The sequence below is a fragment of the Bacillus sp. FSL K6-0069 genome (assembly GCF_038007785.1).
Classification (GTDB): Bacteria; Bacillota; Bacilli; order Bacillales; family Bacillaceae_G; genus Bacillus_A; species Bacillus_A mobilis.
Genome location: NZ_JBBOXN010000001.1, coordinates 5,206,545 through 5,264,215 on the forward strand (window position 1 = coordinate 5,206,545; position 57,671 = coordinate 5,264,215).

Consider the following 57,671-nt stretch of genomic DNA (forward strand, 5'->3'; position numbering starts at 1 on the left):
CAAATACAGAAGTTTTGCTAACCCTCTTCTGGAATTCTTTACTTCGTTAAATATCTATAGATTTTTAATACTTTTGTACTCCACTTACAATACATGTCATTCTGATTGAAAACAGAAAATAGGGGCTGACCATATGGAAAAGAAATTCATGCGAGAATCCAAAGCAATTAAAACAACACGTGTTTTTCCGAATGATTTAAATAATCATCAAACACTTTTCGGAGGGAAATTATTAGCAGAAATTGATAGTATCGCTTCAATTGCAGCTGCAAGACATAGCCGTAAACATTGTGTAACGGCATCTATCGATTCTGTTGATTTCTTAACTCCAATTCACCAATCAGATTCTGTTTGTTACGAAGCATTCGTATGTTATACAGGAAAATCTTCAATGGAAGTGTTCGTAAAAGTAATTGCAGAGAATTTATTAGCAGGCGAGCGTAGAATAGCTGCAACATGTTTCATCACATTCGTTGCATTAAAAGATGGAAAACCTTCATCTGTTCCACAAGTACTACCGGAAACGGAAGAAGAACATTGGCTACACACAACTGGTTCTGAGCGTGCAGAAAATAGAAAAAAAGGACGCTTAAAGAGCAAAGAAATGGCTGAAGTATTAACATTGAGTAAACCTTGGAATATGTAATAATTGATTTACCTTCCTTTTTACAAATCAAAAAGGAAGGTTTTTTTATATAAAATACATAGTGTTGATTTACAAAGTTTATATGCGGTAAACTTATACAGATGTTCTTGTAATCTTCTTCCTTGCAAAAGGCCTATATAATCTACAACCTAAAAAATTTGAGGAGATAATAATTATATGATGGAACAAACTCAACTCGTTTCCGTTATTGTCCCGCTGTATAATGCGGAAAAATACATTGAAGAGACGATGGAATCAATACTGAATCAAACATATAAAAATATTGAAATTGTAATTGTTGATGATGGAAGTAAAGATCAATCATCTTCTATCGTTAAAAATTTCAAGAAAAAATACCCTGAACAAATAAAATATATTTTACAAGAAAATCAAGGCGTTTCTGTTGCTCGTAATACAGGAATTGAAAGTGCAAATGGAGAATATATTTCTTTTCTTGATAGTGACGATTTATGGCATTCAACAAAAATTGAAAAGCAAATCGAAAGCATGCACAAAAACAATATGAACGCCTGCTATTGTGGATTTATGAACTTTTACGAAGAAACTGGGGAAAAAGTTGAAAACACGACAAACTTTGTAAAAGGGAATATGACAAAGGCTTTCTTAACACATCAAGTTTTTGCCCAAACAAGTACTTGGATTTTCAAAAAATCAATCGTGATGAATCACAATATTCGTTTTACACCAGGATGTAGTTGGGGAGAAGACTTAGAATTTCTTTTTAAATTAATGAGTGTAACAAATGTATGTTATGTGGATGAATATTTAACGTATTATCGAATCCTATCTGGAGGAAGTCTTTCTTCAAATTATAAAGATTATGAATTAAAAACAACAAAAGAATTAGAAGTATTTAATCGAATGAAAGATTGGATTCATAATAAATCAAAAGACTTAATCACAAATGATTCTACAGAATTGATTGAGATCCTTGAAACTTATTTATTCCCATATACAGTCATTAACAATGCTTGTATATATATTAAAGGACACCCTAAACTAGATAAATCCAAGGTTCAGTTAATTAAAAGCGATATAAAGAAATATTGTCGCAAAATCTATTCGAAAAATGGAAAACGAAGTAAGAAGTTATATGCTATGCTTTGGTTTGTACGCATCAAATTTTTATTTTCTTAAATAAAAGTATATGCTTTTAAACATTTTTGCCGTAAACAAATTAAATTTACAAATAGGACAAGTATGTCCTGACGAATAGAAAGGTCTTTTTCCATGAAAACAAACAAAATCCTTAAAAACGCCTCCTACCTCTTTGTAGGAAATATTACAGTTAGATTTGTACTTGCTATTGCGACAATCCTCTTTGCAAGATATGTTTCACCAGATGAGTATGGGATGTTTACAATTGCATTAGCAGTTTCCGCTGTCATTTGTTATTTTACAGATGCAGGCTTGACACATACGTTTATGCGTGAAGGAACAAGGAGCGGTGCTAACATTAGCGTATTAATAAGTAGTTATTTACGTATTCGTTTCGTATTAGCTGTCGTAATTTCTGTACTCTTCGCTATTTTTGCTCAGTTCTTCTATACGGATGCCTACTTACGTGCCATGGTATATTGGGTTGTACTACCGACGATGTTTGGAGCAACTTTACAAGGCGTTGGAATGGCTTATTTCCAAGTAACAGAACGTATGCAATTTACAGCAATTATTTCTGTACTGCAAGGCATAACAGCTGCTGCTGCGCTTCTAATAGGAATGTCATTTAAATGGTCACTTATGATGGTCGCTGCTATGTACGGGATATCCAGCCTTGTAACAGGAATTATCGCTTTCTTAATGGTACTCCGCCATACAAAAGTTCATAAAGGCTGGGACAAAGGAATTTTAGATCAACTGCTTATTTTCACAATCAATGGCATTATTATTATGCTTTTACCGCAGTTAGGTCCTATTATATTAGAAAAAGTTTCAACACATGAGCAAGTTGGATTCTTTGGGGCTGCCTATAAAATACCTGCCGTACTTTATCAAATACCTGGTGTAATTGCAGCAGCCTTTTATCCAAAATTATTTGCTTTCGGAAATGAAAAGAATATTGATGAGCACAAAAAACTATCTCAGTTCGAATTAAAACTTATGTCATTCTTAGGAATGGGAATTTCTATCCCATTTATTGCCGATCCAAGTTTTTGGATTGTAACTTTATTAGGTGAAGAATATGCACCAGCTGGTGATGCACTTGCAATTTTAGCCTTTATGGTCATTCTACAATCTATCAACTATCCACTTGCTGATAACTTAACAACAATTGGCCAACAGTGGAAGCGTGCGACAATAATGGGAATTGGATTGGCTGTTGGCATCATAAGTTACATTATCTTAGGTAGCAAATTTGGAGTGATGGGAGCTTCTATAGCAGCTATCCTTACTGAAGTTACTTTATTAATTGGATTTACTTTATTTGTCCGTAAAGGTTTCGAGCTATTATTTAAAGGAATTATATTTAATAGTCTCGCATTTATAATTAGTTACGTTCTATACCGTACAATATTAATTAGCTTACCACCACTAGTAGCTTTAACGCTTACTGGTATATTGTATGGCATTATCGGTCTTGCCATTGATCCACAAATACGCGCGTTACTTTTAGGGTTTGTAAATAAAAAGCTCGGCAAGAACATAGCATAAAGCGAAACTTTAATCAGTGGCAGTTTCACTTTCCGTTAGTGCGGGATAAAAGTCGCTTTCTTTCTCGAATTTATGAGAAAGAAAGCGACTTTTTATTTACTATTATTACTCCTATATACAATTATTTCTTTTAATCCCTCATAAATATGGAGTTTTAGACTGAATGCCTACATATACCTCCAGAATAATACAAAAAATTCATTTTCAAAAATATACATTTTTGAAATGATAGCATTATATCAAAGAATTTAGTATCATGATTCAAGACACTATTTAGAAATGAACGGAGGACATTATGAGCTTATTAACTGTTGAAAAATTAGGTCATACATTTGGTGATCGTACATTATTTAAAGATGTATCTATGCGCTTACTCGCAGGAGAACATGTTGGATTAGTTGGAGCAAACGGTGTTGGTAAATCAACATTTATGAATATAATTACTGGTCAGCTTATCCATGACGAAGGTCGTGTAGAATGGACACCTGGTACAAATTACGGTTACTTAGACCAACATACTATTTTAACACCTGGTCGCACGATCCGTGATGTATTAGCAGATGCGTTTTTACCTTTATTTGAAAAAGAAAAAGCTTTAAATGAAGTTACAGAAAAAATGGGAACTGCCACACCGGAAGAATTAGAGGAACTTCTTGAGCAAATGGCAGAAATTCAAGATGCCCTTGAAGCAGGTGGCTTCTATTTATTAGATATGAAAATTGAGGAAGCAGCACGTGGTCTTGGAATCGACGCAATTGGCCTAGATCGTGATGTTGCGGCGTTAAGTGGTGGACAACGTACAAAAGTATTACTTGCAAAGTTACTACTTGAACAACCAGAAGTATTACTATTAGATGAACCTACCAACTATTTAGACGTTGAACATATTCATTGGTTAACAAATTATTTAAAAGAATATCCACATGCATTCCTATTAATTTCCCATGATACGGAATTTATGAATAAATGTGTCGATGTTATTTTCCATCTAGAGTTTACAAAAATGACGCGTTATACAGCGACATATGAAAAATTCCTAGAACTAGCGGAAATTAATAAAAATCAGCATATTAATGCTTACGAAAAACAAAAAGAGTTTATTAAAAAACAAGAAGATTTTATTGCGAAAAATAAGGCTCGTTACTCAACGACAGGTCGTGCAAAGAGTCGTCAAAAACAACTCGATCGTATGGAACGTATCGATCGTCCTGAAACAGCAATTAAACCTGAATTCTCATTTAAAGAAAGTCGTGCAAGTAGTCGATTCGTCTTTGAAGGAGAAAATGTAGAGATTGGATATACACATCCATTATTACCGAAATTAACAATGACAATTGAACGCGGTGAAAAAATTGCAATTGTTGGATGTAATGGTGTCGGTAAGTCAACACTATTAAAAACGATTTTAGGTAAAATTAAACCATTAAGCGGAAAAACAAGTCTTGGTGACTTCTTAAACCCATCCTACTTCGAGCAAGAAGTAAAAGCTGATAATGTAACACCAATTGATGATGTTTGGAATACATTCCCTAGCTTAGACCAACATCAAGTACGTGCAATGTTAGCGAAATGCGGTTTAAAAAACGAACATATCTCTCGTCCACTGAATCAATTAAGCGGTGGCGAACAAGCAAAAGTTCGTTTATGTAAACTAATGGGCGAAGAAAGTAACTGGCTACTCTTTGATGAGCCAACAAACCACCTTGATGTTACAGCAAAAGATGAGCTGAAAAAAGCGATGAAAGCATACAAAGGAACAATTCTTCTTGTATGTCACGAACCAGACTTTTATGAAGATTGGATAACAAAAACTTGGGATGTAGAAAAATGGGCCCAAGAAAATTCTTAATCACCTGAAATCATCCTTTTACACACTTAGTGTGTAAAAGGATTTCCCCTTAAAATAGCAATAAAATTCAATAAGGAGTTTTTAATTATAATGCAAAGTCCATTTTTTCTAAAACTCAATACATTTTGTGTAAAGTCCTTGTTAGTACTATGTCTCATTATTTCTGCAGCTATTACATGGCAATCCGTATACATAGTTAGAGGACAATCCCAAACTCGTTTACTTATTATAGTCCCAGTTATTATTCTAATTGGCCTTCTATTTTTATTAATCGGCTATATTTCCAACAAATATATGTCAAAACTAATATTCACTATTTTACTTATCATTTTAGCTTTCTCTATTCGATTCATCTGGGTTCTTAATATCCAAACTCCTGTCGAATCAGATTTTGCTATGATGTACAATGGAGCCGTGCAAGCAACTAAAGGTGATTTTAGTTTTGCCCAAAGCACATATTATACTTCATGGGTTTACCAACTTGGATTTACAATGTACCAAGCCTTTATTATTAATTTATTTGGTGAAGGAACCTTCCTTCTAAAGTTCTTAAACGTATTATATTGTACAGGAACAACATTACTCGTTTACAAAATAACTTCTCACATATTTAATGAGTGGTCCGGACGTGTGGCTGGTTTACTATATGCAATATATATCCCAAGCATCGTATTAAGCTCAGTTCTAACAAATCAACATTTGGCTACATTCTTATTTTATCTTGGGTTTTATCTATTAATTACAAAAGGCTTAAGCCATAAATATATGTGGATTTTTATAGGGATTTCGCTTTCTTTAGGTGATATCATGCGCCCGCTTGGTGCTATCATCCTAATTGCAGTAACTATTTATGTCTTTTTACAAGGTATATTAGGGAAATCAAAACAAGATATTTTCACTTCCATTAAAAAACTTTGTGGAATTTTCGTCGTATTTTACCTTGTACATTACATTATAAGTTATTCATTTATATCTGCCGGAATTACACAATATCCACTATCTAACCGTGACCCTCTCTGGAAATTCACAGTAGGGTTTAACCATGAAACAAAGGGTGGCTATTCTGCAGCAGATGCAGAATATATTATGTCCCTTGAAATCGGTGAAGAACGTAAAGCTGCTGAAAAGAAGCTGATTCAAGAGCGACTGGCTGATCCACAAAAAGTTTTATCTTTATTTGGTGATAAGTTCACACTCATGTGGGCAGATTACGACTCCGCTCCATTATGGAGTTTACTGGCACTAGGGGACACAGATAATGATATGATTGCTTTGAAAGATGACCTTACGAAGTATGAAAAGTATATGTACATTACAGCTATGCTTTTTAGCACATTAGCGCTTCTTTATCTCATATTGACTAAGCAAAATAACACGCATTATACACTATTTTTATTACTGATAATTGGTTATGTCACTGTTCATTTCTTAATCGAATACCAAACAAGATACCGATACTTCATCATTCCTAGCTTTACAATTCTTCAAAGCTACGGTCTATATTTATGCTATCGATTTATATCGAACAGAAAGACCTCGAAAGTATAAATGAAAATAAAATAGAAAAAGGCATGAGCCCGGTGCAATACCGAACTCATGCCTTTTTATTTATATCTATATTTTCTTTTTTATTGTAAGCGTAATTTATACCAAAGGCAGACAAAATTATCATAGGTATTGTAGCCGAATAATGATATCGTGATGCCACTTCTACTAATAACTGTGCCATTGTTAATCCTATTGTATATAAACAAATCATAAATAAGATAGATTTAGTTTTATTTTTTATCATTATTAATACACCTAATATTGAAGTCACAATTAAGAAGTAATAAAAAATATTAGATGCCACGGTATATCTTACTACATTATCTAGTACAGGCTCGGCGTAAGAAACTGCCGCACTATCCTCACTTAAAAAGACAAAGAATTTATCCGAAAATAATTTCATAAAATCGATATTGTCGTTTAGTATTCTGTTTTTCGCCTCTTCTAGCATTTTTTGTTGAGAATCCTCAGCAGTCCACCCTGGTTTATTATTATACTCAAACAACAATTCTGCATCTGGCATATTCCATTTTCCAGATTCAGCCTGATTGAATCCTACATAAACATTATAGCCTGGTGCTGATGCTATCTCTTCACCTAAACGTAATGTTATATACTGATTGCTCGCCGTGGAAAAAATAACATACCCAATAACGATAACCCCTACATATACTACTTTATGTAATAATATTTTTTTATTTCCTATGTGCTTCGTGTTAATAATAAATAACCATATTACTAGTGCTATAATTGGAACAGCTGCAATCGGTCGTACCATATTCATTAAGGCAAATAGTGCCGCTAATAAAATCGAATACACAAGTAATTTTTTTATACTCATATTGTGAATCTTCTCATGAACACTTATCATAACTGTCCAAATTAATAATAGTATTGTACAATACAACGGCTCTGACAATGCAAACATGTTATAAATCGTTTGCGAAGGCAATACTATCCATAAAATACTAGCTGTTATTGCTGTTCTAACTCCACCAATTTTTCTAGCTATAACATATATTAATCCCATTGATATTGTAGTTAAAACAACATTTACAATAGGTGCTACCATATGACTAGCTCCAAATATCTTTAAGAAAACACTTAAAAATGAGGCGTAACCAAAAATATGCGGAAATAATGCAATATAATTGTTATCAATAACAAATTCTTTACTCAATGCTTCTGCAGTATAATAAAATGTAGCATAATCAACTAATGGCTGAATTTTGTATGTAAGAACCCACATTAATTTAACTGCTAAGCAAATAATTACTAACACAAAAAAGCATTTTTTCTCATTTAATTTTTCTAAATATAAAGAACCTTTTCTAAGTACATAAAACCCAATTGTACATAAAAATACAACCCCAGTTACTATCATTGTGTAATTATATTTTTGCGTATCCGAAAAATAATCCACAACTAATATTGAGGCAAAAAAGACATATATCATGTATACTGCACGTGTAGAAAGGGTCGATAACCCTTCTAAAAATAATTTCAATACAATCTACTCCTTTAAACATTGGTACAAAAATACCGTTATATACTGTATAAAACTGAGGAACTTTATCATCTTAATAAATGTTCAAGTATCCCCGATAATAACGTACAAACCACATTACACATCACTATACATGAATCAGGTTGATATTTCCATATTCAATCCTTTATATTTAGTCAATTGAATAAACCATTATACATACATATATATCCGATCATACGTTTAAATTACAAAAACATTAGATTTACTCAATTTCATTAACGTTTCAATATAAACTATGCTATAATTGATAGTTGTTATGTATGAATAATCTTTCTGCATTTCCTATTTTATTTATATATTTTATAAAGATGAGGATACTATTATGGAGAAACTCTTAAAGTTTGGTTTAGTAGGAATCTTTAATACGCTCATTACAATTATTAGCTTTTGGATATTATTAAAATTTGGGATGAACTACCTTATTGCGAATACCATTGCCTATTTAATTGGTGTTGCCAATAGCTACTATTGGAATAAAAACTGGGTGTTTAAACCTAATAATAAAAGCACGTCAATGTTCTTTAAATTTCTAACTGTAAATTTAATTGTATTGGCTTTTAATACATTATGTTTATTTATATTAGTAGATAAACTTACCTTAAATGCGTTAATTGCACAGATTTTCGCAATTGGTGTCGGAATGGTTATCAATTTTGTCCTTAATAAAATTTGGACATTCAACCAAACAGAGAAGGCTACTAATTAAACTTAAACAACTTATTAAAACTACGGAGGATACAACATGCAAAAATTAATTTCGGTTGTAGTTCCTATGTACTTCGAGGAAGAAGTAGCACAGGAGTGTTATAACCGTTTAAAGTCTGTTATGCTTCAAAATGATATTAATTACGAATTTGTCTTCGTAAACGATGGTAGTACAGACCGTACAATGGAAATCTTATCTGAGATTGCAGCAAATGACTACCGTACAAAAATCGTCAATTTCGCACGTAACTTTGGACATCAGGTAGCCGTTACAGCCGGTATTGCTGCTGCAAAAGGTGACGCTATTGTAATTATCGATGCAGACTTACAAGATCCACCTGAAGTTATTCCTGAACTTATTGCAAAATGGGAAGAAGGATATGAAGTTGTTTATGCGAAACGTAAACAACGTAAAGGTGAAACTTGGTTTAAACTTTTAACAGCTAAATATTTCTATAAATTCTTAAACTACATGTCTGATATCGATATCCCAAAAGATACTGGTGATTTCCGAATCATCGATCGTAAAGTAGCTGATGTTTTCAATCAAATGACTGAGCGCAATCGTTTCATTCGTGGGATGATGTCTTGGGTTGGCTTCCGCCAAACGTATGTTGAATATGAACGCGATGAGCGCTTTGCTGGTGAAACAAAATATCCATTGAAGAAAATGATTAAATTTGCATCTGATGGCATTATTGCGTTTTCAACAAAACCGTTACGTATTGTTATGACTTTAGGCTTATTATCAGTTCTTATTTCAATAATTGTCTTACTATATACAATTACTGTGAAAATTATTGGCTCTGGTACGCAAACAGGTTGGGCATCTATTATGGTTGCTATTACATTCTTTAGCGGTATTCAGTTACTTGGTCTTGGAATCGTTGGCCAATATATTGCTCGTATTTACGACGAAAGCAAAAATCGTCCGATTTATATTGTGAAAGAAACAATCAATATTGAGCAAGAAGAGACTACACAAACAAAAGAAAAAGTGAATGCATAATAAAAAAGGTAACAATGAAAACTATCATTGTTACCTTTTTATATTGTAATACCCCATAAGCCTCAAACGAAATTCTTTTAAACTTGGATATACCTCTAAATTAGATAACATCCCTTGAATGACCGGGATCCTTGGATTTTGCAATCTCATTTCTGCCTCCAAAACATCTAATGTAACAAGCAATCCCTCATCTTCTAATTGATCAGCTAATGTGCGTTTAAAAACGATAATTTCTTTTAAAAAGTGTTCCTTAACCTGCTCTTTAATAAGCTCTGATTTGCAAAGAAATTCTCCCAGCTTTTCTTCATGTAATACAGGTTCCTCCGAAGATTCTACCAATCCATCTACTAAATCATCTACTCTTTTCAAAATAAAAGCAGAAACATAAGATAAGTCAATTTCTGGTGCTTGTAAAATGATTAGTTCTAAGTATCCACGGCATATGCCTTCTACCATAATGACTAAATCTAATAAATAAGGCATAACCTTCTCACCATAAATAGAAAGTAAACTATTCCGATAAAATGCATGCGACTCTAACTTCATCCGCATCATAAACTCTTCCACTTCTTTATTAAAAGGAATAGCATTTTCCCGTGCATGCATAATAATAAATTCTTTATGCTTTTGTATATCATTGAACTGGCAATGCAATTGTTTTGCAAATTTTTCACGCGGCAATAACGATTCTTTTTCAATATCCATCATTTTATTTTGAATCTTGTCATAGTAATATCGAAGCGTTGCTAATAAAAGCTCCTCTTTCGATTTAAAATATAAATAGAAAGCTCCCTTAGATATGCCACAAGCGGTCACAATTTCCTGTACTGATGTCGCATTTACACCCTTAGTCGCAAATAACTTCATAGCCATCTCTATAATTAAACGCTCTTTTTCTTTCATATCATGTCTCTCCTACATTTAATCTCGCATCTTATTATGAATTTATTATACCATCCCTTTTCATTGACGGCTGACCAATCAGTCAGTTATATTATGTATTAGACTGACCAGTTGGTCAATACAATACAAAAGGGAGCGCAAACATGAACAAAATCATTAATTTCTCGTTAAAAAATAAGTTCGCAGTTTGGCTACTAACCATTATTGTTACCATTGCAGGTATTTATTCTGGGCTGAACATGAAGCTGGAAACAATTCCTGATATTACAACACCGATTGTAACAGTAACCACGGTTTATCCTGGTGCTACACCAGAAGAAGTAGCTGACAAAGTTTCAAAACCGATGGAAGAGCAACTGCAAAATTTAAGTGGTGTAAACGTTGTTAGTTCATCATCTTTTCAAAACGCATCTTCTATTCAGGTAGAATATGATTTTGATAAAAATATGGAAAAGGCTGAAACAGAAATTAAAGAAGCTCTCGCAAATGTGAAACTGCCAGAAGGTGTAAAAGACCCGAAAGTTTCACGTGTAAACTTTAATGCCTTTCCAGTTATTTCGTTAAGTGTAGCAAGTAAAAATGAATCTTTAGCTACCTTAACTGAAAATGTAGAAAAGAATGTTGTGCCAGGATTAAAAGGACTTGATGGTGTTGCATCTGTTCAAATTTCAGGTCAACAAGTAGATGAAGTACAACTTGTCTTCAAGAAAGATAAGATGAAAGAATTAGGTTTAAGTGAAGATACTGTAAAAAATGTAATTAAAGGATCGGACGTATCTTTGCCACTTGGGTTATATACATTTAAAGACACAGAAAAATCAGTTGTTGTAGATGGAAATATTACAACAATTAAAGCATTAAAAGAATTGAAGATCCCGGCTATACCTTCATCACCGAGCGGTCAAGGTAGTGCAAACGCTGGAGCCGGTGCACAAACGCCGCAAATGAATCCAGCCGCTATGAACGGAATTCCGACAGTTACATTAGACGAAATCGCTGATATTAAAGAAGTCGGAAAAGCAGAGTCAATTTCTCGAACAAACGGAAAAGAAGCAATAGGAATTCAAATTGTAAAAGCTGCTGACGCGAATACAGTTGATGTTGTCAATGCAGTGAAAGATAAAGTAAAAGAACTTGAAAAAAAATATAAAGACTTAGAGATTATTTCAACATTCGACCAAGGTGCACCGATTGAAAAATCAGTAGAAACAATGCTGAGCAAGGCCATTTTTGGTGCTATCTTTGCGATTGTTATTATTATGCTGTTCCTACGAAATATCCGAACAACATTAATCTCTGTCGTTTCCATACCACTTTCTTTATTAATTGCTGTATTAGTCATAAAGCAAATGGATATTACGCTTAACATTATGACACTTGGAGCAATGACAGTCGCTATTGGACGCGTTGTTGATGACTCCATTGTTGTTATTGAAAATATTTACCGACGAATGTCGTTATCAGAAGAGAAACTGCGCGGAAAAGATTTAATTCGTGAAGCTACGAAGGAAATGTTCATCCCAATTATGTCTTCTACCATTGTAACAATTGCTGTATTCTTACCGCTTGGACTAGTAAAAGGTATGATTGGTGAAATGTTCTTACCATTTGCCTTAACTATCGTCTTCGCTTTATTAGCATCGTTACTAGTAGCAGTTACGATCGTACCGATGCTAGCTCACTCTTTATTTAAGAAAGAGAGCATGAGGGAAAAAGAAGTACATCATGAAGAAAAACCAAGTAAATTAGCAAACGGGTATAAACGCATACTTGCATGGGCCTTAAATCATAAAATCATTACATCAAGTATCGCTGTCCTTCTATTAGTTGGTAGTCTTGCACTTGTTCCAGTTATCGGTGTAAGTTTCTTACCATCTGAAGAAGAAAAAATGATCATTGCAACGTACAATCCTGAACCAGGGCAAACGTTAGAAGACGTTGAAAAAATTGCAACGAAAGCTGAGAAGCACTTCCAAGATAATAAAGACGTCAAAACAATTCAATTCTCATTAGGTGGCGAAAACCCAATGAGTCCTGGTCAATCCAACCAGGCAATGTTCTTCGTGCAATATGATAACGACACGAAAAACTTTGAAAAAGAAAAAGAACAGGTCGTTAAAGATTTACAGAAGATGTCTGGAAAAGGCGAATGGAAAAACCAAGATTTCGGAGCAAGTGGCGGTAGTAATGAAATTAAACTATACGTTTACGGAGATAGCTCGGAAGACATTAAGCCTGTCGTAAAAGAAATTCAAAATATCATGAAGAAGAATAAAGACTTAAAAGATATAGACTCTAGTATTGCAAAAACGTACGCAGAGTACACTTTAGTCGCAGATCAAGAAAAACTAAGTAAAATGGGTCTAACGGCTGCACAAATTGGAATGGGACTTTCTAATCAACATGATCGCCCTGTTCTGACAACAATTAAAAAAGACGGTAAAGATGTCAATGTATATGTAGAAGCTGAAAAACAAAATTATGAAACAATCGATGACTTAACAAATCGAAAAATCACAACACCACTTGGTACTGAAGTGGCTGTGAAAGATGTTATGACTGTACAAGAAGGTGAAACTTCGAATACAGTAAAACACCGCGATGGCCGTGTTTATGCGGAAGTAAGCGCAAAACTAACATCTGATGACGTTTCAAAAGCATCTGCCGCTGTTCAAAAAGAAGTAGATAAAATGGATCTTCCTTCTGGCGTAGATGTTTCTATGGGCGGTGTTACAAAAGATATTGAAGAATCATTCAAACAACTTGGCTTAGCGATGTTAGCTGCGATTGCCATTGTATACTTCGTTCTTGTCGTTACATTTGGCGGTGCCCTTGCACCATTCGCAATTTTATTCTCGCTACCATTTACAATTATCGGAGCTCTTGTCGCCTTATTAATCTCTGGCGAGACATTAAGTGTATCTGCAATGATCGGTGCGCTTATGTTAATTGGTATCGTTGTTACAAACGCTATCGTGCTTATCGACCGCGTTATTCATAAAGAAAATGAAGGTCTATCGACACGTGAAGCTTTATTAGAAGCTGGTGCGACACGCCTTCGTCCGATTTTAATGACTGCAATTGCAACAATCGGGGCTCTTATCCCACTTGCATTAGGATTTGAAGGTAGCGGCTTAATTTCTAAAGGACTTGGTGTAACAGTAATTGGTGGATTAACAAGTTCAACGTTATTAACACTTCTTATTGTTCCAATCGTTTATGAAGCATTAAGCAAGTTCAAAAAGAAAAAAGCAAAATAACAAAAAAATAACCTCGCAAACTGCGAGGTTATTTTTTATTTCCGAATAAGATTAGGAAATCACCATATCCTTCTTTCTCTAATTCCTCTTTTGGAATAAATCGAAGGGCTGCGGAATTAATACAGTAACGAAGTCCATTCGGTCCTGGACCGTCTGGAAATACATGCCCAAGATGTGAATCTCCTTCCTTACTTCTCACTTCTGTGCGCGTCATATTATGACTCACATCCATTTTTTCTTTCACACTAGCTGACATAACTGGCTTCGTAAAACTAGGCCATCCACACCCGCTATCAAACTTATCTAAAGAAGTAAATAACGGTTCTCCTGAAACGATGTCTACATAAAGACCTTCTTCTTTATGGTTCCAATACTCATTTCGAAATGGTGGCTCAGTTCCATTTTCCTGCGTTACATAAAACTGCATCTCATTTAGTTTTTCTTTTAAATGATCATTATCTTTTGGCCAATGTTGTTTAATAAACGCATCTCGTCCTGAGCCCTTACGGTATAACTCGTAGCGGAATGTATTTTTCTTATGATATCCTTGGTGATATTCCTCAGCCGGATAAAACGTAGTAGCTGGTAATATTTTTGTCGCAATCGGCTTTGAAAAGCGTCCGCTCATTGCAAGCTCTTCTTTTGAAGCTTCTGCTTTTTTATGTTGTTCTTCATTCTGATAAAAAATCACTGTTTCGTAAGACTTTCCGCGGTCGTGGAATTGTCCACCTATATCAGTCGGATCAATTTGTCTCCAGTATATATTTAATAACTCCTCATACGGCATTTTATTTGCATCAAATGTAATTTGTACTGCCTCATAATGTCCCGTCGTCTCTGAACATACTTCTTTATACGTTGGATTCTCTTTATGACCACCCGTATAGCCAGAAACAACCTGTATAATCCCTTCCATCTCTTCAAATGGCGAAACCATACACCAGAAGCATCCTCCAGCAAATGTAGCTTGCTCTACCTTTTCATTTACAGCCATTCTTTCACCCCTATTCTATGTTCTTCTTACAGTATGGCATAAGGAACATCATGTTATAAAAGAAAAAGCACCGAACATCGATGCTTTTTCTTTACTTCACTTTATTTTGTTCCAACATCCTTCTCCATTTCATCACTTGTCACATCTAAGACATCTAATAAGAAAATGAAGATTGGAATACCGATAATTAATCCCCATACACCTAAGAAGTGTTCTGAGAAGATTAATACCATAAATGTATAGAAAATCGGTAAGTTTGTTTTTTGCGACATAAACTTCGGATTTAACACGTAACTTTCAAGCGCATGAATTACTGTTACGATAATTAAAATATAAACAACGTACATAATACCGCCGATATTGTAAGCAATCATACAAAGTGGGAATAACGAAATGATAACCCCAGCTACTGGAATTAAACCGAGTAAGAAGATCATTAACGCTAAACCTAATAACTGCGGGAATCCTAATATCCATAGTGCAATAACGGATAAAACACAGTTAACAACTGCAATTAAAAATTGTGCTTCGATTACTTTTCCGAATGAACGTGCAAATTTCTTACCGAAGTACTCAATTTCAGTATAGAAAATTGCAAGTCGGCTTTCTTTAAATTTTGCAGTAAAAGCAACGATACGAGCTTTTTCCAATAAGAAAAATAAACTTAAAATTAAAGAAAGTAACACTTGAAGGCCAAATTTACCAACATTCGTAATCGATTTGTACAAAATGTCGACGCCTTGTCCTACATATTTCGAAAGTTCCATATGATTGACAGCATTCACTGCATACTTAATTAATTCACTATCTGGTGGGTTTCTTAAAAATACGTTAAATTGATAAATCAATTGTGAAATTTGTATTGTTAATACTGGTAAATATTTAAATAGCGTAATAGCAATTCCACCAATTAACATGACATATAGAAATGCTATAATAATTTTTCGATTAATGGGCATGAAATGATCTAATTTACGAGAAATAAACTTTTGGAATCGATCCATTAAATACGTGAGAATAAACGTAATTAAAATTAAATTCAACATACTTTGCAGCCCGTATAACACGAGAGCAAGTATTACTAATACGAGTAACCTCTGAAATCCTTTGCTTTGAAACAGGTTTTTTATTTGCATAATCGACGAGTACTCTCTCCTGTCCTATAAAGTAAAACGTTAATAAGTAGATTTTTTCTCTCTTCTCTACCTTTAATTATTTATTCATATGAAGATCTTTATAAGCTTATTATATATCTCCCTTAGTAGATCCTATAGTAGCTTACTTCTTATTTTACAATACAATGACCTAATTCAAAACGTATTCTACACAGTATTAATGAAGATTTAAGGAAACTTACATTTTATTTAAATAGGTCTTACCACTACTGTAACATAAAAAGCAAGCTATCAGTAGAAATCTGTCCTACAAATAGCTTGCTTTTCTCATTTTTTAAGTAAGTTTTCCTAGCCGATGAATGGCATAAACATCGGTATGACAACTACAGTTACAACCCCAACTACTGTTACAGCAATACTTGCCATAGCTGCCTCTACTTCACCCATTTCAATTCCTACTGCCACTCCTAATGCGTGACCTGCTGTTCCAAGTGCTAAACCTTTTGCAATTGGATGTTTTACTCTAAATGTTTTTAAGAATAACGCTCCTAATGCGTATACGATAACTGCGTTAAAAATAACTGCAAACGATGTAATTGCTGGTATGCCACCAATACTTTCAGAGATTGGTAACGCAATTGCTGTTGTTGCTGCTTGTGGTAACATTGAATTCATTACCGCTGTATCTAGACCAATTGCTTTGGCGACAATGAACACGACAATTACTGAGCAAATGGATCCAACTACGATAGCCGATAAAATTTGCCACCAATATTTTTTCAACTTATCCACTTGTTTATATAATGGAATTGCAAACGCGATTGTTGCTGGTTCTAAGAAGAAGCTAATCATTTTTCCGCCAGTATTATATTCTTCAAAAGTAAAATTACCTACTTTTAGAAAGACAATCCCTAACACCATCGCTACAAATAATGGTGTGAATAAGAAGAATCCTTTTGAATGCTTAAATAATAATGTTCCGATTCCGTATGCGATTAATGAAACGACGATTCCGAAATATGGAGTCATTGTGCTTGCCATGTTCATTCCCTCCTAACAATATATACTAAATTAGTTATGCAACTTTTCCGTGCTTGCGCCCTTTATTTACTACTTTCAATTCTTTCGTATCTTCTATTTCTTTATCATCTTTTCCTAAGATAAATTGTGCAAATAATCCTGTTACAGCAAGTAAAATAATTGTTGCTACAACAATTACAGTTAAAATTTGTACAAAATATTGTCCCATTACACCAAGAGAATTAATAACTGAAATACCTGATGGGACGAAAAGGAATCCGATAATACCTGTTAAAGCTGTCCCAAGTGATTCAACTTGTTCCAATTTAATAACTTTTAAACATAATAGGCTAAATAAAATAACTAATCCGATCACCGATGAAGGCATCGGAATTGGTAAATGTGTTGCAATAATATTAGAAACTAACATAATAGCTGAAAATATGAATGCTTGTGATAAGAAACTATATACTTTTTTCGTACTCATTTTGGCCACCTCTTTCGATTTGGTACCTTAATTGTATAAGATACACGCAAAACTGTAAGCGTTTACAGAACAGAACGTCAAATATACAAAATTAATTACAGAAATAGGCAGATGAAATACAAAAAGCTACTTCTTAAATACGAAGCAGCTTTTTGAGTTCTTTTGCATATGTACGGCTAACAGGTACTTTTGATCCTTCTTTCATAATTAAATTATATGTAGAATTGAACCATGGTTGTATTTCTGTAATATGATTAATATTTGCAATAAAACTGCGATGGACACGCATGAAACTTGCCTGCGGCAACTTCTTTTCTAAAATGACAAGTGTATCATGTGTTACATATGTTTCTCTCATCGTTTTTACTGTCACTTTTCCGTCCACAAGTCCTACATATATAATATCTTCAATATTTACAAGTACAATTGATTCCTCAATTGGTAATGCTAATTTATGCATCTCAGTTGTTACGTCTACACTCTTTACTTCTTGTTTTGTTTCTAATTTTATTTGTTTTTGCTTTTTATATTTCTTTAATGTCTGTACGATACGTTCTTCATCGAACGGCTTTAAAATGTAATCTAACGCATCTACTTCAAATGCTTGCAGCGCATATTGATCATAGGCAGTAGCAAATACAATTGCAGGTGGATTTTTCATCTTCTTTAATATATTTGCGATTTCAAATCCGTTATCATCAGATAGCTGAATATCTAAGAACACAATATCTGGTTTATTTTGCATTAGCTCTTCTAATGCATCTTCTACACAATCCGCCTCACCGATTATCTCTACTTCTTTCGTTTGCTCTAATAAATATTTCAATTCATCACGCGCTAACATTTCATCATCAACTACTAATACTTTTAACACTCCGTTTTTCCTCCCCTACTTTTTTCGGAATTACAAAGAGGAACTTTGTCCCTCGCTCTAATTCACTTTCAATTTGAAGCATTGTCTCTTTCCCAAATAACCCGATAAGTCGTTCATTAATATTATATAAGGCTGTTCCAGTCCCTTTCTTTGATGGAACTACCATTTTTCCTAATTGTCCTAGACGCTCACTCTCAATTCCTTGTCCATTATCTTGGACTTCAAAATGCACCATCCCCTCTTTTTCAAACACATGTACTTCAACTTCGCACACCGGCTGCTTTTTCGGAAAAGCATGGCGCAATGCATTTTCAACTAATAGTTGCAGTACAAATGGTGGAACTAAGGTCGTCTTTAACTCTTCCTCAATGTACATCTTCACTTCATACTTATTCGGAAACCTCGCTTGTTCTAACGATAAATATGCATGTACATGATTTAACTCTTGTTCTAATGGAATAAGCAATTGGCGTGCCCCTTGCAAATTACAACGAAAATACACGCTAAGCTGCAATAATAATTTTCTCGCTTTTTCTACATCTGTTCGGCATAAAGCCGATACAGTATTAATTGCATTAAATAAAAAATGCGGATTGATTTGTGCTTGTAACGCTTTTATTTCGGCATCTTGCAATAACTTACTTTGTAACTCTGCTTCACCTAACTCAAGCTGTGTAGAGAATATTTTCGCTAGCCCTTCCGCTAGCTCTTCTTCCACACGACTTAATTGATTAGAGTTTTTAAAATAAAGCTTTAATGTTCCTATCGTATTCCCATGTGAAGTTAGTGGAATAACAACTGCCGCTTGTAATGGACACCCTTCATGTTGACAATTAATAACCTCACGCGATTTCGCTTTCATTATTTTTCCTGTGTTCAACACTTCTTTCGATAAACCCGTTATTAAACTATGTGAAGGAATATGGTGATCTGATGCTAATCCAACGTGAGCTAATATTTTCTCTGTATCTGTTAAGGATACCGCATCTGTTCCCGTAAAGCGGTGAATAATTTGTGCCACATGTTTACAAGAATCTTCTGTTAATCCTCTGCGAAAATATGGCAATGTTTTGTCAGCAATTCGTAATACTTTATGCGTTTGTAAAGCTTTCGCATTTTCTTCCTGGCGCAAAATAGCTTGTATCATAGAAAGTAAAATAAAACTTCCGAAACTATTTACAAGGATCATTGGTATCGCAATTGTTTTCACGATACTAATTCCACCCTCTACGATTAATAGGATCATAATCATTTCTAAAGAAACGATAAACACGCTTAAAACCGCCGAAAACTTAGGCGTAATTGCACGATTATATTTTTTGAAAATGTATCCAATATAACCCGTTATAACACCTGCTAAAATTGACGAGATTGCACAACTTAGTGCTGTCGTCCCACCAAGCATATAACGGTGAATACCAGCAATCGATCCTACTCCAATTCCGACGATAGGACCACCAAGCAATCCACTAATTCCAACACCCATAATACGTGTATTCGCAATTGTACTAGATGACGAAACACCTTGTAGCCAATTTTCATTCATAATTGTATTCCCTGCAATTTCAATTCCCGTGTAATTGCTGACAATTGTAAACACTGAAAAAATACAAATAAGCTTAAGCTTATCTACATACCCATCTTGTCTATGAAGAAGGCGCCTGAACGTTTTAATATGAGAGAGTAAAAATCCTAAAATAACAATAAGTCCGACACGTTCAATCATCATAAGTACTAAATTTAGCATTTGTGATTCATTCCTTTTTATATGAGTTAGTTTTATTATGGGAAAATAATGAAGTGGGCGTCAAGGAGAATGAAGTATCTTTTGAAATATTTTACACATAACAATTCACTCTTTATTTGACAATCTAATAGAAGAGTGCTAAAAATAAGGTAATATAATACAGTCCTTTAACCCAACCCCGTGAGGTTGAGAAGGAAGTCGGAATATACTATACGTATGGTCTTTTTTAGGGATACGTATGCTTTTTTGGCCTTCTCATCATATCAGGTGAGAAGGCCTTTTGTTATTCTTCCATAGCGACTGTAGAAGAAAATAAGGAGGAGTAATGATGAACGTCACTACTGATGTAAAATCAACAACAGAGGAGACGAAAGAAAAAAGATATAAAACATTGTTTGGTTCTGCGCTAGGATATGCAGCAGAAGGTTTAGATATGTTGCTCTTATCTTTCGTACTCGTCTACATTTTAAAAGAATTTCATTTAAGCCCAGTTGAAGGTGGAAACTTAACATTAGCTACCACAATAGGAATGCTAATTGGGTCTTATTTATTTGGATTTATCGCTGATTTATTTGGTCGTATCCGTACGATGGCCTTCACAATCTTACTATTCTCACTCGCAACAGCACTTATTTATTTCGCAACAGATTATTGGCAATTATTAATTCTTCGCTTTTTAGTTGGAATGGGAGTTGGTGGTGAATTCGGGATCGGGATGGCCATCGTAACTGAAACATGGTCTAAAGAAATGCGTGCTAAGGCGACATCCGTTGTTGCACTTGGATGGCAATTTGGCGTACTAGTCGCTTCACTCCTTCCAGCATTTATCGTCCCGCATTTCGGATGGAGAGCTGTTTTCTTATTTGGGCTCATTCCCGCTCTACTAGCTGTCTATGTACGCAAAAGTTTAAGTGAACCGAAAATATGGGAACAAAAACAACGATACAAAAAAGAGTTGTTAAAAAAAGAAGCTGAAGGTAATTTAACAACTGCTGAGGCAGAACAACTAAAGCAAATGAAAAAGTTCCCACTTCGAAAGTTATTTGCCAATAAAAAAGTAACGATAACAACAATCGGTCTTATTATTATGTCATTCATCCAAAACTTCGGATATTATGGAATTTTCACATGGATGCCAACTATTTTGGCAAATAAATATAACTACACGTTAGCAAAAGCGAGCGGTTGGATGTTCATCTCTACGATCGGCATGCTAATTGGAATTGCAACGTTCGGTATTCTAGCCGATAAAATTGGCCGCCGCAAAACTTTTACAATCTATTATGTCGGTGGTACTATATACTGTCTCATTTACTTCTTCTTATTCACAGACTCAACATTATTGTTATGGGGAAGTGCATTGCTTGGATTCTTTGCAAATGGCATGATGGGAGGATTCGGGGCAGTTTTAGCTGAAAACTATCCTGCTGAAGCTCGCTCGACAGCAGAGAACTTTATTTTCGGTACAGGACGTGGGTTAGCTGGATTTGGACCTGTTATTATCGGCTTACTTGCTGCAGGTGGCAATTTAATGGGAGCACTATCTCTCATCTTCATTATCTATCCAATCGGTTTAGTTACAATGCTATTATGTGTCCCAGAGACGAAAGATAAAGTATTAGAATAGATTGAAACTGTATCCTTCAAGAAAAGTAGTTGGATAAATAAGAAAGAGGAAGTATCTCAAATGAGATGCTTCCTCTTTCTATATAAATACAATTATTTATTTTGATTTACTAGCTTTTTGAAACAAGAAGGAAGTTTTCTCTTCTTCTTTTACAATACCTTGCTTTAAAGCTAATTCCCCTGCAACTTTAGGCGCTAACCATAGCATTGGGAATAACAGAATGGATACTGGGACAGCTGTTACTACGATGAATGATTGCAATGCATTAATACTTCCCTCACCCATGTATAAAAGAATCGCTGCAACTGTTCCCATAATAAGCGACCAAAACACTCGCAAACTAATTCTAGGATCTCCATCTCCAGTCACTGCCATTGAAATCGAATAAGCCATTGAATCTCCTGTTGTCACTACAAATAAGATTGTTAATAAAAGAAATGCAGGTCCAATAATATGAGAGAGTGGCAGTTGCTCTGTAATTGCAATCATAGCCGCTGGCATACCAGATTCACTTAATGCGGTCGAAATAGAACCAGGATTCATTAACTCGTAAAATACACCTGATCCTCCCAAAATCGTAAACCAAAACGTTGTAATAATAGGTGCAATAATTCCAATTGCAACGATGATTTCTCGGATTGTTCTTCCTCTTGAAATACGGCTCACTAAAATTGCCATCATCGGTCCGTATCCAATAAACCATCCCCAGAAAAAGATTGTCCATGATCCTAACCAAGTTGTATCACCACGATATGTGCTCATTGGAATAAATTCATTTATATAAAATCCAAATGAAGAAACAAATGAATCAATAATAAATCCACCTGGTCCAAACAGTAATACGAATGCCATTAATAAAACTGCTAGCCTAACATTTAAATTACTTATAATTTGGATCCCTTTATCAATTCCCGTTACCGCAGATATAGTAGAAACAGCTACTACACAAACAATAATGGCTAATTGAGTAGTAAACACATCAGGAATGTTAAACAATGCTTGTAATCCATAACTTGCTTGTAGTCCTAAAAATCCGATTGGACCAATCGTCCCTGCAGCTACCGCAATAATGGCAAATACGTCAATCATTGTTCCAAGCCAACTCTTTCGCAATTTCTCCCCAAAAATAGGATATAAAAGCGTTCGAGGTTTTAACGGCATACCTTTATGATAGTGTCCGTACATCATAACTACCGCACTAATTGTACCTAAAATCGTCCAAGCGAGGAAACCCCAGTGCATATAACTTTGTGCTAAAGCAGGCATGACTGCTTCTTGCGTTCCAGCAGTTATACCTTCATGTATTGGTGGCACCGTCATCAAGTGGTACATCGGCTCTGCGGCTGCCCAAAAAACGCCACCTCCGGCAAGTAATGTAGACATAATAATAGCGAGCCATTTTGTCGTACTAATCTCAGGTTTTTCTAGCCCCCCAAGTTTAACCCTTCCATATTTTGAAAACGCCATACACATTGCCACAATAAACGTACCAATTAATAAAACCTGCCAAAAGGCACCAAAATATTTAATCGAAGCTGCAAAACTTCTATTAATGACTCCCTCTACATAACTTTTATTTAAAATAACTGCAATTACAAATAATAAAAGTGAGCCACCACTAATAAGAAATACAGGCCAATCTGTTTTTCGACTCTTCATTCTCATTCACACTTCCTCCTTCCTCAGCAATCTAAAAAAACAACTTTATTATGTTTTACTGTTTACAACCAAAACATAACGATTATATAAGCATAATAATTCATCGATTTTCTACACACTTATGTTGTCCCTAAAAATATGCTAAATCCCTTATTTAAAAGAAAATTTCTATTCCTATTACATAAAAAAGCAAAACAAAAGACCTTATATTTCTATAAGGTCTTCGAAACAGAAATTTGATTATAACATAAGGAACTCCTTGGTTCAAAAAGCCCCTTCCAAAAATAACCGATAGTAAAGGCTTCCATTTGCTACGTAACAGTAATTAAAAAAATTTATATTTTACATAAAAAAACTATACTAAATATCATTTATGAAAGAAATTCGGCTTCAAAATTTCATTCGGATACGGTTTATGATAAATATGAGTGGTAGCTGGCGAAAGCGGTGGAATAAGCCACACCCAATTGCCAGTGACAACCCGTCCACATGCTGCTTCTTGCTTCTCAAATTGTTGAAACTGTTGTGCAGCTGTATGGTGATCCACAATACTAACTCCTTGTTTTTTGAAGGAATGTAATACAGCAATATTCAACTCAATGAGTGCCTTATCTTTCCATAACGTACCGTTTCTCGATGTATCTAACTCCATCATCTCCGCAACTGCCGGAAGTAAATTATAGCGATCATGATCCGCTAAATTACGAGCCCCAATTTCCGTACCCATATACCATCCATTGAACGGAGCGGCTGTATAGGAAATACCGCCAATTTCTAAGCGCATGTCTGAAATCATTGGAACCCCATACCATTTTGCTCCTAAAGATGAGATTGGGTACTCTGGATGTTCAATTGGTACTTCTTTCACTTCTCTTTTAGGAATTTCTTTATATACAGGTTCTTTTCCATCGACAGAAAATACAAGTGGCAATACATCGAAATTCGTACCTTCTCCCTGCCAGCCAAGTTCCTGACAAAAATCCGTAAACGCAGTGGAATGAGAGTCACCGATCACTCCCATTTCTGTTTTATATCCTGCATACCGAATCAATTGGTGATTATAAATTCGTATATTATTTCCTTCACCTTGATATTGCTTAAAAATCGTAATTGTCGGTTTCACTTTCCCATCGTTCGTTGCATATTTAATATGATGAATTAATGCATTATATACACCTTCTTCATCACTTACTTCACGTGCATCTAATATGTGCATCTTACTCCAAAATAGTCTTCCGATACATCGATTACTATTGCGCCATGCCATTCGTGATCCATGAACAAGTTCTTCAAATGTATGCTCATACGTCCCCGTCTTCTCTATCTCAACTCGAATTTCTTTCACACGTTCTTCTATGAATTGCTCTTTATTAAGCTCTTTATAGCAAATCGTAATAAACTGACTCGCTTCCTCTATTAATTGTTTCGTTTTACTCATAAACGATCTCCTTCTATTTCAACAAAACGTTCTACTTTACAGTATAAGCAAAAAGAATAAGAGTCACAAATGAAAGTGGAAGTGTTACTTTTATTGTAATATTTTTCAGAAAATTAAAGACATTACTATTGACTTACATAAAAAATAGGTGTATTTTTGACTCAGGTAAAGTTTTTTTACCTAGACCAACTTTTAAAAAGAAAGGAGGTAATGTTATGTCTTCATTTCAATTGCCAAAGCTTTCATATGACTATGATGAACTAGAGCCATATATCGATAGCAATACGCTTTCCATTCATCATGGAAAGCACCATGCGACATACGTAAACAATTTAAATGCTACTTTAGAAAACTATAAGGAATTACATAATAAGTCTTTAGAAGAGTTACTATGTAATTTAGACGTTTTACCAAATGAAATTGTTACAGCTGTAAGAAATAACGGTGGTGGTCACTATTGTCATAGCCTTTTTTGGGAAGTAATGAGCCCACGAGGTGGCGGTGAGCCTAATGGAGACGTTGCAAAAGTCATTGATTATTATTTCAATACCTTTGACAACTTAAAAGATCAACTTTCCAAAGCAGCTATTAGTCGTTTTGGAAGTGGCTATGGATGGCTTGTCCTGGATGGTGAAGAACTTTCCGTTATGAGTACACCAAATCAAGATACACCTTTGCAAGAAGGTAAAATTCCATTACTCGTCATCGATGTATGGGAACACGCCTATTATTTAAAGTATCAAAATCGGCGTCCAGAATTTGTTACCAATTGGTGGCATACAGTGAACTGGGACCGGGTAAATGAAAAGTATTTACAAGCAATTCAATCACAAAAACATTAGTCGTGCGTATAAGGTAAGTTTGGTAATGTAAAATTAGTATTGTCGAAATCCTCCAGAATCCCCCGGATTGCCACCGGGGGATTTATGATTATTTCATTGCATGTATGTAATAACGTAATACTTGTTCTATGTCTATTTTCAACTCTCGGAACGGGAATCCTAATTCACTAGCTTTTCCATTATGTAATGTACAATTAATTACTTCATTATAAGGCGCTACATTATCTCCTACTTCTTGAACGAGTGCTTTTATTCCCGTATTTTCTTCTATGAAATGAATAACTTCGCCAGTAGAAACTACCCCGTTGCTACAAGCATTAATTGGCCCTTCTATATCCTTCATCCCGCACCAAGCTAAAAATTCTCCTGCTTCTTTCTCATGTATAAATGACAACTCTCCATCTAAATGCTTCACCGCGACAGGCTCTTGCTTCACAATATGTTCAACGTAAAATTGTAACCTTTTCGTATAATCGTTTTCTCCAATAACAACTGGAAAACGTACTGCAACAACTGGGAATGTTGCTTGTTCGAATACAGCAGCTTCAGCTAATCGCTTGCCTTCACCATAATTAAAATCCTTCCTATCCCCATACGTAATGGCATACTCATACGGATTAAAGTTCTCTTCTAACAAGCCTATTGCTGGCTCGTAAACAGCCATTGAAGATGTCATAACATATTTCTTTGTTTTTCCTCGTAACACTTCACATATTACCTTCGCTGCATTCGAGCTATAGCATAAATTATCGTATACGATATCATAACTTTTATCTTCTAGACGCTCTGCTAATTGCTTTTCATCTTCTCTATCTACAATAAGTCTTTTTACTACACTTCCAAAAGGGTCTTCTGTAATCCCTCTCGTCGCAATCGTTACATCGTGTCCATCTTGCAAAAGTGCTTCTACTAAATGTTTACCAAAAAATCTTGTTCCCCCTAGCACCAATACCTTTTTCAATTTCATCATCCCCATTTTGATAAAATGTAAAATACTACCTCTCCATTATAAATGCTCATATATAAAAAGCACGGAATTCATTTAACGATTCCATGCTTTTCTACAGAAAATATATTAATGTACTCGGTATTTATAAATACAATAACAGAAGTATACAATAGAAATTACGGATACATAAACCCATAGTTCATATACGAATCCCTCTCCCCATACTCCCATAAAATAAAAGAGTGAAGGTAACGTCAATGTTACCCATGATTGTACGAAGGCAATTCTTCCAAGATATTGATTGATATTCTTTTTTTGTGTATTTAATACAAAGAATAAATACCAAAGTAATGCCCACATAAACCACGTTAATGCATTCACAACATCGTGGAATTGAACAAATGAAACAACCATATAGAATAAAGCAATAATTGCTACCCACATACAAAACCAGCCTAGACCGCTACTATCCATTCCTTTTATAAAGGTAACACCTACATATAAATAGGTTAATCCAAATAAGAAAGTAGCTGCATATGAATACACTGTCCAATTGCTTTGGTCAGAGATCATGATCAAATAGAACGGAATAATAATTTGTAGTGCACCTACAAATAAATTAAAAACACCCGCACTTTTCATCTCTGCTTTTCCTAATATAACAAGACTATTTAAAAATAAAGCTGCACCCGAAAGTAATAATCCTACATATCCCATATATATTCGTGTGAAAATCTTTCCCTTTCACACCTTTAACCCCCCCGCACTATAAAGTGATACCTATATTATTTTTCTTCCTATTTAAAACTACACACATAATTTTACATCCGAATAAGTCAGACTTCCTACCTTAAAAAACAATAAAAAAATCCCCTCAATACATACCATACAGTAATCATGTCGATCAAAATGTATCACGTTGTAAAAACGCTTTCAATAATGCGTAACTCAATTAAAAGCTAATAGGATTATTTGATTATAAACGTACTTTAACAATGATACAAGTACTAGAATACTCTTCCATATTACATTTTTTATTTCTATAAAAAATTGATAGAATGATGCATCCTCCCTATCTCATTCTATCAATGATCTGCATAGAATATTGTACAATCATATTCAATTAGAAAGGTTTGATATTTATGCCTCATCATTATCCGAATCAATCTGTTGTTCATTCAACAGGTGTATTAACAAGAAATCCTGCAACAGTTCCAGCAATAATAAACGTTGTAAATTTAGATGCATATTACGCACACTATCTAAATATAGAAGTATGGGATTGGTCTAACCATTCTAGCCCTGTAAAATTACCTGTATTCATTGGTGAAGATACAGTGGTACAATTCCCATATCTTTTACAAGGCAACAACCTAGAAGTATTTTATGCTAATTTAGATGCAGCTATTGATTTATATGAAATTCGTATTTCCTATCCTACTCATTCTAATATTATTGCAAATTGCTTTGGCCGAAGCCTTCCACCCTCTACAAGTCAAGAAAGTAATACAGTGTATCATAAACAACTTGTTCGCATTCATTAACGGTCTCTTTTCCCTATCAACAACCTATAAATATATGCAATAGAGGCGATTCCATTGCAATACTATGGTCAGTAATATTTCATTCATTTCTCTTTCCTAAAATGAGTATATTACTGACCTCAGGTAACAGCATAAAAAAACAGAATTTATTATATACATACAATAAAAATAAAGTATCCTATAAAAGAATACTTTACTAACTTGCTTAAATCATTTGATAACCATTTTTGTTATTTACCTGCCATCTCCAAGAATCTACACACATCTCTTCTAACCCATATTCCGCTTCCCATCCTAATTCTCGTTTCGCTTTAGATACATCAGCAAAACATATTGCTACATCACCAGGACGACGCCCTATTACTTTATAAGGTATTTTCTTACCTGAAACCTTCTCAAAAGCCTTTACCATCTCCAATACACTATATCCTTTACCTGTGCCAAGATTGTATGCCTCGATTCCTTTCGTCTCAAGTACTTTCTCAAGTGCCCTTACATGTCCTTTTGCAAGATCAACAACGTGAATATAATCACGGACACCTGTCCCGTCTTTCGTTGGATAATCATTTCCGAATATATTTAGCTCTTTTAACTTACCTACCGCCACCTGCGTTACATATGGCATTAAATTATTCGGAACTCCATTTGGGTCTTCTCCAATACGGCCACTTTTATGTGCTCCAAATGGATTGAAATAACGAAGTAACGCAATACTCCATTCATCATCAGCTTTTGCTACATCACGCATAATTTGCTCAATCATTAATTTTGTTTGTCCATATGGATTTGTCACACTCAGCGGAAATTCTTCTGTAATTGGTGATGTTTTTGGAATTCCATATACAGTTGCAGATGAACTAAAAATAAATTTTTTAACATTATGTTTCTGCATCACATCACATAGTATGATCGTACTTATTATATTATTATAATAATATGCAAGGGGAATTGTAGTTGATTCCCCCACTGCTTTAAATCCAGCAAAATGTATAACCGCTTCAATGTTATTTCTCAAAAAAATCTCATTCATTTTTTCACGATTTAAAACACTTTCTTTATAAAATTCGAATTGTTTTCCTGTTATCTCTTTTACTCGGTTTAAAGACTCGATTGAACTATTTGAAAGATTATCTACGACTATAATTTTATAATTACTATTTAATAATTCTATACACGTATGACTACCAATATATCCTGCTCCACCCGTTATAAGTATCGCCATATATATAGTCCCCCACTAATTATTAATTATAAAATTTTATAACCTCAATACATATCTATCCTACCACAAAAAGACTGATTATTTTAAAAATTTATTTTTAATTATTATTCATAAAAAAAGAGTGGCATAACCTTTACGTTATGCCACTCTTTAACATACATATGTGTCTATATCTTTATTTATTAATCAAGAAAAATAAAAATTACTCGGAAATTTCATCTTGTTAAATTACGTAATAATATACACTTAAAAAGTGGGCAAGGCTTCCCAATAACACGAACACGTGAAAAATTTCATGATGCCCCATATGTTTAAACTCTAACCATTTTGGCTTTGTTCCATAAATAAATCCACCAATCGTATAAAGAATGCCTCCAAGCACTAGCAGCACGATACCCCCTGCGCTTAAATTAGCAGCTAACGGTGCAAAGAACAAAACAATTAACCAGCCCATTGTAATATAAATTGTTGTTGATAACCATCTCGGGCAACTAAACCAAAACATTTTAAAAACAATACCACAAATGGCCGTTGCATACACTAAACAAAATAATAATAAACCGTTTGCGGAATGTAATGTAATTAAACAAAATGGTGCATATGTACCTGCAATCAATATAAAAATCATAGAATGATCAAGCTTCCGAAAGAAATAAATAACACGCTCACTGGCTACAACACTATGATATACAGCTGATGCTGTATACAGAACCATCATTCCGATGCCAAACAAAATAACAGCTGTAATTGCCGCAAAAGATGGCGTCTTAATAGAAACTTTTACAAGCATAGCTAATAATGCAACAAATGATAATACAGCTCCTCCCAAATGGGTAAAAGCATTAACCGGTTCTCTTATATACGCATTCATATAAACACCCCTCATATAATTACATGTAGTTTTGATAACTACATGTAATTATATACACATTAATCTTATAGGTCAACATTTACAATTCATTTGTTTCGTAATACCATATTTAAAGATAAACTAAACATTATGCTCCACTAAGTTATAAAAGCGAGGGGTTCTACGTGGAAAATATAAATAAATTACTTGAAGCATTACATTTAGAAAAAAATATTACGCTTGAGGATATTCCAAATGTCGACTTGTATGTAGACCAAGTTGTCCAACTATTTGAAAATACTTATGCGGATACAACAAGAACCGATGATGAAAAAGTATTAACAAAAACAATGATTAACAATTACGCAAAAGGTAAACTGTTTATTCCAATCAAAAATAAAAAATACTCAAAAGATCATATGATTTTAATTAGCTTAATTTATCAATTAAAAGGGGCCCTTTCCATTAATGACATAAAAAGCTCCTTAAAAAATATAAATGAATCCTTATTAAGCGAGGATTCATTCGAATTAAATACGCTATATAAAGATTACCTTTCTCTTACCGAAAACAACGTCGAAAGCTTTACACAAGACGTAAATAACCGTGTTTCAGAAGTAAGTGAAATTTCTTCTTTAGAAGATCCGAACCTAGAGAAGTTTTTATTACTAACATCATTTGTGTCGATGAGTAATATGTATAGGCGCTTAGCTGAGAAGTTGATTGATGATTTAGAAGAAGCCTAATAATTATAAAGTGAAACTTTAATCAGTGGGGGGTCTTACTGCCCATTAAAGCGGGATAAAAATGAGCTTCCACTATCCGATATGATTGTATTATTTTCTATTGAGATTGTACTCTTTCAAAAAAAAAGTACATTTTGCATACTGGCAAAATGTACTTTTTTCTAACATTATAATTTTTATTGTTTCTTTATTAGCAATTCAAAGCGATCACAATACTCTTTTACTAATAATTTACACATAGCATAAAAAATAAAAACATTAATAGTAACGATAAACATTCCCATATTCGTATTAAAGCCCGCATACAAGACCATTACTATATTTAAAAAGATTGTTAACGTTAATCCTAAAGCTATTCCTGTCCATTTCATTTCATATAGCAGTAAAAAGAGTACAAATACTAACGCTGGGAAAGCATATCTCTCATGTATTTGCGTAGGTAACATAAAGAACGCAAAACTTATAAAAGTCGCGGCTTTCAGTAGAACTGCCGTATTCATATGACGATGGAAAAAGACATATAAGCAAGTTAATGCCGCTGCAATAGACAAGAGTATTAACCCAACTGTTTTCAATGTAATATGTGGTACAACTTGAATCGTATCCACCATATTAGGATCCGTACCAATCGCATAATACCAAATATTCATAGCAAATACAGTTACCGTTGGGAAAGTACCCACCGCATTTAAATATGCTTGTGTTAACATAGTAATAAATGTTCCATGGGCTGCGAAATAAAGACCGAATAGTAATAACGGGATACAGAATCCTATTATAAATTTAATTAATTGCTTACCTTCCCTTTTTTCAAAAATGACTTTTAGGAAATACATAGCAAATACAGGCGCAATTACAATTGATTGAAATTTAGCTAGTAACGCTATAGCGTAAATAGCACCAGACCAAGTTGGCTTAGACATTAGTAATAAAATAGAACTAACCATCAATATACTATGTAGCATATCTACTTGACCCCAAATAGTCCCATCCACTATAATCGCTGGGCTAAATGCAAAAAATGTTACTAATGCTGCTCTCACAATCGAATTGTCTATCCTTTTAGAAACTATAGCAAAAATGATTATGGCTACTACTTCAAATGCAATGGATGGGACTCGAATTAAAACACCCGCGGCTTCCACATATGTATTAAAAAACGACAATATCCCTCCATAAATACCTAAAAGAGCTAAGAAAAATGGCGGATAGTTTACTAAATCTCCATGTGCATACACATCACCTAGTCCATATTTACCTACTGTATTCATCCAATCCACAAAAAATAGTTGATCTCGTTCATATCCTTCTAAATAAAATGCTAAATATAAACGGAATAACAGAGATGCAACAACTACTACAACCAAATAGAAATGAAGCCATTTTAAACTCCACCTATCTTGAGTAAAATTCATTAAACAAAACACCGTCCTTACTTTTTATAGCTTACAACAATTGAATTAAAAATCGAATTGCTTATATAAAAATATCTCCCTAAACGAATTAACAAATTTCCATTCAATGGTATAAAAAATCAAATGAATATACTAACATACAAAAAAACCATCGTCAATCACGTATTAGTTGAGGTCCATTCAAATTATCCGCTCTATAAATCAGCCTCAAAAAAATATCCACCTTTAAAGTGGATATTTTCATTTATTTAATTGCCTCATGAACTTTTAATTGTTTACCTTTTATCGTTGTATTTCTCATAACCTTTAAAACAAGTGGTCCTTTTCCGTTTAATATTTCAACATATGAAACATTATCTTGTATGGTAATAATACCTATATCATTAGCAGAAACACCTTGAATTTTAGCAATGGTCCCAACGAAATCTACGGCTCTAATTTTCTTTTTCTTTCCACCATTAAAGTACAATTTCATAATTCCTTTGTTTAAATCTGCATTTTTATCTTTCTTTATAATTGGTTTAGCATATATCTTTTCTTCAAATACTGCTTTCCCTTTCATAACTTCTTCTTTTGAAGGTCCCAGTTTCTTTGGAATTTCAAATCCGATATATTCCTCAATCTCTTCTAAAAATCTATTTTCATAAGGCGTTATAAATGTAATAGCTTTTCCACTATTACCAGCTCGTCCCGTTCTTCCCGTACGGTGTACATAGCTTTCTTTTTCTAATGGAATATCGTAATTAATAACATGTGTAATATTATCAATATCAATTCCTCTTGCAGCTACATCAGTTGCTACTAAATAACGGAACTTTCCTTTTCTAAAATCATCCATAACTTCAAAACGATCTTCCTGTACCATACCACCATGTATTTTGTCACAAGGATAATTAACTCGTTTTAGCTGTCTATATACATGGTCTACGTTTTCTTGCGTACGACAAAAAATAATGCAACTATCTGGATTTTCAATCATAGTTACATCCTTAAGAAGTGAAAGCTTCTCTTCTTCCCTTACTTCAAAAAGGGTATGTTCAATTTTATCTGTTGTAATCCCAGCTGCTTTAATTTCAATATGAGTTGGTGCATTCATATATGTACGGGATAACTTTTCAACATCTTCTGGTAGGGTTGCTGAAAATAGCATTGTCATTCTTTTTGTAGGTAATTCATCAATAATTGCCTCTACTTGATCGATAAAGCCCATATTTAGCATTTCATCTGCTTCATCAATCACTAAATATTTCAATCGCTCTAAAGAAAGGGTCCCTTTTTCAATATGATCCAACACACGTCCTGGAGTTCCCACTACAATATGCGTCTTTTGCTTTAACTCTAATTTTTGACGCGCAAATGGAGATTTACCATAAATTGCAGCAGCTTTAATTCTTTTGAATCGCCCTATATTCGTAATATCTTCTTTCACTTGAACAGCAAGTTCCCTCGTTGGTGTTAAAACTAATGCTTGTGGTTTATTCTCTTCCCACTCTACCATTTCACAAAGTGGTATCCCGAACGAAGCCGTTTTTCCACTTCCCGTTTGCGACTTTACAACAAGATCCTTCTTTTGCAATGCAACTGGAATAACTTCTCCTTGTACTTCTGTTGGATGCTCATATCCTAAACCAGTAAGTGCTTGTCTTACTTCTTTACTTAATGCATAATTGCTAAAGCTTTTTTTACTCATATATTAACCTCATTTGATTTTATATTTAACTTATTCTGTTCTTCATGCCTCACTTTAGACTATAGTAAGATACTATATTAATCCACTGTTTTTAATTCGTTTATATCTAAATTTATTTAAAGATAATTTTAAAATAGTAAAGGGCAGCCTTAATTATAAGTCTGCCCTATCTATACCATATTCATTTTTTACGGAACCAATTTTTTCACAACTGGTATTCTTTGCAATACTAACGTGATTATCAGACTAAGAACAATTGTAATCGTTACATTAATAGGTATTGCCAATATTGCATGTACACGTTCATTTACTTTAGGGAAAACCATGTACAACAAGTTATTTAATAAGAAGAAGTGAAGAATATAGATTCCAAGGCTTGCTTGATTTATAAAACGGAATAACAATGGCAATTCTCTTTCTGATTTTTGGAAAGCGTATTTGAAAAATACAAATAATCCAATCGCCATCAGCACAACGCCTGGCGCAAAATATCCGTACCAAAACTGCTCTAACTGTCCATTTGCTTTTAACGTATAGTAATAAGTAATAAAGAATGTACTAATAAATCCTACAAGTCCTCCAATGTAAGAAATACTTCTCCACTTTTTTGAAATATCAAAATTAGATAAATAGTAGCCCAGTAGGAAATACCCTACATAATTTGTAACGTAAAATAATTCAATATTAAAATTGATAGGATAATAATATTTAACTAAATTGACTATAACAGACGCATATAACCATAAAATTAAAAAGTATTCTATCTCTCTTTTTTTAGCGTTCTTCACAAAAATTTTCAGTAGAGGTGTAATTAAATATATCCCTACAATCATGTATAAGAACCATAAATGTCCCCCTATAGTATCCGTTAAAAAGTGCTTAATCCCTTGCTTTAAAGATACCGGGAAATATCCTGCATATGCTCCATATGCATAAAATATAGCACTCCAAGCTACAAAAGGTATAATCACTTTACTTGCACGCTTCTGTAAAAATTCCCCGACTGAAATATCTTTTGTCCCCTTTAACAATAAAGCTCCACTAATCATTACAAAAATCGGAACACTCGCACGTGAAATTGATTCAAATAGATTACCAGCCATCCAGCGTGAAACATTATTTGCATCTAAAACCGCAACATAACCAGCAGAAACGTGAATTGTAACAACCGCGATTGTCGCTAATACTCGCAACCAGTCCATATACATTAATCGCTTCATTAAAATCTCTCCCAAATTTGTATATTTAATTTTTTTATTTGCCACACATAATTTTATATCAGAAAATTCCATATTAAAACATTTTTCCGACAATAAAAATCTATAATTTACTTAAATAAACTTAATTTTTAAATACAAACATGAAAACCTTTGACTTATGAGTGAAAATAATGTAAATTATCCTTTGGACGAACATTTTTTAAAAAACTAAATAAAATATTCGTATTTTAGGGGTGTAAATGATGGAAAACGTATTCGACTATGAAGATATTCAATTAATTCCTGCAAAATGTATTGTGAACAGCCGCTCTGAATGTGATACAACTGTCACTTTAGGTAAACATAAATTTAAATTACCTGTCGTACCTGCAAATATGCAAACGATTATTGATGAAAGAATCGCAACTTATTTAGCTGAAAACAATTACTTCTATATCATGCATCGTTTCCAACCAGAGAAACGTATCTCATTCATTAGAGATATGCAATCACGTGGATTAATCGCTTCTATCAGCGTTGGTGTAAAAGAGGACGAGTATGAATTCGTACAACAATTAGCTGCTGAGCAACTTACACCTGAATACATTACGATTGATATCGCACACGGACATTCTAATGCTGTAATCAACATGATCCAGCATATTAAAAAGCATTTACCAGAAAGCTTCGTTATCGCTGGAAATGTTGGAACTCCAGAAGCGGTAAGAGAATTAGAAAACGCTGGTGCTGACGCAACAAAAGTCGGTATTGGACCTGGTAAAGTTTGTATTACTAAAATTAAAACAGGCTTTGGAACTGGCGGTTGGCAACTAGCTGCACTTCGCTGGTGTGCAAAAGCTGCAAGTAAGCCAATTATCGCTGACGGTGGTATTCGTACACACGGCGACGTAGCTAAATCTATTCGATTTGGGGCGACTATGGTTATGATCGGTTCTCTATTCGCTGGTCATGAAGAGTCTCCAGGGGAAACAATCGAAAAAGACGGCAAACTTTATAAAGAGTACTTCGGTTCAGCTTCTGAATTCCAAAAAGGCGAGAAGAAAAACGTTGAAGGTAAGAAAATGTTCGTTGAGCATAAAGGTTCTTTAGAAGACACTTTGATCGAAATGGAACAAGATCTTCAATCTTCTATCTCTTACGCTGGTGGAACAAAATTAGACTCAATTCGTACTGTAGATTATGTAGTAGTGAAAAACTCTATTTTCAACGGCGATAAAGTATATTAATTTTTAAATTTAACTCGAAGGACAAGCGTTTTTATGCTTGTCCTTCTTTTATATATATAGAAATGTGAAATATTTTTATTTTACTGAATTTTCTAGTATCATGTTTTTAGATACTTATAATAAGGGGGATACAATAAATGAAAAATATAATTGAGAAACGCCATATTCGCGCGGAAGTCCCTACTGAACTAACATGGGACCTCTCTGATTTATACGAATCTGATAAAGAGTGGGAAACTGCATTACGTGTATTAACAGATGATATAAAAAAACTTGATGCGTTTAAAGGACAATTACACACTAGCTCCACTACCTTATTACATGGTCTACTTTTAGAAGAAGAGCTTTTAATGAAGTTAACAAAACTATACTCCTACGCAAATTTAAAAGAATCTACTGACCGTACAAATCCAGTTGTCCAAGCGAACTCTTCCAAAATTGCTGCTTTATGGACGAAAGTACATACTGCATTATCCTTTATCCATAATGAAATCCTCTCATTCGACGAAGGCACGATTGAGAAATATTTAGCTGAAGAAACAAAACTTGAACCTTTCCGTAAATCATTACTAGACATCCTACAAAAAAGGCCGCACACGCTCTCTCCTGAAACAGAAGAAGCTCTTGCTGCACTTGGCGAAGTACATAGTTCTCCATACAAAATTTACGGTATGACTAAATTAGCCGATATGGATTTTACCTCCATACAAGACGAACAAGGAAACGAACTCCCTGTATCATTTGCATTATTTGAAAGTAAATATGAGTTTTCTCCAAGCGTAGACATACGTAGAAAAGCGTACTCATCATTTGTTTCCACCTTGAAACGATATAAAAATACAGTGGCAACAACATATGCGACTGAAGTAAAAAAACAAGTAACACTCTCTCGTTTACGCAAATTTGAATCTGTTACTCATATGCTTTTGGCACCTCAAAAAGTTCCACTTGAAATGTATGACAATCAACTTGATATTATATACAAGGAATTAGCACCTCATATGCGCCGTTTTGCAGATTTAAAAAAGAAAGTACTAGGACTCGATCAAATGCTGTTCTGCGACTTACATGCACCTTTAGATTCCGAATTTAATCCAAGCATCACATACGAAGAAGCTGGAAAACTCATTCAAGACTCTTTACAAGTATTGGGCGATGAATATGGTTCCATTATCGAAAAGGGATTTAAAGAGAGATGGGTCGATCTTGCAGATAATGTAGGGAAATCAACAGGGGCATTTTGTTCAAGTCCATATGGTTCTCATCCATACATTTTAATTACATGGCAAAATACGATGCGTGGATGCTTCACATTAGCCCATGAATTTGGGCATGCTGGTCATTTTTATTTAGCAAATAAAAACCAGCGTATTATGAATGTACGTCCATCTATGTACTTTGTCGAAGCACCATCTACGATGAACGAATTACTATTAGCCCAGCATTTATTAGCGACGACTGACGATAAGAGAATGCGCAGATGGGTGATTCTGCAACTACTCGGCACATATTATCATAACTTTGTTACTCACTTACTTGAGGGAGAATATCAAAGAAGAGTATACACGCTAGCAGAAGAAGGAGGAGCACTTACAGCTACAACCTTAACTGAAATAAAAACAAATGTACTTTCGACATTCTGGGGAAATTCTGTAGAAATTGACGAAGGCGCTGGCTTAACTTGGATGCGTCAACCTCATTATTATATGGGCTTGTATTCTTACACGTATTCCGCAGGCCTCACTGCATCTACTGCGGTGGCTCAAATGATTAAAGAGGAAGGACAACCTGCCGTTGATCGCTGGTTAGATGTACTTCGCGCTGGTGGTACGATGAAACCACTTGAATTAATGAAACATGCCGGAGTCGATATGTCAAAACCAGACGCAATCCGTAAAGCCGTTTCTTACGTCGGCTCCTTAATTGATGAATTAGAATGCTCTTATCAAGAATAAAAAATAAGCCCTCGCTTGATGAGGGCTTGTTTCATATTTATTTTCCAAATCTTTTACGGTATCCACATTTCCTGCATAGCTCTTCGACTGCAATCCTTTTCGAAAATCCATCGACAATGTTTGTTGCTCTTTCACCTTCTATAATGTTAGAAAATGAGTCATTATTAATATTCCCAAGGTTAATAATCCCCTCACCATCTAAACAACAAGGAATAACCGTTCCGTTCGCTAAAATACCAGCTTGATTTCGAAGTCCATGACAGAATCCTTTTCCGTCATCCTCTTCTTCATGTAATGCCGGCCACTGGAATTCATAGTCTTGATTAATAAAGACACGTTCCGCAATTTTTATACCTTTTCCTGGTGTAAGCTTCTCTTCGATTTGATAAGATAGGCCAAACTCATTTTCAATAATGGATAATAAATCTCTATTTTTCTGGATTTCAGCATTCGTTTTATTATCCTGAGTTAAATTCCATAATCGTAGTGAAACAATTAAATCCGATTGACTTGTCGCCTCTCTAATAAAGGAAAGTATACTTCTTACATAACCCTCTTTATCTTGCGAACCTGGATGTCCATCAAAACTGTGTAATGAAAAATTCATTTGTCTTAACGCAGGTTTATTTAACAGTCTATGCCTTCTCTTATTAATTAACGTTCCGTTCGTTGTAATATTAACTTTAAACCCTTTTTCATGGCTTAAATCTAACAATTGATCTATTTTTGGATGGAGCAATGGCTCACCCTTCACGTGCAAATAAATGTAGTCTGTGTGAGGTTTAATTTGGTCTAATCTTTTCGCAAAATCCTCCACAGAAATGAACTGCTTCTGCCTTTCCGTCGGCGGACAAAAGCTGCACGCAAGATTACATACACTCGTAATCTCCAAGTAAAACTTTTTAAACTTCTTCACCTTTAATTCCTCACTTCTATGACTACTTATACTTTTTTCCTCTTCATATTACATCACACTTTTTTAGAAATAGAAACATACTTATTTTAGGAAATATATAAAACGGCCACATCTGTAGCCGTTTGAAGGTATTATTACAACTATTTATGATACGGTTCACCACGATTAATACGAAACGCCCTATACACTTGCTCAAGCAATACTAATCGCATTAATTGGTGTGGTAATGTCATCTTTGAAAAAGAAAGAGATTCGTTTGAACGCTTCATTACTTCTGAACTTAGTCCAAGTGATCCACCAATCACGAATGCAACTTTACTCTTTCCATATGTAGCAAGACGATCTAAGCTTACTGCAAATTCTTCTGATGATTTTTGCTTTCCTTCTATCGCTAACGCAATGACGTGCGTATCGTCAGAAATTTTATCCAGTATACGTATACCTTCTTTTTCTTTTACAATTAACATTTCTGCTTCACTTAAATTTTCTGGTGCCTTTTCATCTGGCAATTCAATTACTTCTACTTTTGCGTATGCAGATAATCGTTTTAAGTATTCTGCTATACCTTGTTTTAAATATTTTTCTTTTAATTTCCCAATTGAAATAATCGAGATATTCACACGTATTCCCCACCTTACAAACATGTTATCCACATAACTTATCCACATATCCACAAATGTTACCCACATATTGTGTGAGAATCTGTGTTCGATACAACATATGTCGCCTCGTTTTGACAAAATTCACATGTTTTTTTCTCTTTTTCCGAGTTATCCACATTGTTGATAACTGGCGCAACTTCACACTCATCCACAATAATATCTAAAGCTAATTCCACATGTTCTAAACAACAAGGTAAATTCATATTCTTCACCTCACTTTTCTACAATAGAAAACAGGAGGTAGGCCCTCCTGTTTTTAATACTTTTGAACGCCTAGTTTAACCGTTGTTGTTGCTCGTTTTGTACCACGATAAAACGTAAGAGTCATTTTATCATTAATTTTTTTATCATATAAGGCCGTACGGAATCCGATAATATCGCGAACCGGTTTTCCATCTACTGCTACAATCACATCGTGTTCTCGTAAACCAGCATCTACACCTGGCGAAGGACTTTTCACATCTAAAATGCAAACTCCCTCTGTTACATTGCCCGGTAAATGCAATGTTTTTGACCAATGATAGTTTGGAATCTCATTTAACGATCTAAGTTCAATTCCAACATATGGTCTCCTTACTTTTCCGTACTTCTCTAATTCATTCATAATTGGAACAGCCCTAGTAACTGGAATAGCTAGTCCAATTCCTTCTACTTCTTTTGCTGCAATTTTCATTGAGTTAATGCCAATTAATTGACCTGCCGCATTTACAAGTGCACCACCACTATTACCTGGATTAATTGCTGCATCTGTTTGCAATACTTCTACTTGCCAATCGTAATGTCCATCTTGATCCAAGTCTACAGGAACAATACGTTCCTTAGCCGAAATAATGCCTTGTGTAACGGTTCCAGAAAATTGTAGCCCGAGTGGGTTTCCAATCGCAATGACTGGTTCCCCTCTACGAACAGTATTAGAATCGCCAATCTCAATTACTTTTTTCACATGCTTTGCATCTATTTCTAGTACAGCCAAATCTGTGACTACATCCGTTCCTAATACTTTTCCCGGAACCTTCTTACCATCACTTAAACTTACTTCAATGCGATTTGCTCCAGCAACAACATGATTATTCGTTACAATATAAGCTTGGCCATCTGCTTTTTTATAAATTACACCTGATCCTGTACCAGCTTCTGAATCTGCCTCTGAAAAATTATCTCGTTGAATATTAATAACGCCAACAACAGCTTCAGACGCACGATCAACAGCATCAACAAAACTAATCTGTTTAATTCCTTGAGCTTCGGTCATATTACTTCCACTTGCTTCAGCTTGCGGAAGCGCGCCCGCATCATTTGCAAATAAAGGAGCTCCAAATGCAAATAACGAAGCTCCTACAATTGTTCCTGCTATGCTAGAAATAACAATACCTTTATGCTTCTTTTTTCTTGCACGTTTCATACGATAATTTTCTTCATCAATAAAGGACATATTTGTTCACCTATCTTCCTGAAAACAACTATATTCACCTTTATTGTTTACTAAAATGAAGAATTATACGTATTGAATTTTTGTAGGCATTTTCGGATCTGTATCATGAATTTTGAAGGCTTCTCCCACTCCAAATCCTTTTTCCTCTAATACTTGTGATACTGACATACGTGCTAGTTCTTTCATGTTATTATCTAAACTTAAATGGGCTAAATAAATATGTTTTGTCTCATCTGTAATTACATCCGCCATCGCTAATGCAGCATCTTCATTACAAACGTGCCCCACATCACTTAAAATACGTCGCTTAATACTCCATGGATAACGTCCCATACGAAGCATTTCCACGTCATGATTACTTTCAAACACGAAAGCATTCGCACCCTTAATAACACCTTTCATACGGTCACTCACGTATCCCGTATCTGTAATAAGGGCTAACTTTCTATTATTGTTATGAAAAGCATAAAACATCGGCTCTGCCGCATCATGAGAAACCCCAAATGACTCGACCTCAATATCACCGAATGTTTTCACATCCCCAACTGAGAAAATAAACTTTTGCTCAGTTGGGATATTTCCAATTAAATGTTCCATTGCATTCCATGTTTTCTCATTTGCATAAACAGGTAAATCATATTTACGTGCCAATACACCTAGCCCTTTAATATGGTCACTATGTTCATGTGTTACAAGAATACCTGATACATCATTTATATTTAGTTCTGCCTGTTTAAATAAAGCCTCTGTTGCTTTACCACTTAAACCTGCATCGACGAGTAATTTTTTTTCATCTGTTCCTACATATAGCATATTCCCTGTACTTCCACTTGCAAGTACGCTAAAATGCAACCCCATTCTTTCTCACTCCAGTATGTTCATCAACCACTTGATTTTCCCTTTCCCCTAATTCCATAACTTGTCCTTCAATTGCATTTACAAAGAAGTCCTGCTTCTGCTCCGTTTTTAAATTCCACGTCGGAGCAAGTACTTGGTTATTAGAAGTAGATGCGGTAAGGGTGGCATAACCAATTTGTGCTTCTTTTACATGTGTATTCCCATGAACTTTATTTTTTAAATACAGATTTTCTAAAGCCGTTTGAGCAGTAATAATTTCTTGCTGTTTCGTTTTTTCACTTTCGCCCATTTCTTTTAAATCAGTTAGCATCGTCTGTGTGTACGAAACAAGTTCATTTTTTTCATTTAATTCCACAACAATCATTGCCTGATCGTTATAGAAAATAGGCTTATCTTTATACTTTTGGAAGAAGTAGATTTTAGAGTCTTTCATCGCCCCATACTCATACTTTTGTCCATCCAATACATAGTTCTTCAAAAAATCACTATACTTATCTTTGGATAATGATTTTGTATTCAAAAAGGGCTCTTTTAGCTTACTTTCTATCTTGTACATATTTTGTATATGCGCTGTTTGATTTTTTAAAGACTGTACATCTTCTTCTTTAAATGCCTTGTTTTCCGCCCTAATAAATGACTCTTTTTTCGGTTCTTTAGGGAAATTACCCATAGTAATTTTGTTTGCTTTTAATTCTTGATCTATCTTTGTTTCTGCAATAAGCTCCAATTGATTACTATCTTGCTTTTGAATGAATTGAAAAATGAGAAAGAGGTCCAAAACAAAAAAGGTCACAATAAATATGGTTTTAATCCGATCCCAATCCATTTAGTCCTCCCTCACTCCACTCATATATTTTTTGTTTGCCAGCTTCATCTTCAACAAACTTTACATACCAAATTGGCTGTAGTCGAGCTACTTGCCCATCTAGTGATAATTTGTATCCAATACCAACGTCTTTAATGAATCGTTTATCTACCGCGGCATTATTTTCTAAGGATGCCATTACAACGTGACCCGATGGAAGAGTAACCTTCTGTTCTATGCCTTTCGTATTTAAAGACAACAACGGTCTTTCATATTCCATTACTTCTTCTGATCCCCATACTTGTCTCAGTTCAGCTAATCCATCTGTATTGAATACGGAGTATCCATCTTCGTGTAAACGGAATACGGTCTGTCCTTTATTCATATAGTCCAAACGATATGAATCCAAACTCCCACTGTGACCATTTACAAAATCAAAGCTTTTTTGTAAAAGCATTAAATTATCTGTCGTTTTCTCACTTGAAACAGAAGAATTTTTATACTTTAACATATGCTGATCGTTTTCAATCTCCATGGATCTAATACCATCTGTAAATGTTTCTTTTGATTTCTCAGTAATAGGGCTTAAATAACGTGGGTCACTAAAAAGGGCATTCTTAAATGTATCCACCGCTAAATTAGATGAAATATATGTTATATTACTTAATTCTGTCGTTCCATCTGGTAAAAATAGCTTTTTCATATCATTAATTTGATAGTCAAAATAAGGTTTTGCCGATACTATAAATTGATTTTGTGCATTTACAATATCTTTTAAATACACACCACTTAATTTTGCTTCATATATTCTAGAGTTATCACCATCAGAAACAAAATTAATTTTAATTTCTTGATCTCTACTTCGAGACGGATCAAGAATAATTCGATTAAAATGTTTAGGTTTATCTATACTTTTTCCTTTCATATTAAACATAGATTTAACTGCATCAAATGGGATGTTGGTAGGAAAAATAAGTTCAATTTTCCCTTCACCATGCACATAAGAAAGGAAATCAGCTTTAGCAATCGATATCTCTTTGAAATCATATAATTCCCCTGCTTCCAAAGGTTTATAGATTGATTCTATATCTCCCTCTCTTTTGCTCCCGTAATGATTTTTATCTTTATGCACGATGATAGAAGTAGGACGGACAACATCAGCGATTTTAGTTTGAGTAGTTCCTTCATTACCCTGCACAAATTTTGCGTTTTGCATAGACGTGGAATCTGGCACATACGTCCATAAGTTAAAAGTAAGAAATAGACTAATTACAACTAAATTAATTAAAACTATCGTTTTAACATTTTCCATACTCATTCCCAATCGTCCTCTTCATCCGCTGCCATTGGCAATGTGAAGTAAATAGTTGTCCCTTTTCCTTCCTCACTCTTCGCCCAAATCGAGCCACCATGTGCCTCAATCATTTCTTTCGCAATTGCTAATCCAAGTCCTGTACCACCCATTTGTCTTGAACGTGCTTTATCTACGCGATAAAAACGTTCAAAAATTTTATCGACGTTTTCTTTTGGAATACCCATTCCTTGGTCACTTACACTAATCTCTAATAATTCCCCGCGATCACGTAAGCGATATGTTACTGTTCCACCTTCTGGTGAATACTTTAATGCATTCGAAATAATGTTATACAAAACTTGCGTAATTTTATCCGTATCCATATCAATAAATCGGGATTTCTTAGAGAAAGATCGTTTGAAACTTACGTTTTGCTCTTTAGACATTTCAAAACGATCAATAATGTTATTAAAGAAGTCAGTAAAGTCGACCCATTCTTTCATTAAACGATGCTCTGTACTATCGAGTTTAGAAAGTTGCAATAACGCATTTACAAGTCTAATCATTCTTTCTGTTTCTTCTTGTGTAACTGTTAAAAATTGCGGTGCAATATTCGGATCTTGCCACGCGCCATCCGTAAGTGCCTCTAAGTAACTGCGCATCGTTGTTAATGGCGTTCTTAACTCATGGGAAACGTTTGCTACAAACTCACGGCGTTCCCTTTCTATACGCTCCTGCTCAGTTACGTCATATAATACGGCTATTAAACCATTTGCTTTCCCTGTCTCTTTTTGAATAACAGAGAAACTAGCACGTAAAATATATGGTTCATTTCTCGTACTAAAATCTAATAACACAGAATCAGGCTCTTCGTATAAATGATCAAGCGTAAATTCTTCTTGTATCCCTAATACTTCTAAAACAGATTGATCGAGCGCCGTTTCACGCGAAACATTTAGCATCTTTTCCGCAGGATCATTTAATAAAATAATGTCCCCTTTTCGGTCAGTAGCAATTACTCCATCTGTCATATGTGATAAAACGGATGATAATTTACGTCTTTCACTTTCCGTTGAAGAACGAGCTTGTTGTAATTTTTTTGATAAATTATTGAAAGATAATGCTAATTGTCCAATTTCATCATGGCTATGCACTTTTACTTTTCTTGAATAGTTCCCTTTTGCCATTTCAATCGCTTGTCTTCGCATATCTGAGATTGGTCTCGTAATCGTTTGAGCTAACAAAATTCCAAGTACAGCTGTTACGAGTAATGCAATAACGGTTCCAGTCGCAAAAATTTGATTAATATCCTTCATCTGTTTATAAACATCTTCCATAGATGCAACAATGTAAATAACACCAAGTGCATCTTTGCCGTTATCATCTAGAATAGGAGTAATCATAACTTGTACACGATGGCCTGTACGACCATCCTTCTCAATTTTCACTTCTGGCTTTTTCTGTACCAATACCCGCTGAACAGCTATATCAGTTGATGTTCTATTTACCTTGTTTTGCTTTGACTCATCTGAAATAGCAAGTAACTTTCTATTCGAATCAAATACTCTTACTTCTTGGATATCTTTCTTTCGATCAGAGGCAAATTTTCGAATTGAAGTTTTAATCGTTTCATCTGTTGATTCTGTTTCTGCTTTTGTATGACTTTTTTTAAACTCTTGTTTCAAGTTATACGCTAATAAGTTCGTTTGCTGCGTTAAAGAATCTCTAAAGCCCTGTACAAGACTCTTTTCTAATTCCCTTACGAAATATACCCCAATAACTTGCATAGCTATTAATATTAATAGCATATATATGAGTACAAATTTTAAATGAATAGATTGAAAAAAACCGACTTTCTTCATATACTATTCCTGCTCTGGGTCACGCAAGTAATACCCTACTCCACGTCTAGTTACAATTAAAGTAGGATGACTCGGATTATCTTCAATTTTTTCACGTAAACGACGTACTGTTACATCCACTGTACGTACATCTCCAAAATAGTCATAACCCCAAACCGTTTGCAATAAATGTTCGCGAGTCATAACTTGACCTAAATGTTTTGCTAAATAATGTAGTAGCTCAAATTCACGATGCGTAAGTTCAATATTTTCCTCACGTTTCGTTACACTATACGCATTTGGATTGATAACAATTGGTCCAATAACCATTTCCGTATTTTCTTCTTTTTCTGCAGCACCACCTTGTTGATGGCGGCGTAAATTCGCCTTCACACGAGCAAGTAATTCCCTCGTACTAAATGGCTTCGTTACATAATCATCTGCACCAAGCTCAAGCCCTAATACTTTATCAATTTCAGAATCCTTTGCTGTAAGCATAATAATCGGCATTTCTGAGCTTTTACGTATTTCACGACAAACCTCTAAGCCATCCTTACCTGGTAGCATAATATCTAATAAAACCATATCTGGCTGCTCTTCATTCGCTTTTTCAATCGCTTCATCACCGTCATGCGCCATTACAATTTCAAAACCTTCTTTTTCTAGGTTGAACTTCAAAATATCCGCAATCGGCTTTTCATCATCAACTACTAAAATTTTCTTTCCCATCATCGTCTATTTCCTCCTTATAAAGTGAAACTTTAATCAGTGGGGAGTTTCATCCCCCACCGATTATTAGTTGAACCAATCGGGCACTTACGGGCAGTTGATCCCGCACCTAACTTCTTTACCATCGCTAAATTTTGAGTTAGGGTCTTACTGCCCGTTGATGCGGGGTAAAAATATGGTCAATATCCCTAAACACATTGATGTCTACATAGTATGTCCCTATATGACCGCATCTTTTGCTTAAGTACTTTCTCCTCTATTCTCACAGACTCATGTATGATCCACTTTTACACGGAATCCTATACGATCTATAGAAAAACCTCTAGCTTCAACTGCTAGAGGCTCCTCATTCTATTTTAAAATAACTACTCAATTTTGTAAAATTACACAAATAAAAAGGATATTAAGTGGGCCCACTTAATATCCTGAGAGTGGCTCGGGACGGAATCGAACCGCCGACACGAGGATTTTCAGTCCTCTGCTCTACCGACTGAGCTACCGAGCCAAAACTATATATAAAACCACTAATGGTGGTATAAACAAAAGTGGCGGTCCCGACCGGGGTCGAACCGGCGATCTCCTGCGTGACAGGCAGGCATGTTAACCACTACACCACGGGACCAAAAATGAACATAAAAAAACATGACCCGTACGGGATTCGAACCCGTGTTACCGCCGTGAAAGGGCGGTGTCTTAACCACTTGACCAACGGGCCACGAAAAATAAAATGGTGAGCCATGAAGGATTCGAACCTTCGACCCTCTGATTAAAAGTCAGATGCTCTACCAACTGAGCTAATGGCTCATACTCACCAACGTCATATTTTCGTGACGACAAGATGTATCATAACATGTTTTCTTTGTTTTTTGCAATACCTTTTTTTATTTTTTTATAAAAGATAAAAAAAACTCATGCGGACATGAGTTTTTTCTCAAAAATATCAATTAAGCTTCGTATACGTTACGAACGATATTTGTTTGGTTACGATCTGGTCCAACTGAGAACATAGATAATTGAATTCCTGTTAACTCAGAAACACGTTCTACGTATTGTCGTGCATTTTCAGGAAGTTCGTCTAATGATTTTACACCAGTAATATCTTCTGTCCAACCTGGAAGCTCTTCGTATACAGGCTCACATTTTGCTAAAATGTTTAAGTTTGCTGGAACTTCATCGATAACTTCGCCATTGTATTTGTAAGCAACACAAATTTTAAGCGTCGGAATACCTGTTAGAACGTCGATAGAATTTAATGATAGATCTGTCAAACCACTAACACGACGTGCATGTCTTACAACAACGCTATCGAACCAACCTACGCGGCGTGGACGACCAGTTGTCGTTCCATACTCACGACCAACTTCACGAATTTGATGACCGATTTCATCATTAAGCTCAGTAGGGAACGGACCATCACCTACGCGGCTTGTATATGCTTTACATACACCTACAACGCGAGTAACTTTCGCAGGACCAACTCCAGTTCCAACTGTTACACCACCAGCAATCGGGTTAGACGATGTAACGAACGGGTACGTACCGTGGTCGATATCAAGCATAACACCTTGTGCACCTTCAAATAGTACACGGTGGTTGTTATCTAGTGCATCATTTAATACAACAGACGTATCACATACATATTGTGCGATTTGTTGTCCGTACTCGAAGTACTCTTCGAAGATTTCTTCTACACTGAAACCTTCTGTATCGTACATTTTTTCAAATAAACGATTTTTTTCTACTAAATTGCGCTCAAGCTTTTCTTTAAATGCTTCACGGTCTAAAAGATCAGCCATACGAATACCAATACGAGCAGCTTTATCCATATATGCAGGACCGATACCTTTTTTCGTTGTACCGATTTTGTTATCACCTTTACTTGCTTCTTCTAACTCATCTTGTTTTAAGTGATAAGGTAAAATAACGTGCGCACGGTTACTTACACGTAAATTATCAGTACTTACACCACGATCGTGTAAGTATTTTAACTCTTCAAGTAATGCTTTCGGATCTACTACTAAGCCATTTCCGATTACACAAATTTTCTCTTTATAGAAAATACCAGATGGAATTAAGTGTAATTTATATTTAACTCCGCCGAAAACAATTGTATGTCCCGCGTTATTTCCACCTTGATATCTTGCAACTACTTCCGCATGCTCAGAAAGAAAATCAGTGATTTTACCTTTTCCTTCGTCGCCCCATTGTGTTCCTACAACTACTACTGAAGACATTATTAAAGCACCTCCGCGATTTTCAAACGATCTATTCAAACAATATAATTGTACCAAAACCGAAAAAGAAGTCAACCAAAAAGCGAACATTTTTTTATAAAAAAACATTTTCGTTCGTAAGAATTATATTTTTACATTATGAAAGCCTTATCTTTCCTATAAAAAAAAAGAAACACATCTTATTATAAGAAATGCGTTTCTTTTTTATACTCTCTTTATGCAGGCGGCGCATGTCCATCCTCGAAGCGACGTTCTAAGTTAACGAACTTATTGAACTCTTTAACGAATGCAAGCTCTACTGAGCCTACAGGACCGTTACGCTGCTTTGCAATAATAATTTCAATCGTATTTTTATTTTCCGTTTCTCGGTCATAGTAATCTTCACGATATAAGAAGGCTACAATATCAGCATCCTGCTCAATACTTCCCGATTCACGAATATCAGACATCATCGGACGTTTATCTTGACGAGATTCTACACCACGGGATAACTGTGACAAGGCAATAACAGGCACTTGCAATTCACGCGCAATCCCTTTTAATGTACGAGAGATCTCAGATACTTCCTGCTGACGGTTTTCTCCTGATTTCCCGCTTCCTTGAATAAGCTGTAAATAGTCAATCAAAACCATCCCAAGACCTTGTTCTTGTTTTAATCTACGACATTTCGCTCGAATCTCATTTACTTTAATCCCTGGTGTATCATCAATATAGATGCCAGCATTAGAAAGACTACCCATCGCCATCGTTAATTTCGCCCAATCATCAGAAGTTAATGAACCGGTACGAAGTCTTTGTGCATCAATATTTCCTTCTGCACAAAGCATACGCATAACAAGCTGATCAGAGCCCATCTCAAGACTAAAAATCGCTACATTTTCATCCGTTTTCGTCGCTACGTTTTGTGCAATATTTAATGAAAATGCGGTTTTCCCTACCGATGGACGTGCCGCTACGATAATTAAATCATTTCGCTGGAAACCTGCGGTCATCTTATCTAATTCAGTAAATCCAGTTGGTATCCCAGTAACTTCACCTTTTTGATTATGCAAAAGTTCAATTTTATCGTAAGCATCTACAAGAACATCTTTAATGTTTTGGAATGCTTTTGCATTCGTTTGGTGAGATACTTCTAATATTTTTTTCTCAGCCTCATTTAAAAGGCCATCCACATCATCTTCTCTCTCATACCCATCAGACACGATATGAGTCGCCGTTCGAATCAAACGACGCAAGAGCGCCTTTTCAGCGATGATTCGTGCATAATATTCTACGTTAGCAGCAGTTGGAACGACTTCTGCTAATTCTGCTAAGTAAGAAACCCCACCAACTTCTTCTAATAATCCTTGATCAGCCATTGCTGACGTCATTATTACTAAGTCAATCGGTTCTCCTTTATCAGATAACCCAAGCATGACTTCAAAAATCTTTTGATGTTTCGTTCGATAAAACGAGTCAGGTACCAATAATTCCGATGCTGCCGTTAATGCATCTTGATCAATTAATATGGCCCCTAAAACAGCCTGCTCAGCCTCTATATTATGCGGAGGGGTACGATCAGCCATTACATCACTCATACGCAATCCTCCTTGCTTAACTTATTTTTATTGTTCACTAACATGAACTTTTACTGTTGCTGTCACTTGCGGATGCAATTTCACAGTAACGTTTGTATAGCCTAATGCACGAATTGCATCATCCATTTCAAATTTACGCTTATCAAGTTTAATCTTGTGTGATTTTTGCATTGCATCTACGATTTGTTTACTTGTGATTGAACCAAATAGACGGCCACCTTCTCCAGATTTAGCCTTTACTTCTACAGTTAGTTTCTCTAACGTTTCTTTTAACTCTTTTGCACTTTCAAGCTCTGCCTCTGCATCTTTTTCTTCTTTGCGTTTTTGAGCTTCTAAAGTTTTCATACTGCTATTTGTCGCCTCTGCAGCTAATCCTTGTTTTAGTAAGAAGTTATTTGCATAGCCATCTGGTACGTTTTTTACTTCTCCTTTTTTCCCTTTACCTTTTACGTCTTTTAGAAAAATTACTTTCATGATTGTGTGCCTCCCTGTAAATAGTCATCAATAACAAATCGAAGCTTCTCCTCAGCTTCATCTACTGTAACATTTTTCATTTGTGTGGCTGCATTCGTTAAATGCCCACCACCACCTAAATTCTCCATAATTAGCTGCACATTCACTTCACCTAAAGACCTGCCGCTAATTCCAATGAAATTCTCGCCACGTTTTGCAATAACAAATGATGCAATAATTCCTGTCATTGTTAACAATGTGTCCGCCGATTGCGCAATAAGCACTTGATCGTAGTAATCATCACTATCCACTTTTGCAATCGCAATTCCATTTGTATAAATGTACGCATTTTTAATAGCTTTTGCAACCCGTAGGTACTGATCCATATCTTCTTTTAAAAGCTCTTGTACAAGTACAGTATCTGCACCATGTGAGCGTAAATAAGAAGCGGCATCAAACGTACGAGCACCCGTCCGGAATGTAAAGCTTTTCGTATCAACAATAATACCCGCTAACAATGCCGTCGCTTCTAACATTGTCATTTTTAAATTTTTCGGTTGGTATTCAAGTAATTCTGTAACAAGTTCTGCCGTGGAAGAAGCATATGGCTCCATGTAAACAAGCAATGGATCTTCAATAAAATCTTCTCCTCGGCGATGATGGTCAATAACAACTACATTTTCAATTTTGTGTAACAGCTTTTCTTCCATCACCATTGAAGGTTTATGCGTATCAACAACAACAAGTAACGAATCATCATTTGCAAATTCCATCGCTTGTTCTGGTGTAATAAAGTGAGACCATAACTCTTCGTTTTGTTTCACTTTATCCATTAAACGCTTAATTCCCTTATCAGAATCATTTTCATCTAGCACAATATATCCTTTGCGCTCATTTAATTGCGCTACCTTTAAAATACCAATCGCAGCACCGATTGCGTCCATATCAGGAGCCCTATGCCCCATTATAATGACATTGCTACTTTCTAATACTAAATCCTTTAATGCATGCGAAATAACTCTAGCACGTACACGAGTACGTTTTTCAACCGGATTTGTCTTACCACCATAAAACTTAACTTTACCTGTCGCTTGTTTAATTGCAACTTGATCTCCACCACGGCCAAGCGCAAGGTCTAAGCCGGACTGAGCCATTGCCCCAAGCTCTGATAAAGGTAAATCACCTGATCCAACACCTACGCTTAAGGTAAGTGGTATATTCCTTTTAGATGTTTCTTCACGCACTTGATCTAAAATGCTAAATTTCCCTTTCTCCATTTGTGCTAAAATACTTTCATTTAGTACAACGAAGAATCTTTCTGAAGATGCACGTTTTAAATATGCCCCATACTTAACGGCCCATTCATTTAGTCGTGACGTTACAAGACTTGTTATATTCGTACGTAATTGATCATCTAATCCTTGTGTAACTTCATCGTAATTATCTAAATAAATGACAGCTAAAACAGTGCGTTGATCCTCGTACATCTTTTCAATCTCAGTTTGTTCTGTTACATCAAAGAAATAGATTAACTTCTCTTCTTTCCTTACAAAAACGCGAAACTTTCGATTATTTAAAGAGACTATATCATCGGAAGTTTCTCCTTTAATAAAAAGAAGTAACGTTTCTGATACATCATAAAGGTGCCATCCAGCTAATGCATGCTGCCCTAGACATGAAGATAAATAAGGATTCGCCCAATCAATCCCATAATCCTTATTGTATAACAAAATACCAATCGGCATTTGGTTAAATGCTTCATTACTCACTTTCTTTACCCTTGTAATCATCTCTGTCGTATGTTTTTCAAAGTTCTTTTGAAAGGTAAGTTCAAATCGTACAACAACAAAAAGTACAATACAAAAGATAAAAAAGGCGGCTATCCCCATCATTAAATGAAAATAACAGAGGATTGAAATGAGAACAAACACGAAAAATGCCAATACGTAAACAGGATATAAAAACCACTGTTTCTTATAAAATTCAGGCATGTATACAACTCCTATAAAGTAAAACTAACTCACCTTCCAGTTAGTTCAACAGATTAAAATAGTATAAGGAATATTAATTTATCCTCCTATTTTAGAACGCAATGAAATCCCTAAATCAATTATACCTAAGATTGTCACAAGAGGAAACAGCATTGGAATAAACATGCAGGCAATAAAACTAATAATAGGAACCCCTTTCGTAAAACCTTTGCTATGCGCTATAAAGGCGATAAATGTCAGACCTTGCAGTACTAGTAGTAAAGCAAATATGACATATAGGTTAGAAAATACCATATGTAAATATGATGTCGGTTCTACTTTTATAAAGGTTGATAGCAGAATAAATATAACGTAATACCAAACAATACTCTTTGGTAATTGTATATCTTTAAATTTAGGCCAGGGCATAACGTCATGCTTTAGTTTTCTCAAAACACTACCCGATATCATGACTGTAATCCAAGAAAAACATACCGAGACCATTACAAGTAAACTTGGGAATAAAGTTTGTAACACATCATTAAATTGTGTAAATAACTCTTTTTGCTCTTCACTAATAGGCATACCTGCAGCATTAACTATCTTTTCACTTTGCGCCATACTTTCATTAAACATATTTTGCATTTGCTTCATTAAATCTATGTTAAAAAACTTTATACTCGCAACATAAATGAGCATAATACCAATTAAGTACGCAAGCGTCCCCGCCATCAAAATTTCTACCGGCTTTTTTCGTTTTTTATACATATATCCTAAAACGATACCTATCAATCCAAACATAGTTGTCTTTACTAGGTTCATCGGTTGACTGACAATAACAGTAATAAAAAGTGCCGCCGTAAAAATTACAAAGGCGTTAGATAATCTATATCTTATCGTTAGTAATATAAATGGCAATGGCAACGCAAACGTTACAACTGTACCCAAAATCGGAACATACATAGATATAAGCAATAACATTGCATATATTGCTAACAGTGCTGCACCCTCAGTAATAAATTTCGTATTCTTCATCATCTAACCTCTCTTTCAAAAAAGAAAAGCATAGCAAAATGCACAGTAGAGTCCGACTCTACTGTGCATTTCATACGCTATTATTCACCAACATATGGTAAAAGTGCCATTTGACGAGCACGTTTAATTGCAACTGTAAGTTTGCGTTGGTATTTTGCGCTTGTTCCTGTTACACGACGAGGTAAAATTTTACCACGCTCAGAAACGAAACGTTTTAATAAATCAACATCTTTATAGTCAATGCGAGTGATGCCGTTAGATGTGAAGAAACACACCTTACGACGTTTCGCACGTCCACCTTTGCGTCCTGCCATGTCTATTCCCTCCATTCTTTGTTAAAACTAACTAATTTACTGTATTAGAACGGTAAATCGTCGTCGGAAATGTCGATCGGTTGACCTACATTTGAAAATGGATCGTCATTCTTCGTAAATCCAGAGTTCCCTTGGTTACCTTGGTTGCCTGAATTACTAGATTGACCAAATGGGTTAGAGCTTTGGTTACCGAAACCAGCTCCTGATGGTTGCTGATTAAATGAACCACGTTGCTCCCCACCGCCATTACGCGGCTCTAAAAATTGTACGCTTTCCGCAAGAACTTCTGTTACATATACACGTTTACCATCTTGTCCATCGTAATTACGAGTTTGAAGACGTCCATCTACGCCTGCTAAGCTACCTTTTTTCAAATAATTTGCTACGTTTTCTGCTTGTTTACGCCATATTACACAATTAATAAAGTCAGCTTCACGCTCACCTTGTTGATTCGCAAATGCGCGATTCACAGCTAACGTAAAAGTAGCTACTGCAACACCATTGGGCGTGTAACGTAAGTCAGGGTCCTTAGTTAAACGACCAACGAGGATAACACGATTCATCAATCGAACCACTCTCCCTTATATATCAATTATTTTTCTTCTTCTTTAACAACGATATGACGAAGGATGTCTTCGTTGATCTTAGCTAAACGGTCGAATTCATTAATCGCTTCTGCGTTAGAGTTCACGTTTAAGATCATGTAGAAACCTTCACGTAAGTCGTTGATTTCGTAAGCTAAACGACGCTTACCCCACTCTTTCGTGTTAATGATTTCTGCACCATTGTTTGTTAAAACACCTGCGAAACGTTCAACTAAAGCTTTTTGAGCTTCTTCTTCAACGCCAGGACGAATGATGTACATAATTTCGTACTTTCTCATTACACTTTCACCTCCTTTTGGTCTAAACGGCCCATAATGGGCAAGGAGCAATTAATTTATAGTAATTACTCACGAGTTTAGATTATATCATAGTAAGTTATATGAATCAACTCACCCATGCATAAAAAACTTGGCAAACACATAATATATTTGCCAAGCTCATATCTTTATTTTTCCTAGGAAATATTAAATTAAACGTTGAAACGGAAGTGCATAACGTCTCCGTCTTTTACGATATACTCTTTTCCTTCTAAACGAACTTTACCAGCTTCTTTTGCAGCTGTCATAGAACCGTTTGTCATTAAGTCTTCGTAAGAAACTGTTTCCGCACGAATAAATCCACGCTCAAAGTCTGTATGAATTACGCCCGCACATTGTGGTGCTTTCATACCTTGTTTAAACGTCCATGCACGTACTTCTTGTACACCTGCTGTGAAGTAAGTAGCAAGTCCTAATAAATCATATGCAGCACGAATTAATTGATCTAAACCAGATTCTTCAATGCCTAGTTCTTCAAGGAATACTTTTTTCTCTTCCTCGTCTAGCTCAGCGATTTCTTCTTCGATTTTTGCACATACAACGATTACTTGAGCATTTTCATTTGCAGCAAATTCTTTTACCATTTGTACGTATTTGTTTGCAGAAGGATCGATAATATCGTCCTCACTTACGTTTGCTACATATAACATTTCTTTCGTTGTAAGTAAATGAAGGCCTTTAACAATCTTCATTTGCTCTTCTGTGAATTCAACAGTACGAGCTGGTTTGCCCTCTTCAAAAGCTTCTTTTAAGCGAACTAAAATTTCATGCTCATATACTGCTTCTTTATCTTTTTGTCTTGCTAATTTCGCAACACGTTCGATACGTTTATCAACAGATTCTAAATCCGCTAAGATTAGCTCTAAGTTGATTGTTTCAATATCATCGATTGGATCTACTTTCCCTGAAACGTGTGTAATATTTTCGTCTTCAAAACAACGAACAACTTGGCAAATTGCATCTACTTGGCGAATGTGAGATAAGAATTTATTTCCTAAACCTTCACCTTTACTAGCACCTTTTACGATACCTGCAATATCAGTAAACTCAAATACAGTCGGAACAGTTTTTTTCGGTTCTACTAATTCCGTTAATTTATTTAAACGCTCATCTGGTACTTCTACAATCCCTACGTTTGGATCAATTGTACAGAATGGATAGTTTGCAGATTCTGCTCCTGCTTGTGTAATTGCATTAAATAAAGTTGACTTCCCTACGTTAGGTAATCCAACAATCCCAGCCGTTAATCCCATATTTTTCACTCCTATGTCTCAATCTTTCATCATTATAGATAGTAACGAAAAAAATGACAAGTTTCCTCCAAACGAAAAAAGTAACAGCCGCCCATTGCAACTGTTACTTTCTCTCTATTCTTCGTGCTTCACAAGTATTTTTTTCACCTTACGATCAAATTCTCTTCGAGGAATCATTACTGAATGGTCACATCCCTCGCACTTAATGCGGATATCCATTCCCATACGAATAATCTTCCAGCGATTCTCACCACATGGGTGGGCTTTCTTCATTTCCACAACATCGTACAAGTTATACTGCTTTTGCTCCATTCTCCAAACCCCTCTCCATACTAAATTGCTTTTCCACTCACCAATTCTTCACGATTATATAGAACCATACGTGGATATGGAATTTCAATTCCATGTAAATCTAGACGATTTTTAATTTCTTTACGAAGGGCTCTTGCAACAACCGCATGTTGCATCGGCTCTACTTCCGCAATAACACGTAATATAACTTCTGATGCAGCCAATGTTTGCACACCTAATAACTGAGGCCTTGCTACCATTTGCGTATACTGTGCAGGTAATTCTTCTAATAACTCTTCAATGACTTGCTCCGCTTTCGCTAT

Annotated in this window: 51 protein-coding genes and 4 tRNA genes (1 of these 55 only partly in view); 14 read left to right on the forward strand and 41 right to left on the reverse strand. The window is 35.1% G+C overall.

Going from position 1 to position 57,671, the window contains the following annotated elements; translation table 11 throughout:
- Window positions 1-133: 133 nt before the first annotated feature.
- The 5 genes from MHB74_RS26830 (at window position 134) to MHB74_RS26850 (ending at window position 6,716) form a co-directional block, all read left to right on the forward strand.
- On the forward strand, window positions 134-646 hold the full coding sequence (locus tag MHB74_RS26830; protein WP_000412136.1) for an acyl-CoA thioesterase: 513 nt from the start codon (window positions 134-136) through the stop codon (window positions 644-646).
- A gap of 177 nt (window positions 647-823) precedes the next feature.
- Window positions 824-1,804 carry a glycosyltransferase family 2 protein gene (locus tag MHB74_RS26835; protein WP_061680091.1) on the forward strand — a complete coding sequence of 327 codons (981 nt, stop codon included), beginning with the start codon at window positions 824-826 and terminating at the stop codon, window positions 1,802-1,804.
- Window positions 1,805-1,897: 93 nt separating this feature from the next.
- Window positions 1,898-3,319 (forward strand): flippase, encoded by a 1,422-nt coding sequence (locus MHB74_RS26840; RefSeq protein ID WP_061680092.1) that lies wholly within the window; start codon window positions 1,898-1,900, stop codon window positions 3,317-3,319.
- 295 nt (window positions 3,320-3,614) lie between these two features.
- Entirely contained in the window at window positions 3,615-5,168 is a 1,554-nt protein-coding gene (locus MHB74_RS26845; protein WP_000055399.1) for an ABC-F family ATP-binding cassette domain-containing protein, read from the forward strand.
- A gap of 90 nt (window positions 5,169-5,258) precedes the next feature.
- Window positions 5,259-6,716 (forward strand): ArnT family glycosyltransferase, encoded by a 1,458-nt coding sequence (locus MHB74_RS26850; protein WP_061680093.1) that lies wholly within the window; start codon window positions 5,259-5,261, stop codon window positions 6,714-6,716.
- Window positions 6,717-6,762: 46 nt separating this feature from the next.
- On the opposite strand, the gene MHB74_RS26855 is transcribed toward MHB74_RS26850, so the two are convergent.
- Complete coding sequence (locus tag MHB74_RS26855; protein ID WP_061680094.1) at window positions 6,763-8,223, reverse strand: glycosyltransferase family 39 protein; 1,461 nt, start codon at window positions 8,221-8,223, stop codon at window positions 6,763-6,765.
- A 364-nt stretch (window positions 8,224-8,587) separates the two neighbouring features.
- On the opposite strand from MHB74_RS26855, the gene MHB74_RS26860 reads away from it, so the two are divergent.
- Together MHB74_RS26860 and MHB74_RS26865 are read left to right on the forward strand one after the other, a co-directional pair.
- Entirely contained in the window at window positions 8,588-8,971 is a 384-nt protein-coding gene (locus MHB74_RS26860; RefSeq protein WP_061680095.1) for a GtrA family protein, read from the forward strand.
- Between the two features lie 36 nt (window positions 8,972-9,007).
- Window positions 9,008-9,979: a glycosyltransferase family 2 protein gene (locus MHB74_RS26865; RefSeq protein ID WP_061680096.1), complete on the forward strand. Its 972-nt coding sequence runs from the start codon at window positions 9,008-9,010 to the stop codon at window positions 9,977-9,979.
- 30 nt (window positions 9,980-10,009) lie between these two features.
- Here the strand turns inward: MHB74_RS26865 and MHB74_RS26870 are convergent, their stop codons facing one another.
- Window positions 10,010-10,882, reverse strand: a complete 873-nt coding sequence (locus tag MHB74_RS26870; protein ID WP_061680097.1) for a TetR/AcrR family transcriptional regulator — start codon at window positions 10,880-10,882, stop codon at window positions 10,010-10,012.
- Window positions 10,883-11,025: 143 nt separating this feature from the next.
- On the opposite strand from MHB74_RS26870, the gene MHB74_RS26875 reads away from it, so the two are divergent.
- The gene (locus MHB74_RS26875; protein WP_061680098.1) at window positions 11,026-14,142 is read left to right on the forward strand and encodes an efflux RND transporter permease subunit; all 3,117 of its coding nucleotides are present in this window, start codon (window positions 11,026-11,028) and stop codon (window positions 14,140-14,142) included.
- Between the two features lie 28 nt (window positions 14,143-14,170).
- Here the strand turns inward: MHB74_RS26875 and msrB are convergent, their stop codons facing one another.
- From msrB to lytS, 6 genes are all read right to left on the reverse strand, one after another.
- Entirely contained in the window at window positions 14,171-15,136 is a 966-nt protein-coding gene (gene msrB / locus MHB74_RS26880; RefSeq protein ID WP_061680099.1) for a peptide-methionine (R)-S-oxide reductase MsrB, read from the reverse strand.
- A 101-nt stretch (window positions 15,137-15,237) separates the two neighbouring features.
- Entirely contained in the window at window positions 15,238-16,272 is a 1,035-nt protein-coding gene (locus tag MHB74_RS26885) for an AI-2E family transporter (protein WP_061680100.1), read from the reverse strand.
- 327 nt (window positions 16,273-16,599) lie between these two features.
- On the reverse strand, window positions 16,600-17,292 hold the full coding sequence (gene lrgB, locus MHB74_RS26890; RefSeq protein WP_000168869.1) for an antiholin-like protein LrgB: 693 nt from the start codon (window positions 17,290-17,292) through the stop codon (window positions 16,600-16,602).
- Between the two features lie 34 nt (window positions 17,293-17,326).
- Window positions 17,327-17,758: an antiholin-like murein hydrolase modulator LrgA gene (gene lrgA, locus MHB74_RS26895; RefSeq protein WP_000104908.1), complete on the reverse strand. Its 432-nt coding sequence runs from the start codon at window positions 17,756-17,758 to the stop codon at window positions 17,327-17,329.
- A gap of 133 nt (window positions 17,759-17,891) precedes the next feature.
- Window positions 17,892-18,632 (reverse strand): LytR/AlgR family response regulator transcription factor, encoded by a 741-nt coding sequence (locus tag MHB74_RS26900; protein WP_048560483.1) that lies wholly within the window; start codon window positions 18,630-18,632, stop codon window positions 17,892-17,894.
- A complete protein-coding gene (lytS, locus tag MHB74_RS26905; RefSeq protein WP_061680101.1) occupies window positions 18,610-20,379 on the reverse strand; it encodes a two-component system sensor histidine kinase LytS in 1,770 nt (589 codons plus the stop codon). Before lytS ends, MHB74_RS26900 begins: the two co-directional genes overlap by 23 nt.
- A 328-nt stretch (window positions 20,380-20,707) precedes the next feature.
- Here lytS and MHB74_RS26910 point away from each other — a divergent pair, with 328 nt between their 5' ends.
- Window positions 20,708-22,006 carry an MFS transporter gene (locus MHB74_RS26910; protein WP_061680102.1) on the forward strand — a complete coding sequence of 433 codons (1,299 nt, stop codon included), beginning with the start codon at window positions 20,708-20,710 and terminating at the stop codon, window positions 22,004-22,006.
- A gap of 96 nt (window positions 22,007-22,102) precedes the next feature.
- Here MHB74_RS26910 and MHB74_RS26915 read toward each other — a convergent pair whose 3' ends face one another.
- Both MHB74_RS26915 and MHB74_RS26920 read right to left on the reverse strand, forming a co-directional pair.
- Window positions 22,103-23,671: a BCCT family transporter gene (locus MHB74_RS26915; RefSeq protein ID WP_061680103.1), complete on the reverse strand. Its 1,569-nt coding sequence runs from the start codon at window positions 23,669-23,671 to the stop codon at window positions 22,103-22,105.
- Window positions 23,672-24,032: 361 nt separating this feature from the next.
- The gene (locus tag MHB74_RS26920; protein ID WP_061680104.1) at window positions 24,033-25,103 is read right to left on the reverse strand and encodes a nitric oxide synthase oxygenase; all 1,071 of its coding nucleotides are present in this window, start codon (window positions 25,101-25,103) and stop codon (window positions 24,033-24,035) included.
- 215 nt (window positions 25,104-25,318) lie between these two features.
- Between MHB74_RS26920 and sodA the strand changes: the two genes are divergently transcribed.
- Window positions 25,319-25,945, forward strand: a complete 627-nt coding sequence (gene sodA / locus MHB74_RS26925) for a superoxide dismutase [Mn] (RefSeq protein WP_061680105.1) — start codon at window positions 25,319-25,321, stop codon at window positions 25,943-25,945.
- A gap of 88 nt (window positions 25,946-26,033) precedes the next feature.
- On the opposite strand, the gene MHB74_RS26930 is transcribed toward sodA, so the two are convergent.
- Window positions 26,034-26,921, reverse strand: coding sequence for an NAD-dependent epimerase/dehydratase family protein (locus MHB74_RS26930; protein WP_061680106.1), 888 nt, complete (start codon window positions 26,919-26,921; stop codon window positions 26,034-26,036).
- 99 nt (window positions 26,922-27,020) lie between these two features.
- Window positions 27,021-27,611 (reverse strand): AmiS/UreI family transporter, encoded by a 591-nt coding sequence (locus tag MHB74_RS26935; RefSeq protein WP_061680107.1) that lies wholly within the window; start codon window positions 27,609-27,611, stop codon window positions 27,021-27,023.
- 425 nt (window positions 27,612-28,036) lie between these two features.
- Between MHB74_RS26935 and MHB74_RS26940 the strand changes: the two genes are divergently transcribed.
- On the forward strand, window positions 28,037-28,438 hold the full coding sequence (locus tag MHB74_RS26940; protein ID WP_061680108.1) for a hypothetical protein: 402 nt from the start codon (window positions 28,037-28,039) through the stop codon (window positions 28,436-28,438).
- A 205-nt stretch (window positions 28,439-28,643) separates the two neighbouring features.
- Here MHB74_RS26940 and galE read toward each other — a convergent pair whose 3' ends face one another.
- Window positions 28,644-29,660, reverse strand: a complete 1,017-nt coding sequence (galE, locus tag MHB74_RS26945; protein ID WP_061680109.1) for a UDP-glucose 4-epimerase GalE — start codon at window positions 29,658-29,660, stop codon at window positions 28,644-28,646.
- 223 nt (window positions 29,661-29,883) lie between these two features.
- Window positions 29,884-30,531, reverse strand: a complete 648-nt coding sequence (gene trhA / locus MHB74_RS26950; protein ID WP_061680110.1) for a PAQR family membrane homeostasis protein TrhA — start codon at window positions 30,529-30,531, stop codon at window positions 29,884-29,886.
- A 164-nt stretch (window positions 30,532-30,695) separates the two neighbouring features.
- Here trhA and MHB74_RS26955 point away from each other — a divergent pair, with 164 nt between their 5' ends.
- Complete coding sequence (locus MHB74_RS26955; RefSeq protein WP_061680111.1) at window positions 30,696-31,256, forward strand: DUF1836 domain-containing protein; 561 nt, start codon at window positions 30,696-30,698, stop codon at window positions 31,254-31,256.
- Window positions 31,257-31,432: 176 nt separating this feature from the next.
- Here the strand turns inward: MHB74_RS26955 and MHB74_RS26960 are convergent, their stop codons facing one another.
- From MHB74_RS26960 to MHB74_RS26970, 3 genes are all read right to left on the reverse strand, one after another.
- A complete protein-coding gene (locus MHB74_RS26960) occupies window positions 31,433-32,671 on the reverse strand; it encodes a hypothetical protein (RefSeq protein WP_061680112.1) in 1,239 nt (412 codons plus the stop codon).
- Window positions 32,672-32,915: 244 nt separating this feature from the next.
- Entirely contained in the window at window positions 32,916-34,361 is a 1,446-nt protein-coding gene (gene dbpA / locus MHB74_RS26965; RefSeq protein ID WP_061680113.1) for an ATP-dependent RNA helicase DbpA, read from the reverse strand.
- Between the two features lie 188 nt (window positions 34,362-34,549).
- Window positions 34,550-35,581 carry an acyltransferase gene (locus MHB74_RS26970; protein WP_061680114.1) on the reverse strand — a complete coding sequence of 344 codons (1,032 nt, stop codon included), beginning with the start codon at window positions 35,579-35,581 and terminating at the stop codon, window positions 34,550-34,552.
- Between the two features lie 242 nt (window positions 35,582-35,823).
- Here MHB74_RS26970 and guaC point away from each other — a divergent pair, with 242 nt between their 5' ends.
- Together guaC and pepF are read left to right on the forward strand one after the other, a co-directional pair.
- Window positions 35,824-36,807 (forward strand): GMP reductase, encoded by a 984-nt coding sequence (gene guaC / locus MHB74_RS26975; RefSeq protein ID WP_000432444.1) that lies wholly within the window; start codon window positions 35,824-35,826, stop codon window positions 36,805-36,807.
- A gap of 137 nt (window positions 36,808-36,944) precedes the next feature.
- Window positions 36,945-38,762, forward strand: a complete 1,818-nt coding sequence (gene pepF, locus MHB74_RS26980) for an oligoendopeptidase F (protein WP_061680115.1) — start codon at window positions 36,945-36,947, stop codon at window positions 38,760-38,762.
- 37 nt (window positions 38,763-38,799) lie between these two features.
- On the opposite strand, the gene MHB74_RS26985 is transcribed toward pepF, so the two are convergent.
- The 24 genes from MHB74_RS26985 to MHB74_RS27100 all read right to left on the reverse strand — a co-directional run.
- A complete protein-coding gene (locus MHB74_RS26985) occupies window positions 38,800-39,678 on the reverse strand; it encodes a radical SAM/SPASM domain-containing protein (protein WP_061680116.1) in 879 nt (292 codons plus the stop codon).
- Between the two features lie 140 nt (window positions 39,679-39,818).
- On the reverse strand, window positions 39,819-40,298 hold the full coding sequence (gene rlmH / locus MHB74_RS26990; RefSeq protein ID WP_001027003.1) for a 23S rRNA (pseudouridine(1915)-N(3))-methyltransferase RlmH: 480 nt from the start codon (window positions 40,296-40,298) through the stop codon (window positions 39,819-39,821).
- A gap of 59 nt (window positions 40,299-40,357) precedes the next feature.
- On the reverse strand, window positions 40,358-40,543 hold the full coding sequence (locus tag MHB74_RS26995) for a CxxH/CxxC protein (RefSeq protein ID WP_001052827.1): 186 nt from the start codon (window positions 40,541-40,543) through the stop codon (window positions 40,358-40,360).
- A 53-nt stretch (window positions 40,544-40,596) separates the two neighbouring features.
- Window positions 40,597-41,772, reverse strand: coding sequence for a S1C family serine protease (locus MHB74_RS27000; protein WP_061680117.1), 1,176 nt, complete (start codon window positions 41,770-41,772; stop codon window positions 40,597-40,599).
- A gap of 63 nt (window positions 41,773-41,835) precedes the next feature.
- Window positions 41,836-42,630 (reverse strand): MBL fold metallo-hydrolase, encoded by a 795-nt coding sequence (locus MHB74_RS27005; protein ID WP_061680118.1) that lies wholly within the window; start codon window positions 42,628-42,630, stop codon window positions 41,836-41,838.
- On the reverse strand, window positions 42,614-43,456 hold the full coding sequence (locus MHB74_RS27010; RefSeq protein ID WP_061680119.1) for a two-component system regulatory protein YycI: 843 nt from the start codon (window positions 43,454-43,456) through the stop codon (window positions 42,614-42,616). The genes MHB74_RS27005 and MHB74_RS27010 overlap by 17 nt, the downstream gene beginning before the upstream one ends.
- The gene (locus MHB74_RS27015) at window positions 43,437-44,753 is read right to left on the reverse strand and encodes a YycH family regulatory protein (protein ID WP_061680120.1); all 1,317 of its coding nucleotides are present in this window, start codon (window positions 44,751-44,753) and stop codon (window positions 43,437-43,439) included. Before MHB74_RS27015 ends, MHB74_RS27010 begins: the two co-directional genes overlap by 20 nt.
- Window positions 44,750-46,591 carry a cell wall metabolism sensor histidine kinase WalK gene (walK, locus tag MHB74_RS27020; RefSeq protein ID WP_061680121.1) on the reverse strand — a complete coding sequence of 614 codons (1,842 nt, stop codon included), beginning with the start codon at window positions 46,589-46,591 and terminating at the stop codon, window positions 44,750-44,752. The genes MHB74_RS27015 and walK overlap by 4 nt, the downstream gene beginning before the upstream one ends.
- Window positions 46,592-46,594: 3 nt before the next feature.
- Window positions 46,595-47,302, reverse strand: coding sequence for a cell wall metabolism DNA-binding response regulator WalR (walR, locus tag MHB74_RS27025; RefSeq protein ID WP_000971865.1), 708 nt, complete (start codon window positions 47,300-47,302; stop codon window positions 46,595-46,597).
- 429 nt (window positions 47,303-47,731) lie between these two features.
- Window positions 47,732-47,804: transfer RNA gene (locus tag MHB74_RS27030), tRNA-Phe, on the reverse strand.
- Between the two features lie 41 nt (window positions 47,805-47,845).
- Window positions 47,846-47,921, reverse strand: a tRNA-Asp gene (locus tag MHB74_RS27035).
- Window positions 47,922-47,942: 21 nt separating this feature from the next.
- Window positions 47,943-48,014: transfer RNA gene (locus MHB74_RS27040), tRNA-Glu, on the reverse strand.
- 13 nt (window positions 48,015-48,027) lie between these two features.
- Window positions 48,028-48,103 (reverse strand) — tRNA-Lys (locus MHB74_RS27045).
- Between the two features lie 140 nt (window positions 48,104-48,243).
- Window positions 48,244-49,533 (reverse strand): adenylosuccinate synthase, encoded by a 1,290-nt coding sequence (locus tag MHB74_RS27050; RefSeq protein ID WP_061679602.1) that lies wholly within the window; start codon window positions 49,531-49,533, stop codon window positions 48,244-48,246.
- 215 nt (window positions 49,534-49,748) lie between these two features.
- On the reverse strand, window positions 49,749-51,110 hold the full coding sequence (dnaB, locus tag MHB74_RS27055) for a replicative DNA helicase (protein WP_061679601.1): 1,362 nt from the start codon (window positions 51,108-51,110) through the stop codon (window positions 49,749-49,751).
- Window positions 51,111-51,137: 27 nt separating this feature from the next.
- Window positions 51,138-51,584, reverse strand: coding sequence for a 50S ribosomal protein L9 (rplI, locus tag MHB74_RS27060; RefSeq protein WP_061679600.1), 447 nt, complete (start codon window positions 51,582-51,584; stop codon window positions 51,138-51,140).
- On the reverse strand, window positions 51,581-53,554 hold the full coding sequence (locus MHB74_RS27065) for a DHH family phosphoesterase (RefSeq protein ID WP_061679599.1): 1,974 nt from the start codon (window positions 53,552-53,554) through the stop codon (window positions 51,581-51,583). Before MHB74_RS27065 ends, rplI begins: the two co-directional genes overlap by 4 nt.
- A 78-nt stretch (window positions 53,555-53,632) precedes the next feature.
- Complete coding sequence (locus MHB74_RS27070; RefSeq protein WP_061679598.1) at window positions 53,633-54,568, reverse strand: YybS family protein; 936 nt, start codon at window positions 54,566-54,568, stop codon at window positions 53,633-53,635.
- A gap of 80 nt (window positions 54,569-54,648) precedes the next feature.
- A complete protein-coding gene (rpsR, locus tag MHB74_RS27075; RefSeq protein ID WP_000918874.1) occupies window positions 54,649-54,882 on the reverse strand; it encodes a 30S ribosomal protein S18 in 234 nt (77 codons plus the stop codon).
- Window positions 54,883-54,926: 44 nt separating this feature from the next.
- On the reverse strand, window positions 54,927-55,448 hold the full coding sequence (gene ssb, locus MHB74_RS27080; RefSeq protein WP_000981963.1) for a single-stranded DNA-binding protein: 522 nt from the start codon (window positions 55,446-55,448) through the stop codon (window positions 54,927-54,929).
- 26 nt (window positions 55,449-55,474) lie between these two features.
- Window positions 55,475-55,765 carry a 30S ribosomal protein S6 gene (gene rpsF, locus MHB74_RS27085; protein ID WP_001233781.1) on the reverse strand — a complete coding sequence of 97 codons (291 nt, stop codon included), beginning with the start codon at window positions 55,763-55,765 and terminating at the stop codon, window positions 55,475-55,477.
- Window positions 55,766-55,956: 191 nt separating this feature from the next.
- Window positions 55,957-57,057, reverse strand: coding sequence for a redox-regulated ATPase YchF (ychF, locus tag MHB74_RS27090; protein WP_061679597.1), 1,101 nt, complete (start codon window positions 57,055-57,057; stop codon window positions 55,957-55,959).
- 114 nt (window positions 57,058-57,171) lie between these two features.
- Entirely contained in the window at window positions 57,172-57,369 is a 198-nt protein-coding gene (locus tag MHB74_RS27095; protein WP_000436051.1) for a DUF951 domain-containing protein, read from the reverse strand.
- Between the two features lie 20 nt (window positions 57,370-57,389).
- On the reverse strand, window positions 57,390-57,671 hold the final stretch of the coding sequence (locus MHB74_RS27100; protein WP_061679596.1) for a mechanosensitive ion channel family protein. It continues 600 nt past the right edge of the window; 282 of the gene's 882 nt are visible here — the last part of the coding sequence; its start codon lies beyond the right edge, outside the window; it ends in the stop codon at window positions 57,390-57,392.

Bases quoted from the DNA above. Each gene is read 5' to 3' on its own strand.
- rplI (WP_061679600.1), bottom strand. From the start codon at position 51,584: ATGAAAGTAATTTTTCTAAAAGACGTAAAAGGTAAAGGGAAAAAAGGA.
- lytS (WP_061680101.1), bottom strand. From the start codon at position 20,379: ATGCTAAATTTAGTACTTATGATGATTGAACGTGTCGGACTTATTGTT.
- MHB74_RS26840 (WP_061680092.1), top strand. From the start codon at position 1,898: ATGAAAACAAACAAAATCCTTAAAAACGCCTCCTACCTCTTTGTAGGA.
- MHB74_RS26960 (WP_061680112.1), bottom strand. From the start codon at position 32,671: ATGAATTTTACTCAAGATAGGTGGAGTTTAAAATGGCTTCATTTCTAT.
- MHB74_RS26930 (WP_061680106.1), bottom strand. From the start codon at position 26,921: ATGGGGATGATGAAATTGAAAAAGGTATTGGTGCTAGGGGGAACAAGA.
- lrgB (WP_000168869.1), bottom strand. From the start codon at position 17,292: ATGGCAAGCACAATGACTCCATATTTCGGAATCGTCGTTTCATTAATC.
- MHB74_RS26995 (WP_001052827.1), bottom strand. From the start codon at position 40,543: ATGAATTTACCTTGTTGTTTAGAACATGTGGAATTAGCTTTAGATATT.
- MHB74_RS26875 (WP_061680098.1), top strand. From the start codon at position 11,026: ATGAACAAAATCATTAATTTCTCGTTAAAAAATAAGTTCGCAGTTTGG.
- MHB74_RS27015 (WP_061680120.1), bottom strand. From the start codon at position 44,753: ATGAGTATGGAAAATGTTAAAACGATAGTTTTAATTAATTTAGTTGTA.
- ychF (WP_061679597.1), bottom strand. From the start codon at position 57,057: ATGGGATTAACGGCTGGGATTGTTGGATTACCTAACGTAGGGAAGTCA.
- dbpA (WP_061680113.1), bottom strand. From the start codon at position 34,361: ATGAGTAAAAAAAGCTTTAGCAATTATGCATTAAGTAAAGAAGTAAGA.
- MHB74_RS26865 (WP_061680096.1), top strand. From the start codon at position 9,008: ATGCAAAAATTAATTTCGGTTGTAGTTCCTATGTACTTCGAGGAAGAA.
- MHB74_RS26850 (WP_061680093.1), top strand. From the start codon at position 5,259: ATGCAAAGTCCATTTTTTCTAAAACTCAATACATTTTGTGTAAAGTCC.
- sodA (WP_061680105.1), top strand. From the start codon at position 25,319: ATGTCTTCATTTCAATTGCCAAAGCTTTCATATGACTATGATGAACTA.
- MHB74_RS26910 (WP_061680102.1), top strand. From the start codon at position 20,708: ATGAACGTCACTACTGATGTAAAATCAACAACAGAGGAGACGAAAGAA.
- MHB74_RS26915 (WP_061680103.1), bottom strand. From the start codon at position 23,671: ATGAGAATGAAGAGTCGAAAAACAGATTGGCCTGTATTTCTTATTAGT.
- dnaB (WP_061679601.1), bottom strand. From the start codon at position 51,110: ATGAGTGATGTAATGGCTGATCGTACCCCTCCGCATAATATAGAGGCT.
- MHB74_RS27065 (WP_061679599.1), bottom strand. From the start codon at position 53,554: ATGCCTGAATTTTATAAGAAACAGTGGTTTTTATATCCTGTTTACGTA.
- MHB74_RS26845 (WP_000055399.1), top strand. From the start codon at position 3,615: ATGAGCTTATTAACTGTTGAAAAATTAGGTCATACATTTGGTGATCGT.
- walR (WP_000971865.1), bottom strand. From the start codon at position 47,302: ATGATGGGAAAGAAAATTTTAGTAGTTGATGATGAAAAGCCGATTGCG.
- trhA (WP_061680110.1), bottom strand. From the start codon at position 30,531: ATGAATGCGTATATAAGAGAACCGGTTAATGCTTTTACCCATTTGGGA.
- lrgA (WP_000104908.1), bottom strand. From the start codon at position 17,758: ATGAGTACGAAAAAAGTATATAGTTTCTTATCACAAGCATTCATATTT.
- MHB74_RS27005 (WP_061680118.1), bottom strand. From the start codon at position 42,630: ATGGGGTTGCATTTTAGCGTACTTGCAAGTGGAAGTACAGGGAATATG.
- MHB74_RS27095 (WP_000436051.1), bottom strand. From the start codon at position 57,369: ATGGAGCAAAAGCAGTATAACTTGTACGATGTTGTGGAAATGAAGAAA.
- MHB74_RS26885 (WP_061680100.1), bottom strand. From the start codon at position 16,272: ATGCAAATAAAAAACCTGTTTCAAAGCAAAGGATTTCAGAGGTTACTC.
- pepF (WP_061680115.1), top strand. From the start codon at position 36,945: ATGAAAAATATAATTGAGAAACGCCATATTCGCGCGGAAGTCCCTACT.
- MHB74_RS27000 (WP_061680117.1), bottom strand. From the start codon at position 41,772: ATGTCCTTTATTGATGAAGAAAATTATCGTATGAAACGTGCAAGAAAA.
- MHB74_RS26940 (WP_061680108.1), top strand. From the start codon at position 28,037: ATGCCTCATCATTATCCGAATCAATCTGTTGTTCATTCAACAGGTGTA.
- MHB74_RS26935 (WP_061680107.1), bottom strand. From the start codon at position 27,611: ATGGGATATGTAGGATTATTACTTTCGGGTGCAGCTTTATTTTTAAAT.
- msrB (WP_061680099.1), bottom strand. From the start codon at position 15,136: ATGGCTGTAAATGAAAAGGTAGAGCAAGCTACATTTGCTGGAGGATGC.
- MHB74_RS27070 (WP_061679598.1), bottom strand. From the start codon at position 54,568: ATGAAGAATACGAAATTTATTACTGAGGGTGCAGCACTGTTAGCAATA.
- MHB74_RS26860 (WP_061680095.1), top strand. From the start codon at position 8,588: ATGGAGAAACTCTTAAAGTTTGGTTTAGTAGGAATCTTTAATACGCTC.
- MHB74_RS26835 (WP_061680091.1), top strand. From the start codon at position 824: ATGATGGAACAAACTCAACTCGTTTCCGTTATTGTCCCGCTGTATAAT.
- walK (WP_061680121.1), bottom strand. From the start codon at position 46,591: ATGAAGAAAGTCGGTTTTTTTCAATCTATTCATTTAAAATTTGTACTC.
- MHB74_RS26870 (WP_061680097.1), bottom strand. From the start codon at position 10,882: ATGAAAGAAAAAGAGCGTTTAATTATAGAGATGGCTATGAAGTTATTT.
- rpsR (WP_000918874.1), bottom strand. From the start codon at position 54,882: ATGGCAGGACGCAAAGGTGGACGTGCGAAACGTCGTAAGGTGTGTTTC.
- MHB74_RS27010 (WP_061680119.1), bottom strand. From the start codon at position 43,456: ATGGATTGGGATCGGATTAAAACCATATTTATTGTGACCTTTTTTGTT.
- MHB74_RS27050 (WP_061679602.1), bottom strand. From the start codon at position 49,533: ATGTCTTCAGTAGTAGTTGTAGGAACACAATGGGGCGACGAAGGAAAA.
- MHB74_RS26830 (WP_000412136.1), top strand. From the start codon at position 134: ATGGAAAAGAAATTCATGCGAGAATCCAAAGCAATTAAAACAACACGT.
- MHB74_RS26970 (WP_061680114.1), bottom strand. From the start codon at position 35,581: ATGAAGCGATTAATGTATATGGACTGGTTGCGAGTATTAGCGACAATC.
- galE (WP_061680109.1), bottom strand. From the start codon at position 29,660: ATGGCGATACTTATAACGGGTGGAGCAGGATATATTGGTAGTCATACG.
- MHB74_RS26920 (WP_061680104.1), bottom strand. From the start codon at position 25,103: ATGAGTAAAACGAAACAATTAATAGAGGAAGCGAGTCAGTTTATTACG.
- rpsF (WP_001233781.1), bottom strand. From the start codon at position 55,765: ATGAGAAAGTACGAAATTATGTACATCATTCGTCCTGGCGTTGAAGAA.
- guaC (WP_000432444.1), top strand. From the start codon at position 35,824: ATGGAAAACGTATTCGACTATGAAGATATTCAATTAATTCCTGCAAAA.